Origin of the sequence: Helicobacter turcicus (genome assembly GCF_019711685.1) — a bacterium.
Classification (GTDB): domain Bacteria; phylum Campylobacterota; class Campylobacteria; order Campylobacterales; family Helicobacteraceae; genus Helicobacter_D; species Helicobacter_D turcicus.
The window spans coordinates 115,344-166,518 of record NZ_JAIGYQ010000003.1 but is presented as its reverse complement, the minus strand read 5'-3'; the positions used below and the strand labels follow the sequence as shown (position 1 = coordinate 166,518).

The window sequence follows — 51,175 nt, the reverse complement described above, 5'->3', positions numbered from 1 at the left end:
AGCCTTTAAAAAGAAACAAAAAGCGTTAAACGCAAATGCTAATTTAAGGGATTTAAAATTTAGTGCAAAAAAGGAAGTGGAATTATATCTAGATAAGCTTAAGGGTAGATTAAATAGGGGGGTGTTAAGATTCTGTGTTTAGAAAGGTTGGAGAGACTTAAATCTTCATACTTTCTTTTTCCAAGTTGAGACCGCTTGCTATCTCCAACGCTTGTAATCATAGGCAATACCTAAACTATCACACCATTTTCCCACTAATAATGTCTCAACTTCCTCAATACTTCTTCCTGCATAATATCCAAAAATAGGCGGTGCTATCACCACGCCTAAACGAGAGAGTTTTAGCATATTCTCTAATGCAATTACACTAAAAGGCATCTCTCTAACACCTAGAAGCAATTTACGATTCTCTTTTATCATCACGTTTGCCGCACGCAATAATAATGTATCGCTAATTCCACACGCAATTTTTGCTAAACTATCACAAGAGCATGGGATTACAGCCATTGCTTCGCAGATAAAAGAACCACTTGCAATGCACGCACCTAAATCCTCATCTTCTAGCAATTTTAGATTCCGTAATTCTCCAAAATCAAACTCTACTCGCTCCTCTTCAAGTTTTAAAACTTCCCTAGCTCCTTTTGAAATCACGCAATATTTCTCCAATGCATCGGGTAAGGATCTCAAAAACTTCAGTCCAAGTCCAGCTCCACTTGCACCACTAATCCCTACAATAATGCGCCTCATAGCAATTTTCCTTTGCCCTCTTCTATGATTTCCACTTTGTAAGTCTTTTTTCCATCAATCACACGCGCTTTTATGACATCGCCAACCGCTGCGTCCTTTTGCGCTTCTAGAACAAATTCTAACAACACACCATTTTCCACCACGCTAACTAGAATCCTATCTCCCTTTTTCACAGCACGTTTTGGAATAAGTCTATCCCTAGTAATAATCACATCCTTTGGCGTATAAGAGCGCACCGCGACTTTACCCATTTCTTGTTCTTGCATTAACGGACTGCTCACATGCTCAAATGGAATCCAAACCACGCGCGCGTTCTTGTAACTCACCCCCACACGCCCACTAATTGGCTCACTACTTTGGATTGCCTGCAATTTCGCATCAATAACATATTTAAAATACACTTTGCGATTCCGTATTTGTTTTCCTTTCTGTTCCCCTACCACAACATCAAAACTCCCAGTATTACGTTTTAATAACTTTGAATGAAAATCAATAGATTTAATCGCATCTTCTTTGAAATTCACCGACGTAATCTGCTCTAAATGGATTGCATCAATTTGGATATTATTCTTTTTATATTCTCTCAAAAACTCCGATAAAATGTGATTTTTAATTCCATTTTGCTCCCCATTAAATGCACGTTTAAAGGTAATAATCGGCACTTCAGCACCCACTGGAATACCTTCGCTTTCAAAATACCTAATGATTTGACTACTTTTAACTTGATAGTTATTAGAGCTATTTGGAATCCTAAAAAGAAAAAAATTCTTTGGAAGTTCAGGAAATAAATCCTTTGCATACACTTCTTCATTTTTAAAGCGGTATTCTTTTTGCAACACAAAATAATCTAGCCCAAATACAATATTTGTGTACATAACAGACAATAAAAAAAGAATTATTTTTCGCATTTTTCCAATCTTATTTTTGAGATTCTAAGTGCATTTCCCACCACACTTAACGAACTTAGCGCCATAGCAGCCCCAGCAAATGCAGGTTGCATTACAATTCCTAGCCAAGGATACAGCACTCCAGCAGCAATAGGAATTAGCACGATATTATACACATATGCAAAAAACAGATTCTCTTTAATGTTGTGCAAAGTTGCGCTTGAGAGGTCAAAAACTTCCACAATACCCCATAAATTATTTTTTAAAAGCAACACATCACCAACTTCTTGCGCTAATTGCGTTGCCTCAATAAAGGAAATCCCAAAACTCGCTTCTTTAAGCGCTAGTGCATCATTAATTCCATCACCCACAAAGCACACATTGCCTTTTTTAGCAAGCTCCGCCACAATTTCTGCCTTTTGAAGCGGAGAAATGGAAGCAAAAAACTCTGTGATTCCAAGTTCTTTTGCCACTTTTTCCACACTTTGTGTATTATCTCCACTTAAAATAATTGGCACAATTCCACGTTTTTTAAGTGCATTAATCGTTGCTCTTGCGCTCTCCTTAATAGAATCCTGTAAATAAAACAATGCCAAAATTTCACTTTCACTTGCAAGAGCAATTGCGTTCTCTCCTTTTTTAATGCTAACTTTTGTGCAAGACTCTACCCACTCTAGCTGCCCAAAATAATACTTCTCGCCATTAATCTCACCCTTAACACCCTTTGCAATCTCATATTCCCTAGCATTTAGCGGAAGTGTTACAGAATCCTTCGCAAATTCCAAAATTGCCTTTGCAATAGGGTGAGGATTGTTTTGTTGTAGTGTTTTTGCCACAGATTTTACAAACTCCTCTCCCTTTTGCGTTAAAACCTTGCATTCTTTTACAGCAATTTCTCCCTTTGTAAGCGTGCCAGTCTTGTCAAATACAATGGTTTTTATTTCTTGTGCTTTTTCATAAATATTTGGTGTTTTTATCAAAATCTCCAAACTCTTAGCACGTACACTCGCACATACAATCGCCAAAGGCGTGGCAAGCCCAAGTGCGCAAGGACATGAGATTACAAGCACACTTGCTGCAATAGAAAGCGCAAATGCTAAATCCTTCCCTAAAACTAGCCAAATAGCAAAGGCTAAAACACTAATTAACACTACACTAGGCACAAAAACACTTGCGATTTTATCTGCAAGTCTGCCAATTGGAGGCTTTTGACTTTGTGAGAGTTCTAGCAAATCTAGCATTTCATAGACAAAAAATGCATTAGCGTCCTTATTTGCTCTAATTTCAAGTTCTCCATTAAGCACCAAACTTCCACCCACCACTTCAGCACCACATTCTATAACCTTTGGCAACTCTTCACCATTGATATGTGCGCTACTCACTTCCGCCTTACCACTAAGCACTACCCCATCAAGTGGAATCTTTTCTCCACTTAGCACTAAGCACACATCACCTTTTTTGATTGCATCTATGGCAATCCACCTTATGTTTTCTTGTGTGGCACTTTGTAAATTCAATTTTGTTGCAGAATCTGTTTTGGATTCTAACTCAACCAACCTTGCTTGCGTAGGCAAAATAGACGCTAACATTGCCACACCATCACTTGCCTTTTTTTTCGCACTAGATTTTAAATACTCCCCTACAAGGACAAAGCAAATCACAGCACTACTTCCTTCAAAATAAAATCCACTCTCTCCTAATGCAAATAAATATACAGAATACACATATGCAACGCTTGTCCCAAGCGCAATTAGCACATTCATATCCGCAGATTTTGTTTTTAAAAAACTTTTTGCACCCTTATAAAAAGGATAACCACAATAAAACTGCACTACACTTGCTAAAAGAAGCTGTAAAACACCACTCCACACACTATGGAATCCACCCATATGCAAGACAAAAATCCCTAAAAATAGAGGAATTGCAACCAACAAGCGCTGTTTTAAGTTTTTAATATACGCTATTTCTTCTGCTTTAGAATCATCAAAACTTGCAGGAAATCCATAAGAAGTAATTAAATCTATAATCTCTTCAGCAGAAATTTTTGTGCCATCAAAGGCGATTTTTGCGCGCCCACTAATAGCATTTATTTTAATATTTGTGATAGCTGGAATCTTTTGTAAATTCTTTTCAATACTCGCAGAACACGCACTACAATGCATTCCACTAATGTTTAATTTCACTTTATCCATGTTTTATTCCTAAAAGTCATATTTAATCAATTTTAAACTATAAAGTCCTATAATCCCATTCTCAAAATTTTAACAATATATTTTATTTTTTTGCAAGGCGCAATGATGATTAATCGTAAAAAAATTTACAATCCAAGCTCTCAAGAAAGCGTTAATGAACGACGTATTTTTGGGGGAAATCCTACAAGTATTTTTGAACTAAATAAAATCAAATACCAATGGGCTTATAATCTTTGGAAAGTAATGCTTGCAAACTCTTGGTTTCCTGAAGAAGTTAATATGACACAAGATAAACGCGATTATTCTGATGGCTTAACGCCAGAGGAAAAAATCGGCTATGATAGAGCATTAGCCCAACTTATCTTTATGGACTCCTTGCAAACAAATAACTTAATTGATAATGTTAATCCCTATGTTACAAGCCCAGAAATTAACTTAATTTTAGTGCGCCAAGCCTTTGAAGAAGCACTACATTCCCAAAGTTATGCAGTAATGGTGGAATCTATTTCTGCAAATACTGATGAAATCTATGAAATGTGGCGCACAGATATTCAGTTAAGAAACAAAAATGACTACATTGCTAATGTTTATGAGGAACTTGCTGTAAATCCCACAGAATCCACACTTCTAAAGGCAATGTTTGCCAATCAAATCTTAGAGGGGATTTATTTTTACAGCGGATTTGCATTTTTTTACACATTAGCTAGAAGTGGAAAAATGCTAGGAAGCGCACAAATGATTCGCTTTATCCAACGTGATGAAGTTACCCATTTGTTATTATTCCAAAATCTAATTAACTCACTAAAAAAAGAAATGCCACATCTTTTTACCAAGGATTTAATTGATGAAGTTATAGAAATGTTTAGAGAAGCAGTGCGCGTAGAATCTGCGTGGGGGGATTACATCACGCAAGGACGAATTTTAGGTCTTACGAGTGAAATCATTCATGAATATATCTGCTACCTTGCAGACAATCGTTTAACACGCGTGGGCTTACCAGCACTTTATAATGCAAGGCACCCAATAAAATGGGTGGATGCTTTTAGTTCATTTAACGAGCAAAAAACCAATTTTTTTGAAGGAAATGTTACAAATTACGCAAAAGGGAGTATTAATTTTGATGATTTCTAAGCAACTTTATTCTTTACAAGTTAAAACAAAGCAAAATTTTGAGGAGAATTTAGAACATTTACGCAATCTCATTATTGAATGTGAGGGGGATTCTATCATTCTAGCACCAGAAGTGTGTTTAACAAACTTTTGTTACCAAAAAATGGACGAAGCAAGTGCGTTTGCAAAAGAAGCAACAAAAACACTGCTCACGTTATCAAGCGACCGCACCATTATTACTACGATGATTGAAAAATACCGCAATGGATTTTATAATAATTTAAAAGTCTTCCACAAAGGAGAATTGCTACACAAGCAAAGCAAACACAAGCTTTTTCCACTTGGCAATGAGCATTTGCACTTCCAAAGTGGAGATATTGCCGAAATTTCACATTTTAAAATTGATGATTTAGTCTGTGGAGCACTAAACTGCTTTGAGTTGCGCTTTATTGAGCTTTGGGAAAGAGTTAAAGGTTGCGATTTAATCTTTGTTCCTGCGCAATGGGGAAAAGAACGTAAAGACAACTTTGAAACACTTACAAAAGCCCTAGCCATCACCACACAAAGCTTTGTGTTAGCAAGTAGCGGGGCAAATGACACTTGCGCTAAAGGAAGCGGAATCATTACGCCCTTTGGAGTAGCAATAACAGATGATAGCAAAGAAATCATAGGCGCAAAAGCTGATTTTAATGCTATCACACAGGTGCGAAAATACATCAATATTGGATTAAGTTAAGGATATGCAAGCGCTAAAAACTGCAAATTTGGTGCTTGAAATTTCTAAGCACTTTCCGATTAGCCCACTTACTGAAAAGGCATTTTTAAGTATTAATCGTGAGATCTTTGTTCCTAATGGCTTTAAACATCTTGCATACGCTCTTGATGCGCTTCCTATGGGGGCAAGTCAATGGATTAGCTCACCTCTAACGGTGGCTAAAATGACCGAATATTTACAATGTGAAGGTGTTGATTCTGTGCTAGAAATCGGTTGTGGCAGTGGCTACCAAGCTGCAATTTTAAGTAAAATTGTTCGTCGCGTATTTAGCATTGAGCGCATTGAAAAGCTTTGGCTTGAAGCAAGGGAACGCATCAAAGTTTGCAATATTTATAATATTAACACCAAGCTTGATGATGGACAAAATGGCTGGGCGACCTTTGCTCCTTATGATAGAATCCTATTCTCAGCTTCTACTACAGAAATTCCAAAAAGCCTTATAGAACAGCTAAATGAGGGTGGAATCCTAGTTGCTCCAATGCTTGTAAATAATGCACAAATCATTATGCGTTTTAGAAAACAAAATGGAATCCTAACCCAAAAAGAGGAGCTAGAACACTGCGTGTTTGTGCCTGTTGTTAGTGGGCTAGAGCGCAATTAGGCTAGGCATTAGGCTCTTCAAGTTAAAGTGGCTTTGATTTCTGCTAAGGGGTTAAAAAGAGAAATGCATAGAAAACTCTACTTCTTGCAAAATTTTTTCTTGCAAAATATTGCTTAAGTAAAAGGTCATAGCAAGATAAAGAACTATGTTATAAAATGTCATTAAACTCTTAACCATTTGATTTAATTTGGATTCTGTATTTTACAATCTTAAGTTTTCTTAAAAACAAGCACTTTAAAAGCAATTCTTAGCTATAATCAAATACAAGTCAATTTTAGGAAAAGTATGCTAGATAATATCAAAGTTTTAGAGCCTAGTCGCATTTACACAGCCCTTGTGATGCTTATTGCTGTTATTTTAATCGTGATTTTTCACAGCCCATTTTTACTATGGAGTGTGCTTGGAATCGCATTTTTAATCGGATTTTATGAAGCTTACAAGCTTTACAACACAACCCCTAGCAAAGATAAAGCAAGTTTTAACACGCCTAATTTTGCATTTTGGACTCTAGCAATTCTAACTTGGGCGAGTGTCTATATCTATGAGTCCTCTATTGGCGCATTCGTCGCCCTCGTGATTTTGGGTTCATATCAAAGCTACACTAAACGTGGCAGACTAGAACAAATGATGCCTTTTATCTACCCTACGATTCCTTTTATTTTTCTCTATCTATTATATCTTGAATACTCCATAAATGCCGTGATTTGGCTACTTTTCACTATTGGATTAACCGATAGTTTTGCCTATGTTGGAGGAAAAATGATTGGCGGAAAACTCTTTACAAATAGCGCATTTTGCCCAACTTCTCCAAATAAAACCAAAGAAGGTGTGCTTGTTGGTATCAGTGTAGCAACAATTGTTGGCACACTTATTGGACTCGGTGTTTGTGGCTTTTTTAGTGCATTTTTTTTAACTCTTCTTACAAGTTTCACAAGTGTATTTGGAGATTTGTATGAAAGCTTTTTAAAGCGTCAAGCAGGCGTAAAAGACAGCGGAAAGCTATTCCCAGGACATGGAGGAATCCTAGACCGCTTAGATGGATATTTTTTTGGTGTTATCGTTCTTTACGCACTTTTAGGATTTATTAGATATGATTATCTTAGGTTCTAGCGGTTCTATTGGTGTCAATGCTCTTGCAATTGCAGCACGTTATAAACTTCCAATAGAAGTGTTAGGAGTGGGCAAAAATATTGCGCTACTTAATGCACAAATTTTGCAATTTCGCCCAAAAGCTGTAATTATCGCGGATTCAAATGATAAAAGCCTTATCACGTCAGAATTTAAGGGCAAAATCTACACTGGAAATATCGGAATCTTACAAGCCATTATAGAATCACAATCCAAACTTGTAATTAATGCACTTGTAGGATTTATCGGTTTAGAACCGACTTTGTGTGCAATAAATTGTGGTAAAAAAGTGGCACTTGCCAATAAAGAAAGTCTCGTTGTAGGTGGAGATTGCATAGACATGGAATACATTATCCCCATTGATAGTGAGCATTTTAGTCTAAGTTATTTGCTAAATTTCAACAAATCTCCTCGCCCTTTTAGGAATCTCTACATTACAGCAAGTGGCGGTGCATTCCGTGATACCCCTCTTGAAACAATCCCGCAACAAAGCGCAACAAATGCACTAAAGCACCCAAACTGGAAAATGGGCAAGAAAATCACCATAGATTCTGCGACAATGGTCAATAAACTCTTTGAAATCTTAGAAGCTTACTGGCTTTTTGGCTCTAAAAATATTGATGCTTTTATTGAGCGTAACTCTCATATACATGGGCTTGTAGAGTTTTTAGATGGGAGTGTTGTTGCGCACCTTGCGCATACAAATATGCAGCTACCTATTGCTTATGCTATTTGCTTTGGATTAGGTTTGCAAGAGCAGTTTTTAAGAGATTTTGGAGAATGCAAACAAAAATCCAAAAAGAATTCCATAAAGACTTGCGATTCTATTATTGAGCGCCTAAATTTTCAAAATATTAACTACAAGCTCCAAAACATTGACCCCAAGCGCTATCCGCTATGGAATCTAAAAAACACATTGTTAGAGAACCCAAAATTAGGGCTAGTGCTAAATGCTTCCAACGAAGTAGCAGTAGAAGCATTTTTACAAGACTCCATTGTTTTTGGTAGAATTTCTGAAATAATCCAAAGTGCATTAGAGGCTTTTAAAAATCCTAATTTTAATGATATGGATAGCATCAGAACTTTAGATTTAGAAGTGAGAGAATACGCAAGAAAACTTTTGTAAGGACTCCCTTTAGATTCTGTATTTTTGATTCTAACTACAAAAATTCCGCTTGCAAAACTTCCACTCTAAAATCTAAATTTCATTTTAAAAAAATTCCAATTCCTTCATAATTGCATTTTTATTATTTATTGATTTACAATTTTTTGAAATAATACGCACAAAATTTTAAGGAGTATTTTTATGAAAATAAAAAATTTACTACTTGTTGGCGCGCTAGTTGTCAGCAATGTGTTTGCTTTTGAAGTAAGTGAATTACCAAATGTAACAATTCGTGAAACTCCAGATGTTTCACAGACTAAAATTTATTCTTTTTATAACTCCATTAAGGAAGCAAAAAATGCAGTTGTGAATATTTCTACACAAAAAAAAGTTAGGGCACCAAATCTTCAAAATCATCCAATTTTTAGCGATCCTTTCTTTCGGCAGTTTTTTGGGGACTCCTTTGGGGCGATAATTCCAAAAGATAGAGTGGAGAGAAGTTTAGGAAGCGGCGTAATCATCTCCAAAGATGGCTATATTGTAACAAACAATCATGTTATTGACGGAGCAGACAAAATTCTTGTCGCACTTCCAGAATCCAACAAGGAATATGAAGCAAAGGTTATTGGAAAAGATGCTAAAAGTGATTTAGCAATTATTAAAATTAATGCAAGAGACTTACCATTTTTAAAATTTGCCTCTAGCAATGATTTACAAGTGGGTGATGTCGTTTTTGCGATTGGAAACCCTTTTGGTGTTGGGGAGAGCGTTACACAAGGTATCATCTCTGCGCTTAATAAAAGTGGGATTGGAATTAATGATTATGAAAACTTTATCCAAACAGATGCTTCCATAAATCCCGGAAATAGCGGTGGTGCGCTTATAGATAGCCGTGGAGGGCTTATTGGTATTAATACAGCTATTCTCTCACGCACAGGAGGAAATCACGGAATCGGATTTGCAATTCCCTCTGAAATGGTAAAAAAAATCGCTAAAGCACTTATTGAAGATGGTGTGATTGAACGCGGATATTTAGGTGTTAGCATTCAAGATGTTAGTGAGGATTTAAAAGATACCTATAAGAATCAAAAGGGTGCAGTGGTGATTTCTATTGAAGAAAATTCTCCTGCACAAAAAGGAGGATTACGGATTTGGGATTTAATCACTAAAGTCAATGGAATCTCGGTAAAAAACGCAGCTGAGCTAAAAAATATCATTGGCACACTCAATCCAAATTCCAAAGTTACATTAAATATTATACGTGATAAGAGTGAGGAAATATTAACTCTAACACTTACAAAGGCTAAGGATAAAGCAAACCAAAAAGTAAGCGATAGCACAAAAAGTGGAATACCCGGTCTTGAGGTAACTCCTCTTAGTCAAAATGTTAAAAATCAATTTGGGATTCCAAATAGCGTCGAAGGAGTGCTTGTAAGCAAAGTTCAACAAGGCTCAAGAGCTGATGAGCTAGGCTTTAACATGGGAGATATTATCACGCAAATTGAGAGCTATCGCATCACAAATCTTAAAGAATTTAACCAAGCCATGCAACGTTACAAGGGACAAACAAAACGTATGCTCATAAATCGTGGTGGTAGAATCTTTAGTGTTGTGGCAAAATAAGGGGTTAATTTTACGCCCCTAATTCTTTTAGTTTTTCTTTAATGGCTTCAATATGCCCTTTTACCCTAACATTTCTCCAAAAAAACGCAATTTTACCTTTTGGGTCAATAATAAAAGTTGAGCGAATCACTCCCTTATATTCCTTACCATAGAGTTTTTTTATTCCCCAAGCACCATAACTTTTAAGCACATTTTTCTCACTATCACTTAGAAGTGTGAAATTTAGTGACTCTTTCTCAATAAAACTTTGGTGCATCTTCACGCTATCTGGACTAACGCCTAAAATCACAGCATTTAGCGCACTTAAAGATTCCATAGAATCCCTAAAATCACATGCTTGCGTCGTGCAACCGGGTGTTTTATCCTTTGGATAAAAATACAACACCACATAGCTTCCGCGAAAATCTTGCAATGCAATTTCTACATTATCTTGATTTGGAAGGCTAAAAAGTGGGGCTTCTTGATTAATCTGTAAGTCCATCGTTACTCCTCTTATAATGACTTGTGATTGCAACTTTACAATCACTAAAAATTTCAAGCTTTGTGATTTTAATCCAAAACTCCTTGATTTGTGGAAAATCCTTTGGAATCGTTCCTAAAAAATAATCATGCGCCTCCTCTAGCAATCCAAATTCTTTTGCAAAAGCATTTGCAATGTGATCCTTTAACAAACGATAATCCAAATACTCCACCTTTTTTTCAACAACAAATTCCGCATCAATACAGATTTTTTGCATTTTTTCTCTCTCAAAAGGCAAGATTCCAATAATGCATTCTAACTCTAACTCTTCTAAGGCGATACGATACTCCACTTTCTCCCCCTAGAATTTTCTAAAGACTTCCAAAAATGCCGTATTTAAAGCACGTTCAAAACCTTCAATAATCTTAATAAATCCTCCGCTCTCAACCAACTCTTCTTTCACCACAAATGCACTACCTTTTTTAGATTCTACTAAAAGACGCACAAACACACTCTCTCTTTGTGTATCAAAATAACAATCTAATACATTAATTTTCAAATGCTCTGTGCTTGTATCGTTACAGATTCCATAATTTATAGCAATTTTTTGCGCAAGAGAGTCAAGCATGACAGAAAATGGCTCAATCCATGCATTTTTTGAAAAATAAGCAATACTATTAGTATTGTTTTTATACGCAATTTTTTTACTAGCAATTTTTTGCGCAACGTTAATTTCCCACGAAATTGTGCGCATTTTCAAATTTTTATTAGAATCCATTGATTGCATATTTCTTGCTTTAGTTTGGAATCCGCTTTTATCCCCTAGTGCTTCTAATTCATAGTATTGCATTTGTGGCACTTTTCCAAAACATCCACTAAAAATAATTGTAAGCCCCAAAATCCACGCACCATATCTCAAAGTCCTAAGCATTTTTACTCCCTTGGTCCTAAAATCTCCTGTTGTTTTTCAAATAAAAATCCACTAGGTGAGCTAGAAAAAGCTTCCACAGCACTTTGTGCGCTTTGCAAAACCCCATCTAAATGTATAGAATTTTGTTCTAATTGATACAAGAGCGGTGTTAAGATAGAGCGCAGATTATAATCCCCACGTTGCAAGGAAGCATTAAAAAACGCACTGCTTTTTTGAATTTCTTTCATTGTCTCTTTAGTGCTAGCAAGCACACTATTAAAACCATTTAGTGCCACTTTAAACTCTGTTGAAGCATGCATAATATTCTCTAGTGAAATCTCCACATTTTTTAGATTTTTCTCACTTAAAAGCGTATTTAGATTATCCAAACCCACTCCAAGCCTATCAAAAACAACTCCTGTTTTACTCCCAATCTTTTCAATCCAATTTTCCTCAAATCCTATCACCGCCTTACTATCCTTACCAAAAGGCTCTCCATTACCTTGCGCAAGTGCAATATAATTCCCTCCCGTTAAGCCTTGCGCTTCCACAATGGCACGCGTTCCTTGTCGCAAGGTAATCTCTTTTTTCACCCAAAGGACAATCTCTACTCTACCTTGATCTTTGCTTAAACCATAGCTTTTAACAAAGCCCACTGGAAGCCCTAAATAGCGCACTGGAGTTTCTATGCGAATCCCTTTGGGTAATTCTTTGTTATACAAATAATATTCTTCATAAGCCCCTAAATTTCTATCATACTTCCCCATCCAAAATACAAATCCAGCCAACGCCACTAACGAAGCTACTAGAAATACACCAAGCAAAGCATAATTTAATCGCGCCTCCATAAAACCTCCTATATCTGCTCCAAAAATACATCTAAGGATTCTACTTGTGTCTTTAAGTTTGCTAAACTTCCCTCAAAAAACACTTTCTTATCCTTTAGTATAATCATTCTATCTACCACACCCTTTACAGATTCCATGTCATGCGTAACCATTACCACACTAATACCTAACAAACCCCTAAGTTGTGTGATTAATGTATCAAAATGCCTAGCACTACTAGGATCTAATCCGCTTGTTGGCTCATCTAGAAACAAAATTTTTGGGCTAAGTGCTAATGCACGCGCAAGCCCAACGCGCTTAACCATTCCACCACTTAGCTCATTGGGATATAAGTTTGCCACTTCCTTTTTTAAACCCACACGCATTAACCACATAAAAGCAAGTTCTTGTATATTCTTTTGACTAAAATGCGTGTATTCCCTAAGAGGTAGCATAATATTTTCCAACACGTTAAGCGAGCTAAATAGCGCACCAAATTGGAATAAAACACCCAAATTTAGCTTCATCTCCAAAGCAGCTTCGGGGCTTAAACTCCATATATTTTTGCCCAAAATCCGCACTTCTCCATGTGTTGGAGCTTTTAGAAAAATCATTGTATTTAAGAGCGTGCTTTTACCACTTCCACTACCTCCAAGTAGCGCAAAAATTTCCCCTTTATAAATCCTAAAAGAGATATTATCTTGGATAATACGTTCTTTATAGCTTGTAGTAAGATTGCGCACCTCCACGACAGATTCTGTAATTTTAGACTCCATATTACCAGCCTATTTGCGTGAATAACACCGAACATAAAGCATCAAAAGCAATCACCAAAAAAATAGACTCCACGACACTTTTTGTTGTATGCACACCAATACTGCGTGTATCTTTTTGCGTGGCAAATCCATGATAACAGCCAATTAACCCAATAATTATCCCAAAAAACGGAGCTTTTATCATTCCAACCCAAAAATGGTATATCTCCACATTCTGCAAAAAAGATTCAATAAAATACTCGCTACTAATCCCTAGTTGTAATTGCGAGACTAGCATTCCTCCAAGTAATCCAAACATATCAGCAATAAACACAACTAAAGGTAAGGCAAACAACAAGGCAAAAATGCGCGGAAAGATTAAAAAAGTCACTGGATTAAATCCCATAACACGCATAGCATCAATCTCTTGTGTAGCACGCATCATTCCAATCTCTGCACTAAATGCCGAAGCACTACGTCCTGCAATGATGATTGCCACAATAATTGGTGCCATTTCACGCAAAGTTAGCATAGCACTCATCTCAACAATCAGCGCACTCGCCCCAAATTGCTGCAACTGCAAACTACCTTGATAAGCAATTACGATTCCAATCAAAAAACACGCAAGGGAGATAATTGGCACAGCTTTTATTACTGCTTCTTGAATCTGAAAAAACAACGCCCTAATGCGAAAATCTCTAGGGTTTAGCACACTACAATAAAATAGATAAACAATCTCTCCTAAAAAGCTAAGCGAAATCACAATGCGATTCCCCCACGCTTTCAATATCTCCAAAGTATCTTTATGGACTTGAATCACATTTATTCTAAATTCCTTTTTATCAAACGTAGTTTTACTCTGTAAAATAGAAAAAATTTCAGCACTTTTAGGGTAATTTAGCAATGTATTTTCCAAGATACAATGCGTATTTAAGGCTTCAAGCCAATTTAATAACACCGCTCCGCCACAAAAATCCAAATCAAAGCTGGAATCTTTTTGGATTCTAAGATTCTGTGTTTTAGAGGTTTTAGAAAGAGTGTTAAGCAAGGATTCTAGTGTATTTAACGTAGATTTTGGCACACTTCTATCCCATATACCAAAAAGCGTAATAATCCTATGTGCTGGCTCAAACTCGACTCTAGCTAGCATGACTAATCAAGTTCAAAAATAAATGGCACACCATTAATTAAACCATTACCAAAGATTTTCTCTGCTGTGAATTTCACTTGCGTAATGTCTGTTTTTTTCTCTTTTTCACTAAGTTTAATATCACTATAATATTTGCGTAAAATCGCAATCTTTTTAGCATTATCCTTTGCTTTTGCACACGCATTTAAAATCAACTGCGCCTTAATAAAAGCATTTTCATCATGGACAGGGGCAAAAATTAGTTTAATATTTGTATCTTTAAGTTGGGATTCCACACTCTCCATATGCTTTCTACAATACGGACAATCTGGGTCGGTTACAACAATCTTTGTAGGTAGATTTTCCCCCTCACCTCTAAGCGTTACAAAATCACTCTCTTTAAAACCAGAAAAAAGCTTCTTAAGCTCCTTTGCGTCAGCTTTCATCTTTGCTTCACCAGCCCTATTAATCTCTTCCATAATCATTTTAGAATCATCTTTGCTAAAATTCATAACACTACTAAGCCCAATAAAATGTTTTCCATCTTTACTCACAATCACAGGAAAAATATCACCGCTTGTTGTGCGCCCAATTACAAAATACTCACCATTAAAACTTTTAAGTTGCTTTTTAACTTGAATTTCCACATCAATATTTGCAAGTTCTTTAATGCTCTTTTTGAAATTTGTCTCAAAATTTCCAAACGCAAAACTAAAGAGTCCTGCCACACACAATAATCTTAATGCAATTTTTTTCATCACTCTTTCCAAAAAATTTTAGTAAAACGCGCATTGTATAATAATCTTAAATGAAAATCAAAAATCTAAGAATCACGCATGTTACTAGACAAATTTTACAAAGTGCAACATAATGTAAAAATTTCAAAAAAGTAAAACAAATCTTGACTAAAATTATCCAATTTTGCAAGATTGTTTGCTATACTCTAAGGCAAACACAACATCATAAAGGAATCCAAAATGAAAATCACTTACACATTAACCGATGAATCCCCAGCCCTTGCTACTTACTCTTTTTTGCCTATTGTTCAGGCATTTTTAGGCAAGGTTGGAATCCCAGTTGAAACTTCTGACATTTCACTCTCTGCGCGTGTATTAGCACAATTTCCAGAGTCTCTACAAGATTCCCAAAAAGTTAAGGATACTTTAAAAGAATTAGGTGAGCTTGTAAATAAGCCTGATGCAAACCTAATCAAGACGCCAAATATCTCTGCTTCTATTCCACAGCTTAAAGCAACTATCAAAGAATTGCAAAGCAAAGGTTTTGCGATTCCAAATTTTCCAGATGACCCTAGTAACGCTGAAGAAAAAGCAATTAAAGAAAAATACCAAAAAGTCTTAGGCTCTGCGGTAAATCCCGTTCTTCGTCAAGGAAACTCCGATAGGCGTTGCACAAAAGCAGTCAAAGAATATGCTAAAAGGAATCCTTATAAAATCACTCCTTTTAATAAAAACTCTAAAACACGTGTTTCTTACATTACAAAAGGTGATTTCTTTGATAATGAAAAAGCTGTTTTAATCAAAGATTCCACCACAGCAAGCATTGAATTTATAGGAACAAATGGAAGAGAGATTCTAAAAGAGAATTTAAAGCTTGATAAAAACGAAATTTTGGATGCAACTTTTATGAGCGTAAAAGCACTTAGAGCATTCTATGCAAAACAAATTGAAATATGCAAAAATGAGAACATTCTGCTTTCTTTACATCTTAAAGCCACAATGATGAAAGTAAGCGACCCAGTAATTTTCGGACATGCAGTAAGTGTATATTTTAAAGAATTATTTGACACTTTTGGCGAGGAACTTCACAATCTAGGGGTTAATCCAAACAACGGCATTAGTGAGCTTTTAGCAAAAATTGAAAATAGTCCAAAAAAAGCTGAAATCTTAGCAGCTTATAATGCAATTTTAGAAAAAAGCGCCCCTCTTTCAATGGTAAATTCTGACAAAGGAATCACAAACCTCCATGTTCCAAGTGATGTAATTGTAGATGCCTCTATGCCTGCAATGCTAAAAAATGGTGCAAGATTATGGGATAAAGAGGGCAAAGAATGCGACACAAACGCACTAATCCCCGATAAAACCTACGCAACTATTTATGAAGCTGTGCTAGAGGATTTACACACAAATGGCACACTAGACCCAAGTAAGCTAGGCAGCGTTTCAAATGTCGGCTTAATGGCAAAAAAAGCTCAAGAATACGGTTCGCATGATAAAACTTTTATCGCAAAAGAAGATGGAATCTTTAAAATCACAGATGCAGAAGGCAACACGCTTCTAGAACATAGTGTAGAAAAGGGGGATATCTATCGCGCAAACACAGCGAAGTTTGATGCTGTGCAAAACTGGATTGACTTAGGAATTGAACGTGCAGACTTAACAGGAAATAAGGCAATTTTTTGGCTAGATTCAAAACGTCCAAGTAACAAAATTATGGCAGACTTAGTCCAAGCAAGATTAAAGGAAAAAGGCAAAGATATTGCAATTCTAGCACCAAAAGAAGCATGTTTGGAATCCCTAAAATTAATTCGCTCTGGAAAAGATGCGATTTCTATTACAGGAAATGTTTTAAGGGATTATTTGACAGATTTATTCCCAATCCTAGAGCTAGGGACAAGTGCAAAAATGCTCTCTGTTGTGCCAATGCTAAATGGTGGGGCAATGTTTGAAACAGGAGCTGGTGGAAGTGCGCCAAAACAAGTTGAACAGCTTGTAGAGGAAAACCACTTGCGTTGGGATAGCTTGGGAGAGTTTTTAGCTCTACAAGCAAGCTTAGAATTCTATGCGCAAAAAACAGGCAAAAAAGAAGCGCAAATCCTTGCAGATTCCCTTGATGTTGCAATTGGTGAGTGGCTAAATAACAACAAAGCTCCTTCACGTAAAGTAAAAGAAGACGATAACAGAACAAGCCACTTCTATCTTTCTCTGTATTTCACACAAGCTCTAGCAAACAACAGTCAGGACTCTACATTACAAAGCTTCTTCAAAGAAATCTTTGCAGAATTAAGCGCAAATGCAGATAAAATCTACCAAGAGTTTATCAATGCGCAAGGCGTTAAATTGGATTTAGGTGGATATTATAAGCTTGATGATACAAAGTGTAATCAAATTATGCGCCCAAGCGCAACTTTTAATGCAATCCTTGCAAAAATCAAATAGCATTAAACGCATTTCTTAAGGCAAGAACTCTTGCTCTTAAGAGATACAAAATATCAAAACCTGCGCAAAACTTGCTGCTAATAGAAAATTACAAATCATTAGCATTAAGACACAAGCAATTAGAAGTCTCTTTTAAACGCGTTTTTAACCTTCCCTTACAAATTATCTTAACGATTCTAATCAAAAGTGCTTATTCCGCCTCAACACGACCTTAATAATTCTTACAAAAATAAAATTTTATTTTTAAAAATTTTATATAAATATTCATATTTTTTAATATTTTTTCCTATAGAATCAAAAACTCCTAGTGAGCAAAAAATCTCTAACATCACATTAAAAAGGTGTGAAAGCTTAGATAAATGCAGCAAATTAAAATGTTTGCTATGCGCATTGTTTTCCATATTTGCATAAAATCCACCCGAATATTGCCTAATAGAGAGCACAACTTCTAATTAACTAATGCTTTTTAAAGCATTTTTCTTTAATATTTTTTGCAATATTACCTAAAAATACTTTTTCTTCTTCTGTGATACTAGGTAGATTTATCATAATTATTCTTATAGAAAAGTTTTCTATAATTATTTTGATTAAAATCTTAATGCAAATTTCTATTGGTATCATCTTTAAAGGGATTATTTCTATAAGAAAATATTAAAGAAGTCTTATAAACAAAAAGAAAGAAAAATTTGCTCTTTCTCACTAGCAAGTGAAGGACAAACTTAAATTTAATGTGGGCACATTATGCAAACTCCACTATGGTGAGTGCATTGAATTTAAAATTAATCCCAAATGATTATGATGGAAAAATCTATCAAGTGCAATATATAAATAAACTTTTAACTTATAAAATTGAAGACATTAAAGAGAATCTACCAACAATTATAACAACAAAGCTTTCTTGCTTTAACTATGAGCTTGAATATAGGGCAATTTTTGAAGATTGCAACAAAGCTATCAAAGACATTACAGCACACAAAAAACACTTATCAGCCTCCCAAATAGCGTTTCTTAATCTCCTTATTCTCTAGCATATTTTTTGCTAAATCCTCCATTACAATCTTGCCATTCTCTAGCACATACGCTCTATCTGCAACCTTGAGTGCTGCAAAAGCGTTTTGTTCCACTAGCAAAATTGTGATTCCATTTTCTTTTAAATTTAAAATGATTTCAAAAAGTTCTCCCACAACCTTTGGTGCAAGTCCAAGGCTAGGCTCATCAAGCATTAAAAGCTTAGGCTCACTCATTAATGCCCTAGCAATTGCGAGCATTTGCTGCTCACCTCCACTCATCGTGCTAGCAATCTGCTTATAGCGCTCTTTTAAGCGCGGAAAAAGTGCATACATTTTCTCACGCATCACTATAAAATTTTCATCATTATTATACGCACCCATTCGTAGATTCTCATCAACGGTAAGTCCTGTAAATACACGACGTCCCTCAGGCACAAGTGCGATTCCACGTTGGACAATCTTATAAGTAGGCACTCTTGAAATATCTGCTCCAAAAAAGCATACTTTTCCTTTAGTTTTCACGCTATGCACGATTCCATTTAAGCTTGAAGTCTTGCCAGCACCATTGCTCCCAATTAATGTAATAATTTCATGCTCTTCAATATGAAAACTTATGCCCTTTAGCCCAGCAATCAAGCCATAATGCACTTCTAAATTCTCAACTTGTAGCATAAAAATCCCCTAAATACGCAGCAATCACCTCTGCATTATTAATTGCTTCTTGTGGCGTTCCGCAAAAGAGTTTTTTACCATAATCTAGCACCAAAACTTGCTCACATAACGCATTAACAAAAGGCATGTCATGCTCTATTAATAGCACACTTAAATCAAAATCTTTTTGCATTTTGAAAATCAATTCACTTAACTCTTTTGTTTCTTTTGGATTCATTCCAGCTGCTGGCTCATCAAGCAATAGAAGTTTTGGATTTGTCGCTAATGCCCTTGCAATCTCTACTTTACGACAATCTCCATAACTTAATCCACTAGCATTTAGATATATTTTATCGCCTAAACCCATATAGTCTAAAAGCCACTCTGCACGTTCTTTAATGCGTCTCTCCTCTTTAAAATAGCGTCCAACACGAAATGCTGCTTCAAAAAAGCTGTATTTTGCGTCATTGTGCAAACCAATTAGCACATTATCTAGCACACTCATAGAGCTAAAGAGGCGAATATTTTGAAAAGTGCGAGCAATACCTAAATTTACAATCGTATTTGGTTTATAACGTGAAATATTCTTACTAAGGAAAGTTACTTTACCAGAGTTTGGCTTGTAGTTTGCGGTAATGATATTAAACATTGTTGTTTTGCCCGCTCCATTTGGACCAATAAGTCCAAAAATCTGTTTAGATTCTACCTTAAAACTTACGTTATCAATTGCTTTTAAACCACCAAAGGCAATGCTGACATTTTCAACCTCTAAAATCATCACTGCCTTCTTTTAAACCATCTTATCTTTGTAGGATGTAAATCCCAAAGTTCATTTTTACCCATAATCCCCTCTCTTGCAAAAAGCATAATACTAAGCAAAATCACCGAGAAAAATACCATTCTAAGACCAGGATATGAGCCAAAATCTGTATTAAAGAATATTAAAGGCTGATCTAAGAATCTCAACCACTCACCTCCACCAACAACCAAAATTGCACCCAAAATCGCTCCTGTTGTGCTACCTAAGCCACCAAGCACAATAATGATTAAAAGCTGGAACGTTAGCTCAAAGCCAAAAATCTTTGGATCAATAGTTGTTAGCCAAACTGCCATAAGTCCGCCACCAACTCCTTCTAAAAACGCACTTGTGCTAAAGGCAAAAGTTTTTATTTTAAAAGTATTAATCCCCATAGCAATAGCAGCATCTTCATCATCTCTTACAGCCTTCATTGCGCGTCCATACTTAGAATACACAATTTGTAAGATTAAAATAACAGATGCAGTGGCAAAAATCCCACTCCAAAAAAACACTGTTATATTCGCACCATTAGCAAATGCATGGGTATAAAGATAATGGAAAAACCCGCTTAATGTAGAATCTCCACTGCCTAGTGCGAACAAAGCTTGCTCAATGTAGCCCACCACGGAATCGTGATTATTTGGAATCTCATTTAAGCCAATCGCACCATTTGTCCATTGCGGATTATTAATTGCTAGAATCTTAATGATAAATCCAAAGCCAAGCGTAACAATAGCTAAATAATCTCCGCGCACACGAAACACTGGAAAAGAGAGCAAAATTGCAATAACAGCCGCCACTAAGCCACTGCAAAAAAGTGCTGGTAGCAACTCACTATATAGACTAAGGACAAAAGGATGTGGATCGCTTAGCTGAAACATACTCCATTTTAAATCCTCATCTAAAAGCATTAATGCTGTGATATACGCACCAATGGCGACAAATCCATTTGGCTCTAATGAGAGCTGTCCAGTAACTCCATTGATGAGATTATAACTCACTGCTAAAATAATAAAAATCAAAATATTATTAAAAATTCTAAGTGCGTAATCTCCAAGCAAACTCTGCGCAGTAAAAATTACACAAATTGCACAAATGTATAAGCATATATGGAATCCCAAAGTCGCTATCATCGGAGCTTTTACATACAAAGTTTTAACCATCGCAAACCCCTAGAAACGACTTTTCTCTAAACGCCAATCACCCATAATTCCAATAGGGCGGAACAATAGAACTAAAATTAAGAATAAAAATGCAAACGCATCTTTATAACCACCAAGCTCAGGAAATAGCGCAACTGCCATCACTTCCGTAAAACCCAAAATAAATCCCCCAAGCACCGCGCCACCAACACTCCCAATCCCTCCAAGAACAGCAGCTGCAAAGGCTTTTAAACCAATCAAAACACCCATTAGAGGCTCAATTGTTGGATAAGAAATCGTATAAAAGATTCCACCAATCCCCGCTAGCATACTACCAATAGCAAATACAAGCGCAATGATTGTATTAACATTAATCCCCATTAAACGCACCGTATTAATATCAAATGCACTTGCGCGAATCGCCATTCCTTGTTTTGTATAATACAAAAAGCGTAAAAGAAAAATAAGAAGCAAAAGCGTAACAATAGGCACAATAATTGTAATTGCCGTTAAATTCACGTCAAAGAACGTGAGTGGTCGCATAAAAAACTCTGGGGCACTAAAAAATCTAGGCGTAGAGCCAAAAAACACATTAAACACATTCTCCAAAAAGAAACTCACGCCAATTGCAGTGATTAACATAGAGATTCTAGGTGCACTACGCAAAGGAGCATAGGCAATTTTATCAATCAAAATACCCAAGATTCCGCACAAAATAACCGCAAGAATCGCTGAAACATAAAAAGGAATCTCAAACGCACTCACAGCAAAAAACACTAAAAATGCACCTACCATCATAATGTCTGCATGCGCGAAATTAATCAAACGCAAACAACCATACACCATTGTATAGCCAATGGCAATGAGTGCATACATACTGCCTAAGCTTAAGCCATTAATGCACTGCTGAAAAAATGTCAAAATATCCAAAATATGAACCTAAACGCGCATTAAGGATTTACTATTGTTTTAAAATGAAGTTTGCCATCTTTAACTTCGTTGATTACAGCACTGCGCACAGATTCACCATTTTCTAAAGAAAATTTACCACTAATTCCTTCGTAATCCTTGACATTGCGGATTTTATCATTAATACAGACCTTATCTTTTGCGCCACAAGCTTCAATTGCTTGCACTGCAATTCCATAAGCATCTGCTAGAATCACACTAAAGGAGCTTACAGGTTCTTTATAAGTTGCTTCATAGTCTTTCAGGAATTGCTCACCCCTTAGCGTTTGTTTAGCACTTGTTGAGTAATAATCTGTTACCATATATCCATTACCCGCATCTTTTGCAACATCAAAGAAAATTTTATTAGAAACAAGTCCATCGCCACCAATTGTTGGCACATTTAAGCCTAATTGTTTTGCTTGCACAGCAATTAGAGCTCCTTCATTGTAATAGATTGGCAGATATAAAACATCAGGATTTTTTGCTTTGATGCTTGAAATTTGCGCTTTGAAATCTTTTGTTCCAGCCTGTGCATTTGCTTCAATCACCACTTCTCCACCAAGTTTTTTAAACTGATTCCTAAAAGCGCGCGCAAGTCCGATAGAATAATCACTGCTATTGTCAAACAAAACTGCAGCCTTTTTAAGTCCCAAATCTTTAAACGCCAAATTTGCTGCAATAATCCCTTGAAAACTATCTGCAAAACTCACACGAGAGACAAATTTCTTACCCTTTGTTACCCTATCATTTGTCGCGACAGGAGCAATCAAAGGAGTCTTAGAATCATCTGCGATTTTTGTCATAGCAAGAGCATTTGTAGAAATCATCGGACCAATTACAACACTTACTTTATCGCTTGAAACAAGCTTTTGCATAGCATTTGCAGATTCTATTTTATCGCTTTTATTGTCAATAAAAACCAATTCAATCAAATCGCCATCTTTTGTTTTGTTTTGCGCTCTATGTGCTAAATCAATTCCACGTTTTCCTAACTCTCCAAAACCACCCACTGCCCCACTAATTGGTAATACGATTCCGATTTTCACATTTTCTGCTTGCAAGATACTTGCCAACATTCCACACACTAAAGACAAGACTAAAACCGCTTTTTTCACTTAAAAACTCCTACAAAAAAATTTTTTGATTATAGAGAACTGCGACTTTAAAACAACTTTAGACAAGACTAAAAATCAAAATTCATAAAATTTGTACAACTTACAAGAGATTAACGGAAAGCTTAAAAAAGGAGGTTAGGATAGATTTAACAAGATTGCAAAAGCTAAAAGCGGAATCCAAAAATGGATTTCACTTTTAAAACTTTAAAACTTACTGCGCGTTAGCTTTTAAATTTAAAGAGATATCTACCTCATCACTCACAGCATTATCTTTAAAAACGCTTCCCCACTCTAATCCAAACTCAGAACGTTTTATCCTAGCTTGCGCACTCACTTCAAGCGCATTACCTTTTAGTGTTTCTTTGCTTGTTAGCACCACTGGCTTTGTTACATCTTTAATTGTTAAATCCCCATAAATCTTCCCTGCTTCATATTTTGTCATTTTAAAGAACATTTTAGGAAATTTTTGTGCGTCAAACATATCTGAAGCTTGCAAATGCGCATCACGTTTTTCATTTTGAGTATCAACGGAGGTCATATCAATCTCCCCCTCAAGCGTTTTAAAACTTTTTGTCGCAGTATCATAGTCAATGTTTGCACTAAAATTTTTAAACACGCCATCTACTTTTGTGATTTTTATATGCTTTACACTAAAGCCAACTTTTGAATTTGTTACATCTATGGCATACGGAGCTGCTAAAGCTGGAAAACTAAGAGCTGCCACCAAACTTGAAACAAGTAGAAATTTTTTCATTGTCAAATCCTTACAAAAAATTTAGAGCTAAATTATACACAAAAAACACTAACAAATATTAAACGATACTTTTAAAACCTTCTGCTATAATGTGCTAAATTTTTACAAAGGAATCCTAATATGCAAACACTCCTAAAATACACACTCTCGCTACTCTTTTCTCTTGTATTGAGCACTCAATTTCTCTATGCAGAATCCCCAAAAGAAGAACGTGATTACATTATCTTAGATAACCCATTGAATGTGCCTAAAAATTCTATTATAGAAATCTTTAATGTCGGTTGTCCACATTGTGCTAGTATGAATAAAATCTTACCAAATCTCTTTGGTGTTTTATCAAAAGAAGTGGAGTTTATCCCCTATCACATTATTACAGGTGCACCCTTTAGCGCACAGGCTTCTGAAGTCCTTGCTGTTAGCCTAAGCCTAGATAAAGCACAAAATCTATCACCAAAAGATTCCAATTCTCGCTTCAAACGTGCTTTGGATTCCTATTTTAGTGCAAACTTCCAACAAAAAAAACGTTTTATTAATGCAGAATCCTTTATTGCCCATGGCTTAGAAGCCGCAGAGATCACACAAGAAACATTTAACACTACACTAAAGCGCACAGACACGCAAGCACTATTAAAGACTTGGCAAAGTGCTGTTGAATATGCAAGATTTCAAGGTGTGCCAAGCTTTATTATTAGTGGCAAATACCTAATTCTAGCGCAAGGCTTAAAGAGTGAAGAGGACTTTATTTACAAGGTTGATTACTTGTTAGGACTTAATTAACAAAAATTTAGCAATATCTTCACATTTTATTAACAAAGGGTTTTTATAATTGCATTTGCAAATTTACAAAAGGAGCAAAAATGAAAACCTTAAAATTATTTGGAACATTAGTGGTGGCGGCAATTTTCTCAACTTCAGCAATGGCAGATTATGATTTTGATGTGCATGGGCAAATTTCAGCAGTAGATCAAGTCAAAAAAACAATTACACTCTCAGGTCCAGGTGGTCAGCTAGTAGTTCAAGTCTTACCTTATACTGAAATTAAAGGAGATGACTGCGGTGCATTTGGGCAAGATATATATGGTAGTTTTAGAGATTTAACCGTTGGAAAATTTGTCAAAGTAGAAGCTGTGCCTTATGGTGGATACAATGCTTACAATCAAAGCAATGCTGAAGCTATCAACCCATCTACTGGACTTCCGCAAAATATGCAACTCACTGCAAAAGAGATTGAATGGAAATGCTACCCTAGAGCCTACTAATGCCACTCCAAAAGAGGGGCATTTCTTCTCTATATTTAACAGATATTAGAAGTATTCCAAAAGCTTCCATTGATTTGAGTTTTACAAATAACATAATTTCTAAATCTTGTCTGTAATATTGGAATTGGCTTATATGTGCGACATTTTTTCCAAAAAGAATGCAGATCTCCTTGATAAGTCAGCCCTTCAATATCATAAAAAGCTTTTCCTACTACTTTTAATGGGCAATTATGATGAAGTGCGGATAAACCAACCGTACTATTAACCACCACGCAGCCCCTAGCATTCACCAAAAGTGTAGGCAAGTGCAAATCATGCACATACAAAATCCTTCCCTCTACATTAAATTTCAAGCTTAAATCCTCTATCAACTTCGCGTAATTTTTATACCCTCTATCCATAGGATGATGTTTAAAAACCAAATAAGACTTTGCCTTTGCATGATTTGCAAAAGACAATATTGTCTCCTCTATGAATCTTTCAATTGTTTTGTTGTAGTGATGAGAAATTTGCGTGTCATTATGCACTTGTAGAATTGCCAAAAAATACTTTTGTTTAAGAGATAAAATTTTTGCATTTAGACTTTTTTCTGTAAATTTATATTTATGTTTTCTACACAAAGACAAAATCCAAGGTAAAAAATCAAAGAGCTTTAAGCTTCTGTGGTGTGTGCTATTATCAAAATACCACCCCAATAAGAATGCAAATAGCCAATAAAGAAACGCAGAAAAAGCCATCTTTGAAAAAGTGCTCGGAAACATTTTAGATTCAAACTTTTTTAAATGACTATTCAAATAAAAACTTTTATCTCTAGGGAGTGTTGAGTTAGCATTAACGCCGTCTTTTTCAAAAGTAATGAAATTTGGACGAATATAGCCCTCTTCAAAAATCCAAATTTCAATCCCCATTTCTTTAGCAACCTTAACGGCAATCTCATGAATTTTTCTGCAATCGTTAAACATAATCACAACTTGAATATTTTTCTCTCGAAATGTATCTCTATAAAACTCTTCAAGGTGCGCTATATTCCCGCGATAATTTATGCTTTTAAAAGGATAAAAAAAAAAATCTCCTCCATTGAAATTTATTTTATAAACATTGGATTCTGCGGATTCTACAAGACATTTTGAAATCTTATGAAAAAAATTCCCAACAGGACCTTGCAACAATACAATATTTTTTTTAGAAAATTGTTTTAACTGATGTCTTAAATCCATTTTTTTAAGATAAACTCCGCTACTCTTCTTGTTTTTCTCAAGATAAAAGTTCTAAGATCCACAAAGAATCTCAAATGAAACTTAGAAAAATAATCTTTCTGCATTTTTAACATTATATCTAAAGTAACCTCAACTTCACATAAATTTTTATTTTTAGGATGAATGTATCTAGGATAAACTATCAATACTCCAGCGACTAACTCTTCAAGACTTAATGTTCTTGTGCGTCTTGTTATTTTATGTTCATCTTGTGTTAGTCCCCAACCTGCATAAAATGGCATACCATAAACAAAAACTTTTTTACCCCTCAAAAGTGCGTCAAATCCTCCTGTAGAAGTGATTGTATGCACTTCATCGCAAACTGCTATCGCGCTATCTATGCTCACATTCTCCAAAATACAATCGCAATACTTTAAAATAACCTCTTTCTCTTTTAGTCCTTTGCGATTTCCGCTTAAAACATCAGGATGTGGCTTATAAACAATATAAGCACCAGGATTATTCTCTCTTACTTTCTGCAATAATGTTAATGTTGTATATCCCATTCCACCAAGAATAATTGAAGCATCATCTTCTACTTGTGCTAGGATTAATATGATCTTTTTATACGTGTTAATCCTTAATTCTTTGTGCCACATAGCATTATACTTTGAAAATTTATGACGCACTATATTCTCTATAAGAGACTTTGCACGTTTTTTTAGCCTAGCATCAAAAACATAGCATTGTAGAATCTCCTCAAGATCACTAGGCAAACTTGGATCAACATATAATCCTTTGCTATCAACAATCAAAGAAAAAGGTCTTGTCAAATCAGATCCCAAAGATATAGAGCGCAAAAAACCATCTTCAACCAAATAAATTTCAGCTGCATTAATACCTAACTCCTGCAATACAGCAATCAATGTTTGCTTAGTGTATTTTTTGCCCCATATAAAAAATTTGTCTTCTTGATTTAATTGATATTTTCTTAAGGCATTTAAAGAGTTTAAGAAAATTATTTTATTATTTTTAGCCCTAAAAAATGGCTTCATAAACCATCTCTTCCACATTAAAAAACCAAGAAAATATAAATTTCCAGAATTTATCTGCTCTATTTTTTTATATTTTGCCAAAGTATTAATAGTGTCAAAAATATCGCTTTTTTGCTCCAAATAAGGATTAAAATACTCACTATAAAGTATATAACTTGCTGCAAAAACTTCTTTAAGCGTTCTTTTTCTTATTCTCCGCTCACAAACTAACTTATCTTGTGTTAGTCCCCAACCTGCATAAAATGGCATACCATAGCAAACACACTCGCAACCCACCATCAAAGCTTCAAACCCCATACCAGAAGTCTTAGTATAAACCTTTTCAAAATGCTCTAAAAGCTCTATGGGATTATAATTCTCTTCTAATAACACACATTCTTTTGGAATCTCTTTTATCTCTATATCGCTTTGTTTTTTTCCGCTTAAGACATCGGGGTGAATTTTAATATAAATTTTACTCTGCGGATTTTCTTTTATAGCATCATTAATGATGTCCAAAGTAGAAAAACTCTTTGCCAAGCCATATTGCAAAGACATATCATTTGCTACTTGAGTAATCACTAAAACACGTTTTTTATTCTCTGAAAAAAAATCTTTAGGGAGGGAGAGATTGTTGTTATATTTACTAAGTTTCTCTTTTTTAATGCACTCCATAGCCAAGTTTGCATCGGCTAAAAGCTTATTGTCAAATTCATAAGTGTTTAAAATTCTCTCTAATTTACTTTCGCTTGTTGCATCATAATAGATTCCAATATCATCTTTAACGAGAGAAAAACTAGGACTATTTTCAACACCCAAATCCAAAGAGCGCAAAAAACCATCTTCTAGAAGCTCAAGGCTTCCATTAAACTTACTCGCACAAAAAGACGCAAACAATCCTGTGCGCTTCCTTCCCCAACCCCTAAAAACTCTTTTATCAAAAATTTGCAATACATTATTGCAATAAAAAGCATATCCTTTAAACATTTCTACCTCTACACCATAAGGCAAAATTCATACCTTAGCCCCAATTACCCACTTAAATTTTAAGGCTTCAGGCACAAATATAATCCATCAAATTCTTGCTGTAATTTTTGGAAACCATCTTTGAAAAAATTTTGAATCCTTAAAAAAATCTCTAGGGTTATACGCTAACTTTTTAAAAAGTTTATAAAGTCTTGTATGAGAAATTTTAGCTTGCAAGTAGCTTGGCATAACCAACGCAAATAGCCAAACCAAAAATCCTCCTTTAATCTCATGAATATATGGCTTATAAAGCATGGCTTTTAAACTATACTCTACTTTGTCAATAGAAGCTAAATCCAAATAGCTTTTAAGACCGATTCTAATTTTATAATACTCTATTGCATAAACTTTATTATAAAACCTTCCTCTTTTGTATGTTTTCTTATAACTAGATTTTCCATAGCTATAAAACCGATTCCTTAAGAAATGAATAAATAAAATAACCTTATCATAATCAACACGCAAATCGCTTCTTAAAAGATGCAATAAATCTTCCGCGCTCTTAGCTTGATAGTTGATTCCACAAAAATGATAAAAGGCATTTGCACAACATATACAAGGCTTACGCATCATCATAGCATAGACACCAACTCCAGAATTTAGAGTTACGACAACATCGCTAATTGTCAATAAATCAATAATATTTGTATCCTCTCTAACAAGTGTTAAGTTTTTAAACTGATATTCTAAATGCTTGGTTAAAGGATGTTTTTTTAGTAAAAATAGATGTGTTTCTTTAAGTTTTTCTGCAAGATTATCAAGAATATCCAAAAAACCCTCATACGAAAATGGCTCATAGGTAAAATACTGCACAACGCTATCACTTACAACTTGCAATGGGACAAACACAATAGTCTTTCCTGATATTGTAAATTGCTCCTTTAAAGCTGTAAGATTCCTTTTGCCTTGCTCCTCCAAAAAAACTTCCCCATTAAGGATAGAATCTATATACTCTTTGCATTCTGCAATCTCCTTATCCCCTAAGGGTTGATTCCAATTTTTTTCATGGTATGTTATAGAATCCCAGTTAAATCCATTTTCATCAAAAAACCAACTATCAGGTAATGCACCCCTATCAAAACAGATAAAAGGAATATTTTGTCTTTTAACAAAATTATAGATTTCTAATCTCTTAGGTTTGCCATAAGGGTTTGGAAAGAAAATTTTATCAATACGATTTTCTTGTAAATATTGCATAAAAACTTTTTCTTCAAATGTATCAGAGCTAAAAAATTCTTCCTCTCTTGCACAAATGACATGACCTAAATAGGGCAACACCCCAACAATAACATTTAAGAGGGTTTTTTCTTTTGAAACTAAAAGCAAAATTCTTTTCTCGCCAAAATCCCTAGTGTATAATGGGGAAATTTTATGTGTTTGTAATTGTTTTAAATGTTTATAAAATAAACCTTTATTTTCTTGTCTTCTTGATAGATATCCATTTTGATTTGGGCTTTCGTGATAGAAATGATACATATAAATGCCATAAAAACTCATTTCATAACCCTTTAGAGAAAACCAAGCTCTAAATCCCTTAAATGTTCTTAAATTCCACCAACCTTCATCAAAACAGAGATTTTTTGGCATTTTTTCAAATTTTACTGCTGAAAAAAGTAATCGCGCAAAAAAATCATGGTCTTCATAACTATGTCCAACAAATGTATCATCATTCCCACCAAGCATTAAAAACTTATAGCGGTTAATAATAATAGAGCTTGAAACTAATGAAAAATACTGGATGAAGTTTAATTGACCACTTATTAAATCCTCTTGTATCAAGATATCCCATTTTTGTTTGTCTTGATGCTTAATAAAATCACTACCTTCTTTGGTTAAATAAATCACGGGCAAAACAAAAAACTGATTTAAATTCCTAGCAATATTTTTGATTTCCATAAGATTTATAATCTTATCAAAAGAGGCTTGTGAGACATAACAATCAACGTCTAAAAACATCAAAACATCAGCTCTTGCAAAAGAAGCTCCAAGATTTCTGCATTGTCCTTGAGAGAAATATTTGACTTGATTTTTATCTTTTAAATACCTATGCCCATTTTTCTCAATAATTTCTCTTAAATCATTTTCCAAAGAAGAATAACCTTCCACGAAAATAAACTCAATATTCTGGCAAGATTTAAATGCAAGGGCTTTTTGGATAATTCTCTCTTGGATAAAAAGCCTCTCCGCACTTAACCCAAAGGGAATAATAACAGAAAGTTCTATTGGATTTTTATCCATGGATTCTCATCTCACCCTACATTTTCAAAACAACATTTGTAGCAATTGCAATTTGATATAAAATCTGTGTTAGCATTCCAAAAACTTGCAGATTTTGCGTATCTACCTTTGGAAGAACTAGAATAGAATCTCCTGCTTTAATCGCAGCATAATTCCATCTGCCATTATATTTACTAGCTTTTCCACTATTGTTGATAACAAGAACTCTAGCAATATCAGCCCTATTGCTATAACCTCCTGCTAACTCTATATAATACTTCAAATCTTTTGCATTCGTATAAACAAAAGCTCCGGGTATGGACACTTCTCCTTGCACAATCACTAAATTATTTTTATTAGGGACATTAATCCTATCACCATCTTCAAGCACCACAGATGCGTATGTCCTCACATCATCAATCACAATTTGCCCCTTAGGCTCCACCTGCTTTGCACGCTCAATAAACTCTAAAATTGTCCTTGCCTGCGTTGCTCTAATAGCAGCTTGTTCTGCATTCACAGAGGAACTTGTAAGTGCTAAAGTTTCAAGCTCTTTAAGTTGCGCACTAATCAGCTCTTGTTGCATCATGGCAACACTTTTTCTAAAGACCTGCAACGCATTAATATCAGACTGATTATTCGCCACTATCATCTTTGCAACATCTGCTAGAGTTGTCCCTTTTCTTACGACAATAGAGCGCAACCCATTGTGTTCACCCTCAATATTAATATTGATATTCTCTGCTACATAATCTGGTCTAAACTCTACTTCATCTCCTGCATAAAGCTTCACTTCTGCAAATTGCTTTTTATCATACGCACTCACTAGAAGTTGCCTATCTTGCCTATGGCTTCTTACAACTGCATTGGTAACAATAGGCTTTACACCCGCTACTTTAGCAATGTCAGATAAATTATGAATCGTATTCCCTAATTCAAACCTAAAAGGCTTTTGCACATCCCCTTTTACAAAAACATAGTCTTGCACACTGCCAACTAAAATCACATCCCCTGCTCTAAAGGGAAAAAGCTCCATCTTTCCATCTAATAAAAAATCATACAAATCCACTTTTTTTACAACTTGATTATTACGCAAAATCTGTATATCCCTAAAACTTCCATACTCTAAATTAATACCCGCAGCCTTGTCTATGTATTGAATAATGGAATCTGAACTTAATCCTTCATAAAGCCCGGGCTTATTAACATTTCCTGTAACGAACACGGAGATATTTTGATAAATATCTAAATCTGCATAAACAAAAACATTGCTCTTATACACTTTATTAATGGATCTTGTAATAACCTTTACCAACGCACTATTTTTTACACCCAAAAGATTAATTGCTCCAACCATAGGAATGAAAATATTTCCTTGTGAATCCACAACTAAAGTGCTAGAAAAATCCACAGCCCCCCAAATTTTAACATTAACCCTATCCCCAATGGCGAGCTTATAGTCAGGATTATAAATATGTTGTTTAAATTGTGTAAAATTCCCATTAAATAAATGCTCACCAAAAACTCTAACAAAAGACTCCTCTAGTTTGATTTCTATATCTTCGTTTTTTTCTGCTGGATTTTCCCCCATAGAATTAGTTTTTTGAGAATTAACTCTCGTTTCTGTGACTTCATCTTTTGCTTGAGTACCTGCCATCTGTGAAACATCTACTGCACCAAACACTAACAAAGGTAAGACTAGTATGAATAAGATTCTTTTCATTTTAATATCTATGCTCCTCTATAATCATTCTAATAAACTTAATAATTCCAAAAATCAATGAAAAAACCATAAAAGCTGTAAGGATATTATAGATTTTTTCAGGATATTTTGCGCTTTGCGGTAAGCTTGGGCTTTGTATTACAACAACTTGTTTAATTTTTCTTAATGCTTCAATTCTTGCTGTTTCATAGGCTTTTAAAGCTGTTGTGTAAGCATTTTCAGCAAAAGTAACTTCAATGGAAAGCTCTTGAAATTGTGCAGCAAGATCATTTAATCTTTGAGATGTTTTAGGAGAAGCAATTTTATTTTTTTCTATACGCAACTGCTTCTTTAAAGCTGTAATCTCCGCTTTAATAGTAACAATTTGTGGGGCGCTTTCATTAATATAGCTCTGCATCATTAAAAGCTCTGCCTCCTTTGCAGCAATCTTGCTTTCAAGATTTCCTATCAAACTTAATCTTCCCTCTGCTTGTTTTAAGGGGTCAAAGATTCCATTTTTATTTTGAAAAGCCAAAAGATTCTCTTTTGCCTTTTGATACCTTTGCTTAAACTGCAAAAGCTCTTTCTCTGCAAATTCCATTTGTTCTCTAGCTGCTCTATGGGAAATCTCATTAATAAATTTTTCACTTTCTTTTACAATCGTTGAGGCAATAAGATATGCACTTTCTGCATCAAAGCCCTCCACATTAACTTGCAAAATACCACCATCACCTAACCCATGGGATATTTTTACACGGCTTTGGTAGTATTTCAAAAAGCTCTCCTGTTTAGATTCTAATGCAGCACTATAAAAAATATCAATTTTTTGTTTTTCATAGAGTTTTCTTATATCAATTTTCTCCTCTAAAATCTTTAGCATATCTAGTGAATGGATATAGGATTTTAAAAACAAAATATCTTCATTAGAAAAAGATCCATTATTAAGCAAAGAAGATAAACCATTAATTTCTCCTGTGCTTTGCGTGGTTGCCTTCACGCTTAAAATACTCTCGCTGACATAACGATCTGCTGCTATGAAGATATAATAAAATGCAACCAATAATGTCAGAATAATGACAACTTTAAAAGAATATAAAATTTCTAAATTTTCAATTCTTTTGAGAAATTTATTCATTAATTTTTCCTTGATACACTGCTATGCCTTCCTCTACATCATCATAAACGGTTGCTTTGCCATCTTGCATAAACACGATTTTATCGCACCACTGCTTAATCTCTGCTACATTGTGTGAAACCATAATTACCTTAGATTTAGACAATCGCTCTTTATAGACTCTGTTACTTTTTTCCTTAAACTTTGGGTCTCCAACTGCACCTGCTTCGTCAATTAAATAATAATCAAAATCAAAAGCCATGCTTAATCCAAAAGCAATTCTTGCACTCATTCCAGCAGAATAAGTTTTCATAGGTTCATCAAAAAATTTACCAATTTCTGCAAATTCTTCCACAAACTTTACTTTCTCTTCTAGGGCATCTTTTTTATATCCATAAACTCTAGAAATAAAACGTACATTATCCCTTGCAGAAAGACTAAATTGAAAAGCCCCTGATAAGCCCAAAGGCCATGATAATTTTTTATCAATAATAATCTTGCCTCTATCAGGCAATAAAGATCCGCTAAGAAGTTGCATTAGTGTAGATTTACCTGCCCCATTTCTACCCATTAATCCTATACTACAATTATCTGGAAATTCAAAGGTTAAATCCTTAAAAACATAATGTCTGCCACCTTTTGTTAGAGGGTAAGATTTTGTCAGATTCAACAACTTTATCATCTCGTTGCAATTAACCTTTCTCTAGTAAAATAATAAAAAAACAATCCTACAAAAAGAATGACAGCTAAACAAGTCAGCGGGTAATAGTAATTGTAATCATCTAATAAAGGATAATTTTCAAAAAAATGAAACTTCAAAAGCTCCATAATGTGCAACAAAGGATTATAATAAAGATATTCAAGAATGGGCTTTGGAACAATCCATACAGGAAACACAACAAGAGATGTCCAATACAAGATTATATGAGCATATACAAAAAGCTTTTGTATGGGTTCAGAAAAATGTCCTGCTATCGCAAAACACATTCCCATTGCAAAACCAAATAAAACTAGCATGACAAAGGAAAACATAACCTCCAACACATATTGCGGAATCACATGCATACCAAAAAACCAACCCGCTAAAAACATCACACAAACAAAAATCACAAAATAAATGCAAAATTCCAATAATGCTCTAGCGATAAATACATGAATTGGGCGTATGGGCTTATAAGAAAAAAGCCTCACATTTGCTCCAATGCCACTTAATATCTGTGTAATAATGCTTCTAAACATAAAAAATGGAATTATACCAACGACTAAAAACATAAAAATTGAAATTCCATCGGGCACAACTTGATGGTGAAATTTCCTAATTGTAGCAACTATTGAGGCAATCACTAAAACCACCGTCATAGGCTCACCCACCACCCAGAAATATCCCAAGTATTTATTGACTCCAAACCTAGTCTTAAGCTCTCTAAAAAAAAGAGCATGCACAACATCAATCATTTGTTTCCATTTTTCTCTTTTTTGATTCTTTCATTCTAGCATTGCTAATCTTACAAACCATTGAATCCCCTACCTTGCTATAATTATTTTCCAATTGTCTGCTCTGTAAGTCTTTTTTTAAGAACTAAATCTATAATAGGCTGTTCTCTTTTGTTTGCTTTCTCACAATGGTTTTCATCAAAAAAATCTGTAATTTTTATAATAACTTTTGCCCACTTTTTATGCCTCTCTCTCCAAGCATGAGAGGACAAAGATTCCCAAGCATACCCATTAAATAATGTCGCATTAACAAAATTGTCAAGCGCCCTTACACCTTGTCTTACTCTAGCAGTTTTTCCAAATGTCCCTACAATAACGATAAAAAGGTACCCTATTACCGCCAAAGGCACAAGCGCACAAAGTAAAATCGTGCCTGCTAATTTTTCTCGCATTGCTCTCTCTTGGTAAATTTAATACGCATTCCATTAGCAGAACGAATTGTCAATCTCCCTACAATATCAGGAACAAAATTTTCTTCTAGCTCTAACTCATATTTTCTAAGAATATTTGCAAGAATTAATACAGATTCTTGCATAGCAAACCCCTGTCCTATGCAGATTCTCTCTCCCATTCCAAAAGGCATATAAGTATCTTTTTTAATATTATCTTTGTTTTCATGCCTTGTTGGGTCAAACGTATGGGGATTCTTCCAAAATTTCTCATGTCTATGGATAAGCCAAGGAGCAACAACAACTCCTGAACCTTTTTTTATAAGTTTATCTCTCATTTTCCTATCCTCTCTTGTCTCTCTTGCAAAAAAACCAACTGGTGGATAAAGCCTTAAAGCTTCTTTAAAAACATTTGCTACATATTTCATTTCTTTAATATGCTCTATTTCAAAAACTCCATTGCCTACAACTTTGATAATTTCCTCATAAGCCTTTTGCTGTTCTTTAGGAGATATGCTTAAAATATAAAGCGTCCATGTTAAAGAGCTTGCAGTTGTTTCATGCCCTGCTAAAAAAAGCATAGAGACTTGGTCTAAAATCTCCTCAAATGTAAATTTTTGGTTAGTTTCTGCATCAACAACTTGCAACAAAGAAGATAAAATATCTTCATACTTACCTATATCATTTTGCGCATTATTGTATCTAGGCTGGATAATATCAGATAGAATTTTACGAATCACAGATGCTGCTTTTAGTCTTTTATTTTCTCCTAAAAATCTTGAAAGCCATTTGGGAAAACAAAACATCTCTCTTAAAGCAGTCTTAGTGGTCTCCTCTTGCACTGTTTCAAATGCTTCTAAAACAAGTTTTCCTTTTTGTTCATCTAATTTTGAAGATAAAATTGTTCTAAAAATTACATCAGCAGTTACAAAAGTCATTATTTCATCAACTTCAACAATCGCACCATTTTGATAATTTGTAAGTTTTGTCATCATATCATCAGTAGCATCACGCATAAGATTAAACACTTTAGAAACTCTTGTCATTTCAAAAGAAGGTCTTAAAAGTTCTCTTTGTTTTTTCCACACTTTATCATTGGTTGTAAAAATACTTGCGCCTAAGAGAGGTTCTAAAAGCTCATGTAAAAGCTGACTCTTAGGAAAATTTTTTACATCCTCTACCATAATGCGTCTAACTTGCTCTGGGTCATTAACAACATATAAATCAAATCCGGGCATTTTAACTCTACCCATCATCATTTTATAACTCCTCTCATACAACCCATCTAGCCAAGACCTTCTCTTAAATAAAAAGGTTGCAAGAGTAGAAGCTTTTGTTTTGTAAGGCTTTGGGTGGAATGGACACTGCCCCATAAACACTCCTTATTTTATCTTATTCTCAAGCATTGCACTGCCGATAACAAAATCAAAAAAATCATATCTCCCCTTAATCTGCGTGGCAAACAAATATAGAAAATGTGCTTTATATTTATCCCTTTTAATGCCTTTATATTCTCTAGGTTGATAAAGCGTATGGAATTTAGCAGATAAATATTTCGGGGTAAATTTTGCCTTAATTCCGCTTGTTTTTAGAAAATCTACTTGCGGAAAACAAGCCCCATCTATAATAGAAGTGAAATCATACCAAATAATCTTTTTTTGCGCTACAAATTCTAAATCTTTTTTAAAACTTATTGCATTCTTATGAAAGCTCACCAAAGGAATGCACTCTCCTAGCGTTAGAATCTTTAGCTTTGTATAATCTAATCCTGCTGCCTCACACTTTTTAATCACTTCTGCTAACACACAAACACTAAGTATTGTCCCAACACTATGCGCAATTAACAAAAGTTCATAGTGTTCCGCATTTTGATTTTTTTTTAACTGCTGAAAAATTTTTTCGCTAAAAGCACTAGTCCTATCTTTTAATAATGTCTCTCTATAACCCTCCCACTTGGCACTAAAGACACAAATTCTAGCAATCCAAAAGATCGCAAGCTTTTTTCCTAATCTAAACGCTAACTGCGTTAAACTCACTAAAATCAAAGCACAAGCAACAAACCCAAAAATAATATGAAAATGTTTCGTAAGATAAAAAAAACTTCCTAGTGCGCAAAACAGAGTAAAAATTACACAGAAAAGAACATAAAAAAAAGGATAAAGCCCAGTAATTAACTGATAAAAAGATTCTTTTCCAAATTTAATAAAAAATCCTGTAATAATATAAATTTTAAAGACAAAAAGACAATCCAACAAAGCATCTTTAATCTTATTTGACCAATTTTTTTTTACGATATCATTCCAACTCAAAAAAGTGTATGTAATCTTTGTCTTAGGTGTGCTAATCTCCCAAAATGGATATTTATCTGCGCTAATTTGACTTTTTGACAAATGGTAATCATAAGAGAGAATATCATTTTGTAACGCTAAATTTCTCTTAAAAATAGAATAATAATGCCTATACCCTCGTGGGTCATAACCTGCGATATAAAAGACATCTCTTATACAACACTCTTCTTGCATTAACTCTCTTTTTTAGTATTGATTCTAAAAAAGTATAGCCAATTATTGCTTTTTTACCACTTTATGTAATAAAACTAAATTTACTCACATTGCTAGCATAAACAATACATTTATAAAAAATTCTATTATAGAGATATGGACATACAAATAGCTGTTTGTCATAAAGACATTTTAACAAGCACATAGTGTAATACTTGTTTTTAACTTTCAATGATGTAATGATAGTATAGATTAAAATCTACCAAACACCCTTTTTTCAAAGTCAAGTTTTTTGGGTAGATTAAAATCAAAGCCTTTAAATTCTTTTTTTGGCACAACAACTAAGACATAACCACCTTGATTATCTTTATCCCATACGCTAAAAAACTCTTTTTTGGTGCTGATATACTCTCCAAAGTTTGGGTCAAACACTTTGATAAAATCACCCCAATAATTGATAATAACTACAAAATGTGGGTATCTTGGGTCATTTTCAATTTTAACAAGCAAGGGAATATTAGTAAGCTTGTTTAAAACTAGTCTATCAATACGAAAGGAATCACTTTTAAAATTCAATCGCATAACAGCTCTTTCCAAATCCGCAAAACTTACCATATCAGTGTAAAGCTCTTTCTCGTTCATTATATTTAGCAAATCTAACTCACTAAGCTTTTGACTATCTATAAGATTTATCAAAGTAGCTAGTGATGAAGCTCCACAAGATTGCTCGTAAGTTTGCCTTACTACACTTTGATTCTTAAGTTCTTGGTAGGATTTGACTATAAAATCTGCTTTTAGAGAAGGTGCAATAAAAAATATCAATAAAATTTTTAAAATTTCTGCCATAAAGTTAGACCAAATATTGAGTCTGGCGCAGCAGAGCTCCCACCAAAATTTGCATTTACTGAAATGGCTGTATCTTGGTTTAAACTATAAGTTGAGCCAATACTTAGTGTTGGTATAGAGCGAATCTCTGAAGTTTGATGCCCATTAACCTTTTGTTTTGTTTGAAAACGTTGCTCTGCTCCTAAATCAAGCGTAATTTTAGGACTTAATACAATGGATAAATCCCCTCCTACATTAATACTATGTCCGTAATCTATCCTGCCAATATTAAATTTTCTTTTTGCGTTATATCCAAACCCAGCATAAATGCTATACACCACAGGGTCACTATATCCTCTTAAACTTGCTTGTATGCTTTGGGATTTAAGGTAAAAGTTTCTAGTATCATTAACTGCCTTTTCTCTCTGCACTATGGCTGTTTGAAAGTTAATCTGAGGAATAAAATCTGCTATGCTATCACCAGTGTAAATAACACCTAACCACAAATTATCAAAACCTATACGATTTTGACTTGAATACTCATTGGTAAAGGCATCTGTATATTCCTGTCTTGCATAGCTTCCACCACCTGATACAAGTATGTCAAACTTAGGAGCTATGGTGTAAATAAAAGTTTGTGTTAAAAAAACTTGCTTTGTATCATTCCACAACGTAGTATCTCCGTCTATAGTGATGTTTGGATAAAGCGAGTATGCGTTTGCATTGCCTGTGCTAAGTAGCGAAAAATTTGTGATACTTCTTAGCCCTACTTACTTTTTAAAAAGCGAATCAATGTTAAGCTCATCACTTGCAAAGAGACAACTTGTTAAAACTGATAAAGTAAGAAAAATTTTTCTCAATTTTAATCCTTTTTCTAAAAAATATTGATTTGCATTTTTAAGTAATAAATATTCCAAAATAGAAAATTAAAAAAATTGACTTTAAAAATAAAAATATGTTATAAAAAATTCAAATATTTTAGAAATAACAGCAGAAAAGGGGATGACGATGTTTAAAAAACTATTTTGTATTGTTGCTTTAGGTTCTTTATTGGCAAGTTCTGCTGTGGCTATTGATGATGTATTGGCTTTAGTGAGTAATGGTAAGCTTACAAGTAATAGTTTAGGTGTTACAAAACTAAACATTGATGATAAAATGCAGGTAAAGGGTGGATATAGGCACTCAAATCTTGTTACCTTTCAAAATTCAAGCATAGGAAATACAAGATTTTCACAGATTGGGGTTGTTCTTGAATTATCTGATTACGAGTTAAGAAATGAAGTAAGTTGTGGATTTGGTATTGCCTCTGGTTGTTCAACAAGGTCTTATGTAAATCAACAAGGTTATAGAGATTATATGTCTGTTGCTAATCAAAATAGAGGCGAATACATTGCTGTAACTATGACAAAAACAACAAGACCCGGTTTATTTGGAGTCTCTCGACCTACTTTTACAAAAGGAGCAATGGTTGTAGGCATATCAAATCGTATGGTTTATAAAATTAGAAATGCCACTGCAAAAAACGGAATTGCTAGTGAAGCTTTGCGTAGAATAGGTAATGATCTAAGCAGAATATTAGTTACTCAATATTAAGTTTATTCTTGTTTAACCGATATTCCAATGAAGTTCTTTAATAGGTGGGTGTGAATTATGATAAACTCTTTAAACTCTAACATTTCTTTAACAGGCTATTCGTTAAATATTAAAAACAATGTCAATTCTAATGCTAGTGCTTCTAGCAGTGCTAACGTTGAAACAAAAGAACAATCATCATCTAATAAAAAAGTCTTAGGATACACGGTAGATAAAGATGGCTACTTTACAGAAGAGTTTAATAAAGTCGCTGGGATACCTGAAGACTATAAAATCCACTCATCAAGCATGGAGAGTTTAGCTAGGGCGGTAAATCCCAGTAATATTTTTAGAGCTTTTAAAAGTATAGATGTAGCTAAAACAATTGGGAATGCGTATAAAGTCCTCTCGCAAGTTGTGGGTGAAGATGTGCTAACTGCCAAAAATAGCTTTACACTTGATGAAATAGCGAAATTCCCACAAGGTTATGAATACAACAACCAAACAATGCAAGTTACAAGTATCCACAAGAGCGTTAGTGATTATGTTAATGCGGAGCTTAATTTCAATTGGAACAATGGCACAGGAACACAAACATCGTCTCTCTTTTTCAATACTTCTTTAACTGCTCCCTCTACCGATATTTTTAATAATCACCATGGCGGAAAAGAATTAGGAGTTGCGTTTAACTCTAATGGCGATAAATATACAAATGCAGATGGCTCTATTACAAAAGGCGGTCTTTTAGTAGCAGTTGTTAATGCTAATATCTACACTCAAGAGGGCGAAACAACAATAAGCGGAAAAATGCAAGGCTTTGATAAAAGCTTAAGCGTTCAAGAAGCAAAAAACATTGAAAGAATGCTTGGATTTAATGGAACAAATACTCTAGGAATTGTTGCTGATACTAAAGGATATTTTGCTTTACTAGAGGAAACTGATATGGACTCCTTTAGAAAAAAATATGCAGAGTTTTTAAAATCAAACAAAAAAGAACTAGAAAGAATTAAAAGAGAGGGTAAAGAGCTTGAAGAAAACTACAAGGACCCACTTACAATAATGTTTGAAGAAATGGAAAAAGCACATAAAGAACATTTAGAACACATAAAAAAGAAAAAACAAGAAGAAAAAGAAAAAACAAGAAAACTTGACATTACCGCGTAAAAACAAAATTTCAATAGGTTAAAAAATTTACAAATCAAAAATAATAATGCCTATACCCTCGTGGGTCATAACCTGCGATATAAAAGACATCTCTTATACAACACTCTTCTTGCATTAACTCTCTTTTTTAGTATTGATTCTAAAAAAGTATAGCCAATTATTGCTTTTTTACCACTTTATGTAATAAAACTAAATTTACTCACATTGCTAGTATAAACAATACATTTATAAAAAATTCTATATAATGCTATTAAGTAAAGGATATGGCTAATGGATATAGTATTATTAGGCGGAAGCAATAGTGTCGTTAAAAATGGGCTTAGAATTGGTCTTGAAGCACAAAATATTAGATTACACAATTACGCACTAGGGTTTACTGGAGCTTTGCAAAATCTTTATGAGCTTATCCGCCACCAAGACACCATACAGCACGCAAGATTAGTCATTACAGAATCTAATATTAATGATTTTCTTAGCCTAGCCCCAACCAATGTAATTCTTGATAATATTAATCGCTTTTATGAAAAGCTCTATACTATCCACAAAAAAATTGTAGTTTTAATTCTTCCAATTCATATATCAAATCAAAAATCACAACTTATTAATCTAACGCATAGACAAAATTGTTCCTATTATGGATTTAATTCTATTGATGTTGATTTGTATTACCAAAATCATAATTTATATACATTTGATAAAGCCTATCAATTTCACCCCATGCCCATTGCGTTGCAAGAACTTGGCAAAAATATTATCAAACATTTAGCCCTATTTAAAGAATCAAAATGCGATATTCCCCACACATATTCACAATATGCAATCTATAAACCATCAGATTATGGACAACAAATTCAACACAGAAATTCATTTTTTCACGAATCTGCAATAAGAATTCCAACAAATCAAAAAGTATTTTTTCCAAAAGAATTTTTAAACTACCAAATTTTAGGCTTACACACTTGGAATAAACCCCAATCTCAATTTACAAACTCTACTTACATCACTTCCTTAAGCATAGAAAACAAGACACAAAAAATCATTAAAAATTTTGGATTTCTTAATTCTTTTCAAGAATTGCAAAGAGAATATTTAAATATTGACACACAATGCTGTTTTTATGTCAATAAAGACATTTTGCCAACAAGCGAAGAGAGCAATGGACTTACAATAGACAAACAAACAATCCGCCTTGACTTTCTTGACTTAATTGGTATATTGCTTGCAAAAACACCCCCTCCCCAAATAAACTTTAAAAAACCCACAAAAAAAAATAATTTTGATTTTATAATCCCTCCCATTGTGTTATATAAAAGCCTTATAGATGAATACAAAGAACTCACACTTTTACAAGAAAAATCCTTTTTAAAAAATCAAAACTCTTATCTAATGAGCTTTTTAAACCATAAAGACTTAAAAAAAGAATACGAAATTTTTCTTAGTCAAAAATACAAAATTTACGGAGCTGCAAAGAGGATTAAAGATAGTCTAAACTATAAAATTGGTGAGGCGATTATTCTCTACGATAAAAGCCATAAAAACTTTTTTAAACTTTGTTTGGAACTTATTGAAATTTACAGATTCCACTCAAAACAAAAAGGACATTTAAAATCTATGCTTCCGCTTAAATATTATACAGATTACAAAGAGGCACAAGTCGCAAAAACACACTTGCCTTATCTTCTTGGTAGTGCTTTTATAAAAGCTTCAAAAAGTCCTTTAAAAATTGCATTTCTTACTCTCCCTTTCAAGCTTAAAAAAATTGCAAAAAACTATAAAAAGAAAATTTAAAAATTATTTCAATTTTTTACACTTTTTTAACAACCTTGTATCCATTTACTTTAAAGAGTGTCCTTATTTCTAAGTTTAAAACCTTTATTAAACCCCTCTTTGATAGCACAAATACTTTTGCTAGAGTATTTATCTCCTTTGTAGTAATTCTCTCTATTTCCCATAAATAATCTTAAGCTCTGATTGCACTTTTGGATTTTTCTACATTTATAGTTTTGCTCTGCAAATATCCCTAATAATCCCTTAATCCTAAAGATAACTTTTAAGCTTAAGCTTTAAGGCTTGCAATTTATCCTTATCTTTTTTGCCTGCACACTTTTCAATGCTAGAATTTATATCTAGCATTTTAGCTCCTATGTGTTTTAAGGCATCAATATTCTCTACCCCAACCCCACCAGCAATACATAGATACTGCATTTGCAGTGATTCTAGAACACCTATATTAATACACTCTCCACTTCCTCCCCCTAGCGCACTTTTAGAATCTAGCAACACAAAAGGACTTGGCAAATCTCTTAAACTCTCATTCTCTAAATCCTTTTTGGATTCCACATTCACCACCGCATAATAAGAAAAATCCGCTTCCCTTAAATCCACCCCACCAAAGCTTAAAGAGCGCACACTATGAAGCTGCAAAGCATCAATATAACCATTTTGATACAATGCTAATGCTCTTTGCATTTGTGCGACATCATCTTTAATCACCGCAATTTTTAGCACACTAGGATAATCTTTTAGCGCATTTAAGATTTCTTCTAAACTCTCCACAAAACGTGGCGACTTTGGCTCTAAAATAAATCCAAGTGCGCCAACTTTCTCTACACCTTCTTGTTTTAGTTCTTGCAAAGTCTCCGCACACATTAGCGCATCTTTAGCATTTGTGATTCCACAAATTTTAATAAATCCTAATGTGGAATCTAAAAGCTTAAAAGTGTTTTTATAAAACACATTCGTGCTATTTCTCCCTTTTTGCATTGCGCTTTTTAGAGTTATTAAGGCTTGTTTTGGATTCTGACTTTGGACAAGATAACTACCACACAAAATCCCATCAAAACCCAAATTTCCCACCACAAAGCCATCAAAACTACAATTTAACGAAGATTCAAAAATGACTTTACTCTTAGGAGTTTTGGATTTTATACAATCTAAAAGATTATAAGCCCTGATTTTATCAATACTAAAAGTGTGTAGATTACGCGAGTTTATACCAATTAAAGGCGCATTTAAAGGCGCAATAAATTCCAATTCTAAGACATTATGCACTTCAATTAATGGCATAAGATTCCACGTTTTAGAAGCATTATACAACTCCAAAAGGCGCGCAAAACCGCCATTTGCATTATTTTTCCCCATAAACACAGCTGCAATCAATAGCACCATATCCGCACCAAAATCATAGGATTCCTTAATCTGCGCCACCTCTGTAATGAAATCTTTTCTTAGCACACAAGCACTACTATGAGCGCATTTTACTGCTTTTAAATCCTCCAAATCTCCATGAAAATAATCACTCTCACACAGCACAGAAATTGCCCCAGCACCTCCTTGTAAATACGATTCCGCTAACGCGCTAGGCTCTAAAATCTCTCCAATCTCTCCAGCACTTGGACTTGCCCTTTTTATCTCGGCAATCACAAAAATCTGCCCTAAATTTGGCATATTCAAAGGCACGAGGCGTTTATTTTGGCGAATCTTATGCGTTTTTTTCTTTTCCAAAATCTCCTGTAAAATCGTGGGCACTTCCTGTTGTGTTGCTTCTAAAACCATTAAAATCCCTCTAAACGCGCATTACTAATGCTCTGAAAAGATTCTAGCACATCAAACACTGCACCACTTTTAATGATCTCCTTTGCCCTAAAAAATCCATCTTTAATAGATTCTACTAAATCACACACATACAATGCTGCTCCCATATTTAGCGCAACCAAATCAAGCTTTGGCGATTCTAAGCCATTGAAAATATCTTGACTAATAGCTAAATTCTCAAGCGCATCACCCCCTTTTAGCATGGAATAAGGCACAAAAGTTAGCCCCACCTCAACAGGATTAAAAATGTAAGTCTTAAGCTCTCCCTCTTTAAGCTCTGTAATTTGTGTAGGTGCGCACAGCGAAATCTCATCATAGCCATCTAATCCACTTACCACCATTGCACGCTTAATGCCCAAAATCTGCAATGCCTTTGCCATAATTTCTGTGTAATCTTTATCAAACACGCCAATTAGCTGATGAGAAATAGGAGCAGGATTACTCAAAGGACCAATAAGATTAAACATGGTTTTAAAACCTAAGGTACTCCGCGCTGGTGCTGCAAAGCGCATTGCAGCATGGAATCTTTGCGCAAAGAGAAAAGTTAAATGAAGTTCTTCATAAGCCTTTAAAGCATTTTGAAGTTCCATATTTGCATTCACTCCAAGCACATTTAGTAAATCTGCCGAGCCACTTTTAGAAGTAATTGCACGATTGCCATGCTTAATAATCCCAAAATTCTCTGCCTTTGCCACAGAAGCTAACAGAAGCGCACAAGTCGTTGAAACATTAAAAGTTTTCACACTACTACCCCCAGTGCCTACCATATCAAAGTTTTTTGCAAACTGCTTTTTGGGACTAAAACGCACTGCCTTTTGTTTTAATACTGAAGCAAATCCTGCTAACTCATACGCATCTACACCCTTAATTTCAAGGCTTGTTAGAATACTCCCAATCTGCGCATCACTTAGATTTCCTTCTGTTAGCTCATCCATAAGATTATAGCTTTCTTGAAAATTTAGTGATTCTTGTTTTAGAGCCTTTTTCAAATATTCTTTAACAGGGATTGGCTCTCTTGCATAATGTAGGAAGTTTTGGAGCATTTTTATGCCCTCTTTTGTGCCAATAGATTCTGGGTGAAATTGCAATCCTACTAAATGGTATTGCTTATGTTCTACTGCCATAACCTCCCCATCTTCACTTACTGCACTAATAATAAAGCACTCTGGAATCGCATCTTTTTTACCCACAAGTGAGTGGTAACGTGTGATAGGAGTTTTTTGCGAAATATGACGAAATATACCCTTTTCATTGTGAATTAGAGATTCAACTTTACCATGGATAATATTCTTAGCATTCACAATCTCTACGTTAAAGGCTGCTAAAATCGCTTGATGTCCTAAGCAAATTCCTAAAATCGGATAGATTCCCTTAAAATTTTGCACAATCTCAATATTAAGTTTGGAATCCTTTGGTTCCTTAGGTCCAGGACCTAAGATAATGTAGCTAGGATTTAGTGCTTTAATTTCCTCAATGCTTGTTTTATCATGACGAAAGACTTTTACAGGATAGCCAAGTGTGCTAAAGGCTTGATAAATGTTGTAGGTAAAGGAATCATAATTATCAATTAAAAGTATCATTGTCATTTCCTCGCATTTCACCCATAATCGCCTCCACTAAAGAGAGCATTTTATTTTGTGTTTCTTTGTATTCCTCTTTTGGGGTAGAATCATACACCACACCGCCACCAGCTTGTAAATAATACACACCATTTTGATAAACGGCTGTGCGAATTGTGATTGCAAAATCCATATCTCCGTTTTTAGAAAAATACCCAATCGCTCCTGCGTAGATTCCGCGTTTATGGCTTTCTAAGGATTCTATGGTTTTAATCGCTTGAATCTTTGGTGCACCACTAACCGTTCCTGCTGGAAATGTCGCAAGCAGAGCGTCTATCTTTTTATGCGCATTTAAATCCATTTCTCCTTGCACTTCAGAAACTAGGTGCATTACACGTGCGTATTTTTCTATAACCTTCTCTTGTGTAACACGCACACTATTTGGAAGTGCGACTCTACCAATGTCATTACGTCCCAAATCAAGCAGCATTAAATGTTCAGCGTTTTCTTTGATATTTTCTTTTAGCTCTACTTCAAGCTTAGCATCTTCAAGAGCGTTTTTTCCCCTCGGACGTGTACCAGCAATTGGACGTGTGGTAAGCAATACAGAATCCTTTTTGCTATCACTTTGCACCCTAATAAGCACCTCTGGAGAACTTCCAATAATGTGATATTCCCCAAAATCAAAGTAATACATATAAGGACTAGGATTATGCGCTCTTAAATTAACATAGGCTTGCAAAGGTGGCAAATCACTAGTAATTTCAAGACTTTGACTTGGCACACACTGAAGCAAATTCCCCTTATAAATCTCTCCTCTTAGCGCACCTACTATATGTGTATAATAAGACTCCTTATCCTTTGAAGTAATGGCTGTTTGATAAGTCCTATTTTTCTCTTTTTTTGGGATTTCAATATTTGTTAGCTTTTCTAATAAATTCTTACTGCACACTTCTAAATCAAAGTTTTGTGTTTCATTCTCATACACAACATTTATTGCATAGAGCATTTCATAAAAATGGTCAAAAATCACAAATTCTCGCCCAAAAATAAAAGCATTCTCACTTGCTTGATATAATGGCGGATTACAAAAATGCACTTCCTCAATCTCACTGAAAAATTCATAGCCTAGATAGCCAACGCCACCTAATGGCAAGGGCAAAAAACTTAAATCCTCTGTGAAAGTTGCATCACTAACCTGTGGCGCAAGAGCTCTAAAGGCTTCTAAAAAATTAAGAAACTTTGGAGTCTTTGGCAAAGCAAAATGATAGATTTTATCTAAAGAATTTAAGGGATATTTATTAGAATCTTTTTGTAGAAAATATTTAGAATCCTCTTTTATGATTCTAAAGGCTTCTTGTGTAATTAAAATAGAAAATCTCCCCTTACCTGTTGTCAAAAATGCGGATTCTAGCAACACTGGAGCTTTTAGAGCCTCACACACCATTAAAGGAGTTAGTTTAGAAGAGGAGATTTTTTGGACTTTGATTTTTGCCTTTGCACCCTGTTTTTTAGATTGTATTAGAAATTCAAACATTATTTGTCTTTTAAAGAAAATTTTGGGCGAAATTATACACACTTTAAATTTAAAAATTAATTCTTAATTATTTTTCGCTACAATCCGCATTATTTTACTATTTAGAGACTTCCAAATGAAAAAAATATTTCTCAAATCCAAAAAAGGCTTTTTTGGCAAAAACATAAATGCCACACACGCATTTGGCGGACAATATGTTCCTGAAATTTTATATCCTGCCTTAAAGGAGCTAGAAAATTGCTATTTAAACATTTTAAGCACAAAATCCTTTAAAGCAGAACTGCAAGAACTTTATAATACTTTTATTGGACGCCCAACACCACTAATTTACGCTAAAAATGCAAGTGCGATTCTAGAAAATTCTATTTATCTAAAGTTTGAAGGACTCGCAAACACGGGTGCACACAAAATAAATAACGCAGTTGGGCAAGTGCTACTTGCTAAAAAAATGGGAAAAACACGTATTATCGCAGAAACCGGAGCCGGACAACATGGACTTGCTACAGCAGCTGCGTGTGCAAAACTTGGCATTGAATGCACGATTTTTATGGGAGCGCGCGATATTAAACGGCAATTTCCAAATGTCTTTAATATGGAGCTTCTAGGCGCAAAAGTTATAAGTGTAGAGAGTGGCACACAAACACTAAAAGATGCGGTCAATGAAGCCTTAAGAGAATGGAGCAAGGATTCTAAAAATACTTTTTATGTGCTTGGAAGTGCGCTTGGTCCTTACCCCTATCCCGATATTGTGCGTGAGTTTCAAAGCATTATTAGCAAAGAATTAAAAAAACAAACGCGACATTTTTTCAAAGGCAATCCAGATATTATGATTGCCTGTGTGGGCGGGGGAAGCAATGCAATGGGATTTTTTAGCCATTATCTAAAAAGCAAAGTAGAGCTTATTGGAGTAGAAGCTGGTGGAATAGATAGCAAACACAATGCCATTAGAATGGATAATGCTAATGCGCAAATTGGAATCGCGCAAGGTTATAAAAGCTATTTTTTAAGCGACAAATATGGTAATTTACTAGAAACTTATTCAATTTCTGCTGGACTTGATTATGCAGGTATTGGTCCTCAACTTGCGCATTTAAGAGAGATTGAACGTGTGCGCTTTGTAAGTGCAAGCGATGAAGAAGCTCTTAGAGCACTACAATTTTTTGCTAAAAACGAAGGAATTCTTCCTGCATTGGAATCTAGCCACGCGTTAGCTGGAGCTTTGAAAATTGCTAAGGAAGTCAAAAACAAAAAAATTCTAATCAATGTTTCAGGGAGAGGCGATAAGGATATTTTCATCACAGCAAAAGCCTTGCAACAAGAGCGCTGGAGTGCATTTTTAAGTCAAGAAATCCAAACAATGCAAAAAGCAATAAACAAGCCAAACACAAATCACTAGGAGCAAATAATGAAAGACATTGCATTAATGGGGCATATTGTCGCTGGATTTCCAAGTTTTACACAGAGTTTGGATTCTGCAATTGGAATCGCATTAGGCGGAGCAAAGTATTTAGAAGTGCAGTTTCCTTTCTCCGACCCAAATGCAGATGGAATCGCAATTGCTAATGCGTGCGAAATTGCACTTAAAAATGGCTTTAATACAGATTTTGGATTCCGCTTTATTACAGAATTGCAAGAAAAGTTAAAAGCGCACAACTGCCACACAAAACTTCTTATTATGACTTATGGGAATATTTTGTTTTGTTATGGGATTAGAGAGTTTTTACTAAAGGCTAAGGAAGTAGGAGTTTATGGATTAATTGTTCCTGATTTTTCTTTGCAAAATGATGAGAATCTTTTTAAATATAGCAAAAAACTAGGACTTGAAAATATTGCACTTATTGCGCCATTTACAACACCAAAGCGAATGCGTGCTCTAAATAAAGCTAGTGGAGAGATTTTGTATGTTGTAGCACGTAATGGAATCACGGGCGATACAACAACAATTAACCAAAATTTGCTTGATTACATTGCACTTGTGAAAGAAAACTGCACTAAGCCAATCGCGCTAGGTTTTGGAATCCAAAACAAAGAGCAAATCCAAAGTTTGCGTGGAATTGTGCCAATTGCCGTTGTCGGCAGTGCCTTTGTGCGTCATATCACAGAGCTTTGCCAAAGCACACAAGACTCCAAAACCATTACAGAATCCTTACGCACTTTCACGCAGAATCTTTTAGGGGAGTGAAAAGCTTTAAAGCCTCTTAGAACTCTTTTTACATTCCATTTTTTAGCTAGGAGATCTTTGAGTCTTTACTCTATCTTTAAGCAGACAACCCATAGCCACTTAAAAGCACCAACACGCCTTAAACAAAATATTAAAAACCTTTATTCTTTTTAACTTTAAGCTTCCAAATCACTTAAACAATGTGCTTCCTAGCCGCACACAATTGCTCCCACAGGCGATTGCAAGCTCAAAATCTCCACTCATTCCCATGCTAAGGATTTCTGCATCTTTAATTTGTGCAAAAAGATTCTGTGTTGTCTCAAAACTTTTCTGAATCACTGCCCGCTCCTCCGTATGCGCTCCAATGCTCATAAGCCCACAAAGCTTTATATTCCTACATTCCTCTTGAATCCTCGCATACATTTCTAACACAACTTCGGGCATAAAACCACTCTTACTCTCCTCTTTTGCACTATTAACCTGCATTAACGCCTTTAGGTTTTTATTTTCTCTCTCCAAACGCAATTGTAGGGCTTGTGCAAGCTCTAAAGAGTGTAAGCTTTGTAACAAATAAGGATTCCAATGCAAAAGTGCATTAATTTTATTGCTCTGCAAAGCACCAATAAAATGCCACTCTAGCGGTAATGTTTCTAATGCACTTGCCTTTTGTTGCAAGTCCTGCACTTTATTCTCACCAAATGCTCTTTGTCCGCAAGTATAGAGTGTAGCAATTTCCTCTTTGCTAGAATACTTGCTTACAGCAACTAGTTGCACGATACGCCTACGATCTGTGGCGATTCTTGCTTTCTCAATTCTGTCAATGGCTTCTAATAAATTTTGATTTAAACGTGTTTGCATGATATTCCTTTAAAATGGCATTGTGCCATTTGCGATTCTTAAAATATCATTATACAACCCAAGCCCCATAAGCCCCAAAAGCACAATCCAGCCAGCAAGACTTAGGCGATAGAGTGTCTCTTGTGT

Annotated in this window: 47 protein-coding genes and 1 pseudogene (1 of these 48 running past the window's edge); 15 read left to right on the top strand and 33 right to left on the bottom strand. The window is 34.7% G+C overall.

What is annotated here, in order from left to right; translation table 11 throughout:
- Positions 1–198: 198 nt before the first annotated feature.
- Genes K4G57_RS03515 through K4G57_RS03505 form a run of 3 tightly spaced genes read right to left on the bottom strand, consistent with a single transcriptional unit; the run spans position 199 to position 3,826 of the window.
- The gene (locus K4G57_RS03515; protein ID WP_221531794.1) at positions 199–747 is read right to left on the bottom strand and encodes a UbiX family flavin prenyltransferase; all 549 of its coding nucleotides are present in this window, start codon (positions 745–747) and stop codon (positions 199–201) included.
- Positions 744–1,655, bottom strand: a complete 912-nt coding sequence (locus tag K4G57_RS03510) for a flagella basal body P-ring formation protein FlgA (RefSeq protein WP_221531793.1) — start codon at positions 1,653–1,655, stop codon at positions 744–746. The genes K4G57_RS03515 and K4G57_RS03510 overlap by 4 nt, the downstream gene beginning before the upstream one ends.
- The gene (locus K4G57_RS03505; RefSeq protein ID WP_221531792.1) at positions 1,643–3,826 is read right to left on the bottom strand and encodes a heavy metal translocating P-type ATPase; all 2,184 of its coding nucleotides are present in this window, start codon (positions 3,824–3,826) and stop codon (positions 1,643–1,645) included. The genes K4G57_RS03510 and K4G57_RS03505 overlap by 13 nt, the downstream gene beginning before the upstream one ends.
- Before the next feature lie 102 nt (positions 3,827–3,928).
- On the opposite strand from K4G57_RS03505, the gene K4G57_RS03500 reads away from it, so the two are divergent.
- From K4G57_RS03500 to K4G57_RS03475, 6 genes are all read left to right on the top strand, one after another.
- Positions 3,929–4,957, top strand: coding sequence for a ribonucleotide-diphosphate reductase subunit beta (locus tag K4G57_RS03500; RefSeq protein WP_221531791.1), 1,029 nt, complete (start codon positions 3,929–3,931; stop codon positions 4,955–4,957).
- Positions 4,947–5,672 (top strand): carbon-nitrogen hydrolase family protein, encoded by a 726-nt coding sequence (locus K4G57_RS03495; RefSeq protein ID WP_221531809.1) that lies wholly within the window; start codon positions 4,947–4,949, stop codon positions 5,670–5,672. The genes K4G57_RS03500 and K4G57_RS03495 overlap by 11 nt, the downstream gene beginning before the upstream one ends.
- 4 nt (positions 5,673–5,676) lie before the next feature.
- Entirely contained in the window at positions 5,677–6,312 is a 636-nt protein-coding gene (locus K4G57_RS03490; protein ID WP_221531790.1) for a protein-L-isoaspartate(D-aspartate) O-methyltransferase, read from the top strand.
- A gap of 285 nt (positions 6,313–6,597) precedes the next feature.
- Positions 6,598–7,422: a phosphatidate cytidylyltransferase gene (locus K4G57_RS03485; protein WP_221531789.1), complete on the top strand. Its 825-nt coding sequence runs from the start codon at positions 6,598–6,600 to the stop codon at positions 7,420–7,422.
- Positions 7,403–8,566, top strand: coding sequence for a 1-deoxy-D-xylulose-5-phosphate reductoisomerase (locus K4G57_RS03480; protein ID WP_221531788.1), 1,164 nt, complete (start codon positions 7,403–7,405; stop codon positions 8,564–8,566). Before K4G57_RS03485 ends, K4G57_RS03480 begins: the two co-directional genes overlap by 20 nt.
- A gap of 180 nt (positions 8,567–8,746) precedes the next feature.
- Positions 8,747–10,168 (top strand): Do family serine endopeptidase, encoded by a 1,422-nt coding sequence (locus K4G57_RS03475; RefSeq protein WP_221531787.1) that lies wholly within the window; start codon positions 8,747–8,749, stop codon positions 10,166–10,168.
- Positions 10,169–10,178: 10 nt separating this feature from the next.
- Here K4G57_RS03475 and bcp read toward each other — a convergent pair whose 3' ends face one another.
- Genes bcp through K4G57_RS03440 form a run of 7 tightly spaced genes read right to left on the bottom strand, consistent with a single transcriptional unit; the run spans position 10,179 to position 15,007 of the window.
- Positions 10,179–10,649, bottom strand: coding sequence for a thioredoxin-dependent thiol peroxidase (gene bcp / locus K4G57_RS03470; RefSeq protein WP_221531786.1), 471 nt, complete (start codon positions 10,647–10,649; stop codon positions 10,179–10,181).
- Positions 10,633–10,980, bottom strand: a complete 348-nt coding sequence (locus K4G57_RS03465) for a dihydroneopterin aldolase (RefSeq protein WP_221531785.1) — start codon at positions 10,978–10,980, stop codon at positions 10,633–10,635. Before K4G57_RS03465 ends, bcp begins: the two co-directional genes overlap by 17 nt.
- 9 nt (positions 10,981–10,989) lie before the next feature.
- The gene (locus K4G57_RS03460; RefSeq protein WP_221531784.1) at positions 10,990–11,559 is read right to left on the bottom strand and encodes a hypothetical protein; all 570 of its coding nucleotides are present in this window, start codon (positions 11,557–11,559) and stop codon (positions 10,990–10,992) included.
- 2 nt (positions 11,560–11,561) lie between these two features.
- Positions 11,562–12,386 (bottom strand): MlaD family protein, encoded by an 825-nt coding sequence (locus tag K4G57_RS03455; RefSeq protein ID WP_221531783.1) that lies wholly within the window; start codon positions 12,384–12,386, stop codon positions 11,562–11,564.
- Positions 12,387–12,394: 8 nt separating this feature from the next.
- Positions 12,395–13,141, bottom strand: coding sequence for an ABC transporter ATP-binding protein (locus K4G57_RS03450; protein ID WP_221531782.1), 747 nt, complete (start codon positions 13,139–13,141; stop codon positions 12,395–12,397).
- 1 nt (position 13,142) lies between these two features.
- Complete coding sequence (locus tag K4G57_RS03445) at positions 13,143–14,270, bottom strand: MlaE family ABC transporter permease (RefSeq protein ID WP_221531781.1); 1,128 nt, start codon at positions 14,268–14,270, stop codon at positions 13,143–13,145.
- A gap of 2 nt (positions 14,271–14,272) precedes the next feature.
- The gene (locus tag K4G57_RS03440; RefSeq protein ID WP_221531780.1) at positions 14,273–15,007 is read right to left on the bottom strand and encodes a thioredoxin domain-containing protein; all 735 of its coding nucleotides are present in this window, start codon (positions 15,005–15,007) and stop codon (positions 14,273–14,275) included.
- Between the two features lie 219 nt (positions 15,008–15,226).
- Here K4G57_RS03440 and K4G57_RS03435 point away from each other — a divergent pair, with 219 nt between their 5' ends.
- Positions 15,227–17,425 carry an NADP-dependent isocitrate dehydrogenase gene (locus tag K4G57_RS03435; protein WP_221531779.1) on the top strand — a complete coding sequence of 733 codons (2,199 nt, stop codon included), beginning with the start codon at positions 15,227–15,229 and terminating at the stop codon, positions 17,423–17,425.
- A gap of 728 nt (positions 17,426–18,153) precedes the next feature.
- Complete coding sequence (locus K4G57_RS03430) at positions 18,154–18,453, top strand: hypothetical protein (protein ID WP_221531778.1); 300 nt, start codon at positions 18,154–18,156, stop codon at positions 18,451–18,453.
- On the opposite strand, the gene K4G57_RS03425 is transcribed toward K4G57_RS03430, so the two are convergent.
- From K4G57_RS03425 to K4G57_RS03400, 6 genes are all read right to left on the bottom strand, one after another.
- Positions 18,412–19,107, bottom strand: a complete 696-nt coding sequence (locus tag K4G57_RS03425) for an ABC transporter ATP-binding protein (RefSeq protein ID WP_221531777.1) — start codon at positions 19,105–19,107, stop codon at positions 18,412–18,414. The genes K4G57_RS03430 and K4G57_RS03425 overlap by 42 nt on opposite strands.
- Positions 19,094–19,864, bottom strand: coding sequence for an ABC transporter ATP-binding protein (locus K4G57_RS03420; RefSeq protein ID WP_221531808.1), 771 nt, complete (start codon positions 19,862–19,864; stop codon positions 19,094–19,096). Before K4G57_RS03420 ends, K4G57_RS03425 begins: the two co-directional genes overlap by 14 nt.
- A complete protein-coding gene (locus K4G57_RS03415; RefSeq protein WP_429913079.1) occupies positions 19,864–21,048 on the bottom strand; it encodes a branched-chain amino acid ABC transporter permease in 1,185 nt (394 codons plus the stop codon). Before K4G57_RS03415 ends, K4G57_RS03420 begins: the two co-directional genes overlap by 1 nt.
- A 9-nt stretch (positions 21,049–21,057) precedes the next feature.
- Entirely contained in the window at positions 21,058–21,957 is a 900-nt protein-coding gene (locus K4G57_RS03410) for a branched-chain amino acid ABC transporter permease (protein WP_221531776.1), read from the bottom strand.
- 20 nt (positions 21,958–21,977) lie between these two features.
- Positions 21,978–23,093 carry an ABC transporter substrate-binding protein gene (locus tag K4G57_RS03405; protein ID WP_221531775.1) on the bottom strand — a complete coding sequence of 372 codons (1,116 nt, stop codon included), beginning with the start codon at positions 23,091–23,093 and terminating at the stop codon, positions 21,978–21,980.
- A gap of 211 nt (positions 23,094–23,304) precedes the next feature.
- On the bottom strand, positions 23,305–23,847 hold the full coding sequence (locus K4G57_RS03400; protein ID WP_221531774.1) for a YceI family protein: 543 nt from the start codon (positions 23,845–23,847) through the stop codon (positions 23,305–23,307).
- A gap of 120 nt (positions 23,848–23,967) precedes the next feature.
- On the opposite strand from K4G57_RS03400, the gene K4G57_RS03395 reads away from it, so the two are divergent.
- Both K4G57_RS03395 and K4G57_RS03390 read left to right on the top strand, forming a co-directional pair.
- Complete coding sequence (locus K4G57_RS03395) at positions 23,968–24,624, top strand: thioredoxin domain-containing protein (RefSeq protein ID WP_221531773.1); 657 nt, start codon at positions 23,968–23,970, stop codon at positions 24,622–24,624.
- Positions 24,625–24,704: 80 nt separating this feature from the next.
- A complete protein-coding gene (locus K4G57_RS03390) occupies positions 24,705–25,106 on the top strand; it encodes a DUF5666 domain-containing protein (RefSeq protein ID WP_221531772.1) in 402 nt (133 codons plus the stop codon).
- Between the two features lie 35 nt (positions 25,107–25,141).
- On the opposite strand, the gene kpsS is transcribed toward K4G57_RS03390, so the two are convergent.
- The 12 genes and pseudogenes from kpsS to K4G57_RS03330 form a co-directional block, all read right to left on the bottom strand.
- Positions 25,142–26,323 (bottom strand): capsule polysaccharide modification protein KpsS, encoded by a 1,182-nt coding sequence (kpsS, locus tag K4G57_RS03385; protein WP_221561800.1) that lies wholly within the window; start codon positions 26,321–26,323, stop codon positions 25,142–25,144.
- Complete coding sequence (locus tag K4G57_RS03380; RefSeq protein ID WP_221531806.1) at positions 26,314–28,323, bottom strand: capsule polysaccharide biogenesis protein; 2,010 nt, start codon at positions 28,321–28,323, stop codon at positions 26,314–26,316. Before K4G57_RS03380 ends, kpsS begins: the two co-directional genes overlap by 10 nt.
- A gap of 87 nt (positions 28,324–28,410) precedes the next feature.
- Positions 28,411–30,600, bottom strand: coding sequence for a capsular polysaccharide export protein, LipB/KpsS family (locus K4G57_RS03375; protein WP_221531771.1), 2,190 nt, complete (start codon positions 30,598–30,600; stop codon positions 28,411–28,413).
- A gap of 16 nt (positions 30,601–30,616) precedes the next feature.
- Entirely contained in the window at positions 30,617–32,302 is a 1,686-nt protein-coding gene (locus K4G57_RS03370) for a polysaccharide biosynthesis/export family protein (protein WP_221531770.1), read from the bottom strand.
- Between the two features lies 1 nt (position 32,303).
- A complete protein-coding gene (locus K4G57_RS03365; RefSeq protein WP_221531769.1) occupies positions 32,304–33,416 on the bottom strand; it encodes a KpsE/RkpR family capsule polysaccharide export protein in 1,113 nt (370 codons plus the stop codon).
- The gene (locus K4G57_RS03360) at positions 33,409–34,077 is read right to left on the bottom strand and encodes an ABC transporter ATP-binding protein (protein ID WP_221531768.1); all 669 of its coding nucleotides are present in this window, start codon (positions 34,075–34,077) and stop codon (positions 33,409–33,411) included. The genes K4G57_RS03365 and K4G57_RS03360 overlap by 8 nt, the downstream gene beginning before the upstream one ends.
- Positions 34,074–34,850 carry a capsule polysaccharide transporter KpsM gene (gene kpsM / locus K4G57_RS03355; RefSeq protein WP_221531767.1) on the bottom strand — a complete coding sequence of 259 codons (777 nt, stop codon included), beginning with the start codon at positions 34,848–34,850 and terminating at the stop codon, positions 34,074–34,076. The genes K4G57_RS03360 and kpsM overlap by 4 nt, the downstream gene beginning before the upstream one ends.
- An 83-nt stretch (positions 34,851–34,933) precedes the next feature.
- On the bottom strand, positions 34,934–35,281 hold the full coding sequence (locus tag K4G57_RS03350) for a hypothetical protein (RefSeq protein ID WP_221531766.1): 348 nt from the start codon (positions 35,279–35,281) through the stop codon (positions 34,934–34,936).
- On the bottom strand, positions 35,266–36,651 hold the full coding sequence (locus K4G57_RS03345) for a cytochrome P450 (RefSeq protein WP_221531765.1): 1,386 nt from the start codon (positions 36,649–36,651) through the stop codon (positions 35,266–35,268). Before K4G57_RS03345 ends, K4G57_RS03350 begins: the two co-directional genes overlap by 16 nt.
- A 9-nt stretch (positions 36,652–36,660) precedes the next feature.
- Positions 36,661–37,800 (bottom strand): DUF829 domain-containing protein, encoded by a 1,140-nt coding sequence (locus tag K4G57_RS03340; RefSeq protein ID WP_221531764.1) that lies wholly within the window; start codon positions 37,798–37,800, stop codon positions 36,661–36,663.
- 231 nt (positions 37,801–38,031) lie between these two features.
- Positions 38,032–38,625 carry a C39 family peptidase gene (locus K4G57_RS03335; RefSeq protein ID WP_221531763.1) on the bottom strand — a complete coding sequence of 198 codons (594 nt, stop codon included), beginning with the start codon at positions 38,623–38,625 and terminating at the stop codon, positions 38,032–38,034.
- Positions 38,610–39,464 (bottom strand): annotated as a pseudogene (locus K4G57_RS03330) (hypothetical protein). Before K4G57_RS03330 ends, K4G57_RS03335 begins: the two are co-directional and overlap by 16 nt.
- Before the next feature lie 148 nt (positions 39,465–39,612).
- Here K4G57_RS03330 and K4G57_RS03325 point away from each other — a divergent pair.
- From K4G57_RS03325 to K4G57_RS03315, 3 genes are all read left to right on the top strand, one after another.
- Positions 39,613–40,197 carry a hypothetical protein gene (locus K4G57_RS03325; protein ID WP_221531762.1) on the top strand — a complete coding sequence of 195 codons (585 nt, stop codon included), beginning with the start codon at positions 39,613–39,615 and terminating at the stop codon, positions 40,195–40,197.
- A 57-nt stretch (positions 40,198–40,254) separates the two neighbouring features.
- The gene (locus K4G57_RS03320) at positions 40,255–41,340 is read left to right on the top strand and encodes a Cj0814 family flagellar-dependent secreted protein (protein ID WP_221531761.1); all 1,086 of its coding nucleotides are present in this window, start codon (positions 40,255–40,257) and stop codon (positions 41,338–41,340) included.
- A 270-nt stretch (positions 41,341–41,610) separates the two neighbouring features.
- The gene (locus K4G57_RS03315; protein ID WP_221531760.1) at positions 41,611–43,128 is read left to right on the top strand and encodes a hypothetical protein; all 1,518 of its coding nucleotides are present in this window, start codon (positions 41,611–41,613) and stop codon (positions 43,126–43,128) included.
- Between the two features lie 249 nt (positions 43,129–43,377).
- On the opposite strand, the gene trpF is transcribed toward K4G57_RS03315, so the two are convergent.
- From trpF to K4G57_RS03300, 3 genes are read right to left on the bottom strand one after another with little or no spacing between them, the layout of a single operon-like run.
- Complete coding sequence (gene trpF, locus K4G57_RS03310) at positions 43,378–44,895, bottom strand: bifunctional indole-3-glycerol phosphate synthase/phosphoribosylanthranilate isomerase (RefSeq protein ID WP_221531759.1); 1,518 nt, start codon at positions 44,893–44,895, stop codon at positions 43,378–43,380.
- The gene (locus K4G57_RS03305; RefSeq protein WP_221531758.1) at positions 44,895–46,514 is read right to left on the bottom strand and encodes a bifunctional anthranilate synthase component II/anthranilate phosphoribosyltransferase; all 1,620 of its coding nucleotides are present in this window, start codon (positions 46,512–46,514) and stop codon (positions 44,895–44,897) included. Before K4G57_RS03305 ends, trpF begins: the two co-directional genes overlap by 1 nt.
- Positions 46,498–48,030, bottom strand: a complete 1,533-nt coding sequence (locus K4G57_RS03300) for an anthranilate synthase component I family protein (RefSeq protein WP_221531757.1) — start codon at positions 48,028–48,030, stop codon at positions 46,498–46,500. The genes K4G57_RS03305 and K4G57_RS03300 overlap by 17 nt, the downstream gene beginning before the upstream one ends.
- A 115-nt stretch (positions 48,031–48,145) precedes the next feature.
- Here K4G57_RS03300 and trpB point away from each other — a divergent pair, with 115 nt between their 5' ends.
- Complete coding sequence (gene trpB / locus K4G57_RS03295) at positions 48,146–49,426, top strand: tryptophan synthase subunit beta (protein ID WP_221531756.1); 1,281 nt, start codon at positions 48,146–48,148, stop codon at positions 49,424–49,426.
- A 9-nt stretch (positions 49,427–49,435) separates the two neighbouring features.
- On the top strand, positions 49,436–50,212 hold the full coding sequence (gene trpA / locus K4G57_RS03290; protein ID WP_221531755.1) for a tryptophan synthase subunit alpha: 777 nt from the start codon (positions 49,436–49,438) through the stop codon (positions 50,210–50,212).
- Positions 50,213–50,380: 168 nt separating this feature from the next.
- On the opposite strand, the gene K4G57_RS03285 is transcribed toward trpA, so the two are convergent.
- Complete coding sequence (locus K4G57_RS03285) at positions 50,381–51,049, bottom strand: YggS family pyridoxal phosphate-dependent enzyme (RefSeq protein ID WP_221531754.1); 669 nt, start codon at positions 51,047–51,049, stop codon at positions 50,381–50,383.
- Between the two features lie 9 nt (positions 51,050–51,058).
- Positions 51,059–51,175 carry the final stretch of an RIP metalloprotease RseP gene (gene rseP, locus K4G57_RS03280; protein ID WP_221531753.1) on the bottom strand. Its footprint extends 954 nt past the window's final position, so the window shows 117 of its 1,071 coding nt (coding positions 955–1,071); its start codon lies off the right edge, out of view — the gene reads right to left on this strand; its stop codon occupies positions 51,059–51,061.

Bases quoted from the DNA above. Each gene is read 5' to 3' on its own strand.
- K4G57_RS03415 (WP_429913079.1), bottom strand. From the start codon at position 21,048: ATGGTTAAAACTTTGTATGTAAAAGCTCCGATGATAGCGACTTTGGGA.
- trpA (WP_221531755.1), top strand. From the start codon at position 49,436: ATGAAAGACATTGCATTAATGGGGCATATTGTCGCTGGATTTCCAAGT.
- K4G57_RS03390 (WP_221531772.1), top strand. From the start codon at position 24,705: ATGAAAACCTTAAAATTATTTGGAACATTAGTGGTGGCGGCAATTTTC.
- K4G57_RS03315 (WP_221531760.1), top strand. From the start codon at position 41,611: ATGGATATAGTATTATTAGGCGGAAGCAATAGTGTCGTTAAAAATGGG.
- K4G57_RS03475 (WP_221531787.1), top strand. From the start codon at position 8,747: ATGAAAATAAAAAATTTACTACTTGTTGGCGCGCTAGTTGTCAGCAAT.
- K4G57_RS03445 (WP_221531781.1), bottom strand. From the start codon at position 14,270: ATGCTAGCTAGAGTCGAGTTTGAGCCAGCACATAGGATTATTACGCTT.
- K4G57_RS03345 (WP_221531765.1), bottom strand. From the start codon at position 36,651: ATGGGGCAGTGTCCATTCCACCCAAAGCCTTACAAAACAAAAGCTTCT.
- K4G57_RS03480 (WP_221531788.1), top strand. From the start codon at position 7,403: ATGATTATCTTAGGTTCTAGCGGTTCTATTGGTGTCAATGCTCTTGCA.
- K4G57_RS03380 (WP_221531806.1), bottom strand. From the start codon at position 28,323: ATGTTTAAAGGATATGCTTTTTATTGCAATAATGTATTGCAAATTTTT.
- K4G57_RS03490 (WP_221531790.1), top strand. From the start codon at position 5,677: ATGCAAGCGCTAAAAACTGCAAATTTGGTGCTTGAAATTTCTAAGCAC.
- K4G57_RS03370 (WP_221531770.1), bottom strand. From the start codon at position 32,302: ATGAAAAGAATCTTATTCATACTAGTCTTACCTTTGTTAGTGTTTGGT.
- K4G57_RS03505 (WP_221531792.1), bottom strand. From the start codon at position 3,826: ATGGATAAAGTGAAATTAAACATTAGTGGAATGCATTGTAGTGCGTGT.
- K4G57_RS03395 (WP_221531773.1), top strand. From the start codon at position 23,968: ATGCAAACACTCCTAAAATACACACTCTCGCTACTCTTTTCTCTTGTA.
- K4G57_RS03305 (WP_221531758.1), bottom strand. From the start codon at position 46,514: ATGATACTTTTAATTGATAATTATGATTCCTTTACCTACAACATTTAT.
- bcp (WP_221531786.1), bottom strand. From the start codon at position 10,649: ATGGACTTACAGATTAATCAAGAAGCCCCACTTTTTAGCCTTCCAAAT.
- K4G57_RS03430 (WP_221531778.1), top strand. From the start codon at position 18,154: ATGTGGGCACATTATGCAAACTCCACTATGGTGAGTGCATTGAATTTA.
- K4G57_RS03340 (WP_221531764.1), bottom strand. From the start codon at position 37,800: ATGCAAGAAGAGTGTTGTATAAGAGATGTCTTTTATATCGCAGGTTAT.
- K4G57_RS03495 (WP_221531809.1), top strand. From the start codon at position 4,947: ATGATTTCTAAGCAACTTTATTCTTTACAAGTTAAAACAAAGCAAAAT.
- K4G57_RS03515 (WP_221531794.1), bottom strand. From the start codon at position 747: ATGAGGCGCATTATTGTAGGGATTAGTGGTGCAAGTGGAGCTGGACTT.
- K4G57_RS03375 (WP_221531771.1), bottom strand. From the start codon at position 30,600: ATGGATAAAAATCCAATAGAACTTTCTGTTATTATTCCCTTTGGGTTA.
- K4G57_RS03360 (WP_221531768.1), bottom strand. From the start codon at position 34,077: ATGATAAAGTTGTTGAATCTGACAAAATCTTACCCTCTAACAAAAGGT.
- K4G57_RS03335 (WP_221531763.1), bottom strand. From the start codon at position 38,625: ATGGCAGAAATTTTAAAAATTTTATTGATATTTTTTATTGCACCTTCT.
- K4G57_RS03350 (WP_221531766.1), bottom strand. From the start codon at position 35,281: ATGCGAGAAAAATTAGCAGGCACGATTTTACTTTGTGCGCTTGTGCCT.
- K4G57_RS03400 (WP_221531774.1), bottom strand. From the start codon at position 23,847: ATGAAAAAATTTCTACTTGTTTCAAGTTTGGTGGCAGCTCTTAGTTTT.
- K4G57_RS03450 (WP_221531782.1), bottom strand. From the start codon at position 13,141: ATGGAGTCTAAAATTACAGAATCTGTCGTGGAGGTGCGCAATCTTACT.
- trpF (WP_221531759.1), bottom strand. From the start codon at position 44,895: ATGGTTTTAGAAGCAACACAACAGGAAGTGCCCACGATTTTACAGGAG.
- K4G57_RS03300 (WP_221531757.1), bottom strand. From the start codon at position 48,030: ATGTTTGAATTTCTAATACAATCTAAAAAACAGGGTGCAAAGGCAAAA.
- K4G57_RS03420 (WP_221531808.1), bottom strand. From the start codon at position 19,864: ATGATTTTAGAGGTTGAAAATGTCAGCATTGCCTTTGGTGGTTTAAAA.
- K4G57_RS03510 (WP_221531793.1), bottom strand. From the start codon at position 1,655: ATGCGAAAAATAATTCTTTTTTTATTGTCTGTTATGTACACAAATATT.
- K4G57_RS03365 (WP_221531769.1), bottom strand. From the start codon at position 33,416: ATGAATAAATTTCTCAAAAGAATTGAAAATTTAGAAATTTTATATTCT.
- K4G57_RS03460 (WP_221531784.1), bottom strand. From the start codon at position 11,559: ATGCTTAGGACTTTGAGATATGGTGCGTGGATTTTGGGGCTTACAATT.
- K4G57_RS03455 (WP_221531783.1), bottom strand. From the start codon at position 12,386: ATGGAGGCGCGATTAAATTATGCTTTGCTTGGTGTATTTCTAGTAGCT.
- K4G57_RS03325 (WP_221531762.1), top strand. From the start codon at position 39,613: ATGTTTAAAAAACTATTTTGTATTGTTGCTTTAGGTTCTTTATTGGCA.
- K4G57_RS03320 (WP_221531761.1), top strand. From the start codon at position 40,255: ATGATAAACTCTTTAAACTCTAACATTTCTTTAACAGGCTATTCGTTA.
- K4G57_RS03435 (WP_221531779.1), top strand. From the start codon at position 15,227: ATGAAAATCACTTACACATTAACCGATGAATCCCCAGCCCTTGCTACT.
- K4G57_RS03425 (WP_221531777.1), bottom strand. From the start codon at position 19,107: ATGCTACAAGTTGAGAATTTAGAAGTGCATTATGGCTTGATTGCTGGG.
- kpsS (WP_221561800.1), bottom strand. From the start codon at position 26,323: ATGGATTTAAGACATCAGTTAAAACAATTTTCTAAAAAAAATATTGTA.
- K4G57_RS03285 (WP_221531754.1), bottom strand. From the start codon at position 51,049: ATGCAAACACGTTTAAATCAAAATTTATTAGAAGCCATTGACAGAATT.
- K4G57_RS03440 (WP_221531780.1), bottom strand. From the start codon at position 15,007: ATGAAAAAAATTGCATTAAGATTATTGTGTGTGGCAGGACTCTTTAGT.
- K4G57_RS03485 (WP_221531789.1), top strand. From the start codon at position 6,598: ATGCTAGATAATATCAAAGTTTTAGAGCCTAGTCGCATTTACACAGCC.
- K4G57_RS03500 (WP_221531791.1), top strand. From the start codon at position 3,929: ATGATGATTAATCGTAAAAAAATTTACAATCCAAGCTCTCAAGAAAGC.
- kpsM (WP_221531767.1), bottom strand. From the start codon at position 34,850: ATGATTGATGTTGTGCATGCTCTTTTTTTTAGAGAGCTTAAGACTAGG.
- trpB (WP_221531756.1), top strand. From the start codon at position 48,146: ATGAAAAAAATATTTCTCAAATCCAAAAAAGGCTTTTTTGGCAAAAAC.